Annotated in this window: 59 protein-coding genes and 4 pseudogenes; 35 read left to right on the top strand and 28 right to left on the bottom strand. The window is 65.4% G+C overall.

Annotation, left to right across the window (positions count from 1 at the left end; translation table 11 throughout):
* From HUU99_RS11555 to HUU99_RS11545, 3 genes are all read right to left on the bottom strand, one after another.
* A partial coding sequence (locus HUU99_RS11555) for a DEAD/DEAH box helicase (RefSeq protein WP_174286730.1) occupies positions 1–1,358 on the bottom strand: 1,358 nt, incomplete at its 3' end.
* Positions 1,355–2,182, bottom strand: coding sequence for an HpcH/HpaI aldolase/citrate lyase family protein (locus HUU99_RS11550; protein WP_174286729.1), 828 nt, complete (start codon positions 2,180–2,182; stop codon positions 1,355–1,357). The genes HUU99_RS11555 and HUU99_RS11550, both read right to left, overlap by 4 nt.
* Positions 2,183–2,286: 104 nt before the next feature.
* On the bottom strand, positions 2,287–3,522 hold the full coding sequence (locus HUU99_RS11545; protein ID WP_174286738.1) for an argininosuccinate synthase: 1,236 nt from the start codon (positions 3,520–3,522) through the stop codon (positions 2,287–2,289).
* A 147-nt stretch (positions 3,523–3,669) separates the two neighbouring features.
* On the opposite strand from HUU99_RS11545, the gene HUU99_RS11540 reads away from it, so the two are divergent.
* Positions 3,670–4,050, top strand: coding sequence for an EF-hand domain-containing protein (locus HUU99_RS11540; protein WP_174286728.1), 381 nt, complete (start codon positions 3,670–3,672; stop codon positions 4,048–4,050).
* Between the two features lie 103 nt (positions 4,051–4,153).
* On the opposite strand, the gene HUU99_RS11535 is transcribed toward HUU99_RS11540, so the two are convergent.
* Entirely contained in the window at positions 4,154–5,380 is a 1,227-nt protein-coding gene (locus tag HUU99_RS11535; RefSeq protein ID WP_174286727.1) for an SAM-dependent methyltransferase, read from the bottom strand.
* A gap of 116 nt (positions 5,381–5,496) precedes the next feature.
* Between HUU99_RS11535 and HUU99_RS11530 the strand changes: the two genes are divergently transcribed.
* A complete protein-coding gene (locus tag HUU99_RS11530) occupies positions 5,497–6,114 on the top strand; it encodes a flavin reductase family protein (protein WP_174286737.1) in 618 nt (205 codons plus the stop codon).
* Positions 6,115–6,166: 52 nt separating this feature from the next.
* Here the strand turns inward: HUU99_RS11530 and HUU99_RS11525 are convergent, their stop codons facing one another.
* The 4 genes from HUU99_RS11525 to HUU99_RS11510 all read right to left on the bottom strand — a co-directional run bounded on the left by HUU99_RS11525 (position 6,167) and on the right by HUU99_RS11510 (position 9,520).
* A complete protein-coding gene (locus tag HUU99_RS11525) occupies positions 6,167–6,922 on the bottom strand; it encodes a sulfite exporter TauE/SafE family protein (protein WP_174286726.1) in 756 nt (251 codons plus the stop codon).
* Positions 6,923–7,068: 146 nt separating this feature from the next.
* Complete coding sequence (gene rlmN / locus HUU99_RS11520; protein ID WP_254603139.1) at positions 7,069–8,274, bottom strand: 23S rRNA (adenine(2503)-C(2))-methyltransferase RlmN; 1,206 nt, start codon at positions 8,272–8,274, stop codon at positions 7,069–7,071.
* Between the two features lie 143 nt (positions 8,275–8,417).
* A complete protein-coding gene (locus tag HUU99_RS11515; protein ID WP_174286725.1) occupies positions 8,418–8,894 on the bottom strand; it encodes a hypothetical protein in 477 nt (158 codons plus the stop codon).
* Positions 8,891–9,520 carry a histidine phosphatase family protein gene (locus HUU99_RS11510; RefSeq protein ID WP_174286735.1) on the bottom strand — a complete coding sequence of 210 codons (630 nt, stop codon included), beginning with the start codon at positions 9,518–9,520 and terminating at the stop codon, positions 8,891–8,893. Before HUU99_RS11510 ends, HUU99_RS11515 begins: the two co-directional genes overlap by 4 nt.
* Positions 9,521–9,670: 150 nt before the next feature.
* Between HUU99_RS11510 and dnaN the strand changes: the two genes are divergently transcribed.
* The 3 genes from dnaN (at position 9,671) to HUU99_RS11495 (ending at position 12,993) form a co-directional block, all read left to right on the top strand.
* Positions 9,671–10,789, top strand: a complete 1,119-nt coding sequence (gene dnaN / locus HUU99_RS11505; protein WP_174286724.1) for a DNA polymerase III subunit beta — start codon at positions 9,671–9,673, stop codon at positions 10,787–10,789.
* A 187-nt stretch (positions 10,790–10,976) separates the two neighbouring features.
* Positions 10,977–11,987, top strand: a complete 1,011-nt coding sequence (locus tag HUU99_RS11500; protein WP_174286723.1) for an SDR family oxidoreductase — start codon at positions 10,977–10,979, stop codon at positions 11,985–11,987.
* A 211-nt stretch (positions 11,988–12,198) separates the two neighbouring features.
* Positions 12,199–12,993, top strand: a complete 795-nt coding sequence (locus tag HUU99_RS11495; protein ID WP_174286722.1) for a Coq4 family protein — start codon at positions 12,199–12,201, stop codon at positions 12,991–12,993.
* A gap of 169 nt (positions 12,994–13,162) precedes the next feature.
* On the opposite strand, the gene HUU99_RS11490 is transcribed toward HUU99_RS11495, so the two are convergent.
* Both HUU99_RS11490 and HUU99_RS11485 read right to left on the bottom strand, forming a co-directional pair.
* Positions 13,163–13,453 (bottom strand): hypothetical protein, encoded by a 291-nt coding sequence (locus HUU99_RS11490; protein WP_174286721.1) that lies wholly within the window; start codon positions 13,451–13,453, stop codon positions 13,163–13,165.
* A 138-nt stretch (positions 13,454–13,591) separates the two neighbouring features.
* A complete protein-coding gene (locus HUU99_RS11485) occupies positions 13,592–14,161 on the bottom strand; it encodes a GNAT family N-acetyltransferase (RefSeq protein WP_254603138.1) in 570 nt (189 codons plus the stop codon).
* 391 nt (positions 14,162–14,552) lie between these two features.
* On the opposite strand from HUU99_RS11485, the gene HUU99_RS11480 reads away from it, so the two are divergent.
* Together HUU99_RS11480 and HUU99_RS11475 are read left to right on the top strand one after the other, a co-directional pair.
* Entirely contained in the window at positions 14,553–16,451 is a 1,899-nt protein-coding gene (locus HUU99_RS11480) for a ribonucleoside-diphosphate reductase subunit alpha (protein ID WP_174286720.1), read from the top strand.
* A gap of 118 nt (positions 16,452–16,569) precedes the next feature.
* The gene (locus HUU99_RS11475; protein ID WP_254603136.1) at positions 16,570–16,959 is read left to right on the top strand and encodes an endonuclease domain-containing protein; all 390 of its coding nucleotides are present in this window, start codon (positions 16,570–16,572) and stop codon (positions 16,957–16,959) included.
* A gap of 68 nt (positions 16,960–17,027) precedes the next feature.
* On the opposite strand, the gene HUU99_RS11470 is transcribed toward HUU99_RS11475, so the two are convergent.
* Entirely contained in the window at positions 17,028–17,276 is a 249-nt protein-coding gene (locus HUU99_RS11470; RefSeq protein WP_174286719.1) for a DUF2171 domain-containing protein, read from the bottom strand.
* 59 nt (positions 17,277–17,335) lie between these two features.
* On the opposite strand from HUU99_RS11470, the gene HUU99_RS11465 reads away from it, so the two are divergent.
* From HUU99_RS11465 to HUU99_RS11435, 7 genes are all read left to right on the top strand, one after another.
* Positions 17,336–17,536, top strand: coding sequence for a hypothetical protein (locus HUU99_RS11465; protein WP_174286718.1), 201 nt, complete (start codon positions 17,336–17,338; stop codon positions 17,534–17,536).
* Complete coding sequence (locus HUU99_RS11460; RefSeq protein WP_174286717.1) at positions 17,533–17,793, top strand: hypothetical protein; 261 nt, start codon at positions 17,533–17,535, stop codon at positions 17,791–17,793. The genes HUU99_RS11465 and HUU99_RS11460 overlap by 4 nt, the downstream gene beginning before the upstream one ends.
* A 14-nt stretch (positions 17,794–17,807) precedes the next feature.
* On the top strand, positions 17,808–18,872 hold the full coding sequence (locus HUU99_RS11455) for a ribonucleotide-diphosphate reductase subunit beta (protein WP_174286716.1): 1,065 nt from the start codon (positions 17,808–17,810) through the stop codon (positions 18,870–18,872).
* Positions 18,873–18,911: 39 nt separating this feature from the next.
* On the top strand, positions 18,912–19,577 hold the full coding sequence (locus HUU99_RS11450; protein ID WP_174286715.1) for a hypothetical protein: 666 nt from the start codon (positions 18,912–18,914) through the stop codon (positions 19,575–19,577).
* Positions 19,577–20,734 (top strand): DGQHR domain-containing protein, encoded by a 1,158-nt coding sequence (locus tag HUU99_RS11445; RefSeq protein ID WP_174286714.1) that lies wholly within the window; start codon positions 19,577–19,579, stop codon positions 20,732–20,734. Before HUU99_RS11450 ends, HUU99_RS11445 begins: the two co-directional genes overlap by 1 nt.
* Positions 20,735–20,814: 80 nt before the next feature.
* Entirely contained in the window at positions 20,815–21,459 is a 645-nt protein-coding gene (locus tag HUU99_RS11440) for an MT-A70 family methyltransferase (protein ID WP_174286713.1), read from the top strand.
* Entirely contained in the window at positions 21,459–22,304 is an 846-nt protein-coding gene (locus HUU99_RS11435) for a BglII/BstYI family type II restriction endonuclease (RefSeq protein ID WP_217430820.1), read from the top strand. Before HUU99_RS11440 ends, HUU99_RS11435 begins: the two co-directional genes overlap by 1 nt.
* A 334-nt stretch (positions 22,305–22,638) precedes the next feature.
* Here the strand turns inward: HUU99_RS11435 and HUU99_RS11430 are convergent, their stop codons facing one another.
* Positions 22,639–23,307: an outer membrane protein gene (locus HUU99_RS11430; RefSeq protein ID WP_174286712.1), complete on the bottom strand. Its 669-nt coding sequence runs from the start codon at positions 23,305–23,307 to the stop codon at positions 22,639–22,641.
* Positions 23,308–23,393: 86 nt separating this feature from the next.
* Positions 23,394–23,591, bottom strand: coding sequence for a hypothetical protein (locus HUU99_RS11425; RefSeq protein WP_174286711.1), 198 nt, complete (start codon positions 23,589–23,591; stop codon positions 23,394–23,396).
* 5 nt (positions 23,592–23,596) lie between these two features.
* Between HUU99_RS11425 and HUU99_RS11420 the strand changes: the two genes are divergently transcribed.
* The gene (locus tag HUU99_RS11420; RefSeq protein WP_174286710.1) at positions 23,597–23,806 is read left to right on the top strand and encodes a hypothetical protein; all 210 of its coding nucleotides are present in this window, start codon (positions 23,597–23,599) and stop codon (positions 23,804–23,806) included.
* Between the two features lie 94 nt (positions 23,807–23,900).
* Here HUU99_RS11420 and HUU99_RS11415 read toward each other — a convergent pair whose 3' ends face one another.
* Both HUU99_RS11415 and HUU99_RS11410 read right to left on the bottom strand, forming a co-directional pair.
* Entirely contained in the window at positions 23,901–24,239 is a 339-nt protein-coding gene (locus HUU99_RS11415) for a DNA primase (RefSeq protein ID WP_174286709.1), read from the bottom strand.
* Positions 24,240–24,323: 84 nt separating this feature from the next.
* Positions 24,324–25,574, bottom strand: coding sequence for a multidrug effflux MFS transporter (locus HUU99_RS11410; protein ID WP_174286708.1), 1,251 nt, complete (start codon positions 25,572–25,574; stop codon positions 24,324–24,326).
* Between the two features lie 137 nt (positions 25,575–25,711).
* On the opposite strand from HUU99_RS11410, the gene HUU99_RS11405 reads away from it, so the two are divergent.
* Positions 25,712–26,674 (top strand): isopenicillin N synthase family dioxygenase, encoded by a 963-nt coding sequence (locus tag HUU99_RS11405; protein ID WP_174286732.1) that lies wholly within the window; start codon positions 25,712–25,714, stop codon positions 26,672–26,674.
* Positions 26,675–26,727: 53 nt separating this feature from the next.
* Here HUU99_RS11405 and HUU99_RS11400 read toward each other — a convergent pair whose 3' ends face one another.
* The 3 genes from HUU99_RS11400 to hflK form a co-directional block, all read right to left on the bottom strand.
* The gene (locus HUU99_RS11400; protein ID WP_174286707.1) at positions 26,728–28,254 is read right to left on the bottom strand and encodes a Do family serine endopeptidase; all 1,527 of its coding nucleotides are present in this window, start codon (positions 28,252–28,254) and stop codon (positions 26,728–26,730) included.
* Positions 28,255–28,365: 111 nt separating this feature from the next.
* A complete protein-coding gene (gene hflC / locus HUU99_RS11395; protein WP_174286706.1) occupies positions 28,366–29,256 on the bottom strand; it encodes a protease modulator HflC in 891 nt (296 codons plus the stop codon).
* Entirely contained in the window at positions 29,253–30,404 is a 1,152-nt protein-coding gene (gene hflK, locus HUU99_RS11390; protein WP_174286705.1) for an FtsH protease activity modulator HflK, read from the bottom strand. The genes hflC and hflK overlap by 4 nt, the downstream gene beginning before the upstream one ends.
* Before the next feature lie 70 nt (positions 30,405–30,474).
* Between hflK and HUU99_RS11385 the strand changes: the two genes are divergently transcribed.
* Both HUU99_RS11385 and HUU99_RS11380 read left to right on the top strand, forming a co-directional pair.
* Positions 30,475–31,428, top strand: a complete 954-nt coding sequence (locus tag HUU99_RS11385) for an Mrp/NBP35 family ATP-binding protein (protein ID WP_174286704.1) — start codon at positions 30,475–30,477, stop codon at positions 31,426–31,428.
* Between the two features lie 53 nt (positions 31,429–31,481).
* Positions 31,482–31,910 (top strand): CoA-binding protein, encoded by a 429-nt coding sequence (locus HUU99_RS11380; protein WP_174286703.1) that lies wholly within the window; start codon positions 31,482–31,484, stop codon positions 31,908–31,910.
* Here HUU99_RS11380 and HUU99_RS11375 read toward each other — a convergent pair.
* From HUU99_RS11375 to HUU99_RS11365, 3 genes are read right to left on the bottom strand one after another with little or no spacing between them, the layout of a single operon-like run.
* Entirely contained in the window at positions 31,903–32,562 is a 660-nt protein-coding gene (locus tag HUU99_RS11375; protein WP_174286702.1) for a thymidylate kinase, read from the bottom strand. The genes HUU99_RS11380 and HUU99_RS11375 overlap by 8 nt on opposite strands.
* Positions 32,559–32,954, bottom strand: a complete 396-nt coding sequence (locus HUU99_RS11370; RefSeq protein ID WP_174286701.1) for a DUF2147 domain-containing protein — start codon at positions 32,952–32,954, stop codon at positions 32,559–32,561. Before HUU99_RS11370 ends, HUU99_RS11375 begins: the two co-directional genes overlap by 4 nt.
* 12 nt (positions 32,955–32,966) lie before the next feature.
* Positions 32,967–33,245: a chorismate mutase gene (locus tag HUU99_RS11365; protein WP_174286700.1), complete on the bottom strand. Its 279-nt coding sequence runs from the start codon at positions 33,243–33,245 to the stop codon at positions 32,967–32,969.
* A 128-nt stretch (positions 33,246–33,373) separates the two neighbouring features.
* On the opposite strand from HUU99_RS11365, the gene HUU99_RS11360 reads away from it, so the two are divergent.
* The 5 genes and pseudogenes from HUU99_RS11360 to HUU99_RS11340 form a co-directional block, all read left to right on the top strand.
* Positions 33,374–34,387 carry a polyprenyl synthetase family protein gene (locus HUU99_RS11360; RefSeq protein WP_174286699.1) on the top strand — a complete coding sequence of 338 codons (1,014 nt, stop codon included), beginning with the start codon at positions 33,374–33,376 and terminating at the stop codon, positions 34,385–34,387.
* Positions 34,332–35,138, top strand: a complete 807-nt coding sequence (locus HUU99_RS11355) for a helix-turn-helix transcriptional regulator (RefSeq protein ID WP_302479986.1) — start codon at positions 34,332–34,334, stop codon at positions 35,136–35,138. Before HUU99_RS11360 ends, HUU99_RS11355 begins: the two co-directional genes overlap by 56 nt.
* Before the next feature lie 331 nt (positions 35,139–35,469).
* Entirely contained in the window at positions 35,470–40,335 is a 4,866-nt protein-coding gene (locus HUU99_RS11350) for a hypothetical protein (RefSeq protein WP_174286697.1), read from the top strand.
* Positions 40,322–41,098, top strand: a complete 777-nt coding sequence (locus tag HUU99_RS11345) for a DUF6065 family protein (RefSeq protein ID WP_174286696.1) — start codon at positions 40,322–40,324, stop codon at positions 41,096–41,098. Before HUU99_RS11350 ends, HUU99_RS11345 begins: the two co-directional genes overlap by 14 nt.
* A gap of 109 nt (positions 41,099–41,207) precedes the next feature.
* Positions 41,208–41,720: pseudogene (locus HUU99_RS11340) on the top strand (IS3 family transposase); the annotation flags it as partial.
* 216 nt (positions 41,721–41,936) lie between these two features.
* Here the strand turns inward: HUU99_RS11340 and HUU99_RS15615 are convergent.
* A complete protein-coding gene (locus HUU99_RS15615; RefSeq protein WP_254603135.1) occupies positions 41,937–42,254 on the bottom strand; it encodes a hypothetical protein in 318 nt (105 codons plus the stop codon).
* 188 nt (positions 42,255–42,442) lie between these two features.
* Here HUU99_RS15615 and HUU99_RS11330 point away from each other — a divergent pair, with 188 nt between their 5' ends.
* From HUU99_RS11330 to HUU99_RS11310, 7 genes and pseudogenes are all read left to right on the top strand, one after another.
* Positions 42,443–42,730: a hypothetical protein gene (locus tag HUU99_RS11330; protein ID WP_174286695.1), complete on the top strand. Its 288-nt coding sequence runs from the start codon at positions 42,443–42,445 to the stop codon at positions 42,728–42,730.
* Positions 42,727–42,993, top strand: a pseudogene (locus tag HUU99_RS15890) (DUF2339 domain-containing protein); the annotation flags it as partial. The gene HUU99_RS11330 and the pseudogene HUU99_RS15890, both read left to right, overlap by 4 nt.
* A gap of 16 nt (positions 42,994–43,009) precedes the next feature.
* Positions 43,010–44,116 carry a DUF2339 domain-containing protein gene (locus HUU99_RS11325; protein WP_254603134.1) on the top strand — a complete coding sequence of 369 codons (1,107 nt, stop codon included), beginning with the start codon at positions 43,010–43,012 and terminating at the stop codon, positions 44,114–44,116.
* On the top strand, positions 44,064–44,342 hold the full coding sequence (locus tag HUU99_RS15610) for an AMP-binding protein (protein WP_254603133.1): 279 nt from the start codon (positions 44,064–44,066) through the stop codon (positions 44,340–44,342). The genes HUU99_RS11325 and HUU99_RS15610 overlap by 53 nt, the downstream gene beginning before the upstream one ends.
* A gap of 103 nt (positions 44,343–44,445) precedes the next feature.
* The gene (locus HUU99_RS15605) at positions 44,446–44,652 is read left to right on the top strand and encodes a hypothetical protein (RefSeq protein ID WP_254603132.1); all 207 of its coding nucleotides are present in this window, start codon (positions 44,446–44,448) and stop codon (positions 44,650–44,652) included.
* The gene (locus HUU99_RS11315) at positions 44,649–44,801 is read left to right on the top strand and encodes a hypothetical protein (protein ID WP_174286694.1); all 153 of its coding nucleotides are present in this window, start codon (positions 44,649–44,651) and stop codon (positions 44,799–44,801) included. The genes HUU99_RS15605 and HUU99_RS11315 overlap by 4 nt, the downstream gene beginning before the upstream one ends.
* 124 nt (positions 44,802–44,925) lie before the next feature.
* Complete coding sequence (locus tag HUU99_RS11310; RefSeq protein ID WP_174286693.1) at positions 44,926–45,342, top strand: response regulator; 417 nt, start codon at positions 44,926–44,928, stop codon at positions 45,340–45,342.
* Positions 45,343–45,640: 298 nt separating this feature from the next.
* Here HUU99_RS11310 and HUU99_RS11305 read toward each other — a convergent pair.
* From HUU99_RS11305 to HUU99_RS11280, 6 genes and pseudogenes are all read right to left on the bottom strand, one after another.
* A pseudogene (locus tag HUU99_RS11305) lies at positions 45,641–46,255 on the bottom strand (TolC family protein); the annotation flags it as partial.
* A gap of 84 nt (positions 46,256–46,339) precedes the next feature.
* Complete coding sequence (locus HUU99_RS11300) at positions 46,340–47,899, bottom strand: methyl-accepting chemotaxis protein (protein WP_174286692.1); 1,560 nt, start codon at positions 47,897–47,899, stop codon at positions 46,340–46,342.
* A gap of 229 nt (positions 47,900–48,128) precedes the next feature.
* A complete protein-coding gene (locus tag HUU99_RS11295) occupies positions 48,129–48,716 on the bottom strand; it encodes a class I SAM-dependent methyltransferase (protein WP_174286691.1) in 588 nt (195 codons plus the stop codon).
* Positions 48,716–49,333: a PIG-L deacetylase family protein gene (locus HUU99_RS11290; RefSeq protein ID WP_254603131.1), complete on the bottom strand. Its 618-nt coding sequence runs from the start codon at positions 49,331–49,333 to the stop codon at positions 48,716–48,718. Before HUU99_RS11290 ends, HUU99_RS11295 begins: the two co-directional genes overlap by 1 nt.
* A gap of 32 nt (positions 49,334–49,365) precedes the next feature.
* Positions 49,366–50,337, bottom strand: a complete 972-nt coding sequence (locus HUU99_RS11285) for an acyl-CoA dehydrogenase (protein ID WP_174286689.1) — start codon at positions 50,335–50,337, stop codon at positions 49,366–49,368.
* Positions 50,334–51,410 carry a glycosyltransferase gene (locus HUU99_RS11280; RefSeq protein ID WP_174286688.1) on the bottom strand — a complete coding sequence of 359 codons (1,077 nt, stop codon included), beginning with the start codon at positions 51,408–51,410 and terminating at the stop codon, positions 50,334–50,336. Before HUU99_RS11280 ends, HUU99_RS11285 begins: the two co-directional genes overlap by 4 nt.
* Before the next feature lie 91 nt (positions 51,411–51,501).
* Here HUU99_RS11280 and HUU99_RS11275 point away from each other — a divergent pair, with 91 nt between their 5' ends.
* The 5 genes and pseudogenes from HUU99_RS11275 to HUU99_RS11255 all read left to right on the top strand — a co-directional run bounded on the left by HUU99_RS11275 (position 51,502) and on the right by HUU99_RS11255 (position 55,050).
* A complete protein-coding gene (locus HUU99_RS11275) occupies positions 51,502–51,927 on the top strand; it encodes a hypothetical protein (protein WP_174286687.1) in 426 nt (141 codons plus the stop codon).
* Positions 51,924–52,142 (top strand): hypothetical protein, encoded by a 219-nt coding sequence (locus HUU99_RS11270; RefSeq protein ID WP_174286686.1) that lies wholly within the window; start codon positions 51,924–51,926, stop codon positions 52,140–52,142. Before HUU99_RS11275 ends, HUU99_RS11270 begins: the two co-directional genes overlap by 4 nt.
* Positions 52,143–52,378: 236 nt before the next feature.
* Positions 52,379–53,277, top strand: a pseudogene (locus HUU99_RS15830) (DUF6880 family protein).
* Positions 53,228–54,646: an alpha/beta hydrolase family protein gene (locus tag HUU99_RS15600; protein WP_254603130.1), complete on the top strand. Its 1,419-nt coding sequence runs from the start codon at positions 53,228–53,230 to the stop codon at positions 54,644–54,646. The pseudogene HUU99_RS15830 and the gene HUU99_RS15600 overlap by 50 nt, the downstream one beginning before the upstream one ends.
* A 32-nt stretch (positions 54,647–54,678) precedes the next feature.
* Positions 54,679–55,050, top strand: a complete 372-nt coding sequence (locus HUU99_RS11255; RefSeq protein WP_174286683.1) for a hypothetical protein — start codon at positions 54,679–54,681, stop codon at positions 55,048–55,050.
* Positions 55,051–55,244 lie beyond the last annotated feature (194 nt).

Raw genomic sequence — 55,244 nt, 5'->3', positions numbered from 1 at the left:
AGATCGACATCCGTCCCGCCAAGCCCGCGCTCGCCCAGCAGCACCGCGACCTCCGCCGCGACGCGCGCCAGTCCCATCTCCCCTGCCCGCACCAGCATGTGCGCGATCCGTGGCGGCATCGGCAGCCTGGCGATGGCGCGGCCGTGCGGCGTCGGTCGCCCATCGCCATCGATCGCGCCCAGCACCGCGAGCCGCGCCCGTGCCTCCGCCACCGCGGCGGCGGGCGGCGGATCGAGCCACGCGAGATCGCGCGGATCACCGGCCCCCCACAAGGCAGCGGCAAGCACCAGTCCCGACAGGTCCGCCTCCAAGATCTCGGGCGGATCGAAGCGCGGCAGGCCGGCGGTCGCCGCTTCCTCCCACAATCGATATGCCACCCCCGGCCCCTGCCGCGCCGCGCGCCCGGCGCGCTGGACGATCGCCGCCTGCGACGCGCGCTCGGTCACCAGCCGGGTCATCCCCGCCGCCCGGTCATAGCGCGCGCGGCGTGCGAGCCCGGAGTCCACGACGATGCGGATGCCTGCCAGCGTCAGGCTGGTCTCCGCGATGCTCGTCGCCAGCACGACCTTGCGCAGCGCCCCCGGCTCGGGCGCGATCGCGGCGCGCTGGGCGGCGGGATCGAGGCTGCCGTGGAGCCGGTGCAGCACGACACCCTCGGGCAAGGTCAACCGCTCGGCGGTCCGCTCGATCTCCGCCACGCCGGGCAGGAAGGCGAGCACCCCGCCCTCCCGTTCCACCAGCGCGCGGCGGATCGCGGCGGCCATATCGTCCTCGATCCGCCCCGCCCCGCGACCGATATGGACGAGCGTCAGCGGGTGGCTGCGCCCCTCGCTCTCGATCACCAGCGCGTCCCCCATTAAGGCGGCGAAGCGCGACCCGTCGAGCGTCGCCGACATCGCGACCAGCCGCAGGTCGGGCCGAAGCGCGGCTTGCGCATCCAGCGCCATCGCCAGCCCGAAATCGCCGTCGAGGCTGCGTTCGTGCACCTCGTCGAACAGCACCGCGGAGATGCCCGCGAGTTCCGGATCGGCCTGGATGCGCGCAACGAAGATTCCCTCCGTCACTACGGTGATCCGCGTCGCCGCCGATCGCTTGCTGTCCAGTCGCGTCGCATAGCCGATCGTGCGCCCGACCGGCTCGCCTGCCGTCGCCGCCATCCGCTCCGCGGCGGCGCGCGCGGCAAGGCGGCGAGGGGAGAGGAGCAGGATCTCAGCCGAGCACCAGGGTTCGGCCAGCAGCGCGGGCGCGACCGCGGTCGTCTTGCCCGCGCCCGGCGGCGCGACCAGCACCGCGTTCGATCCCGCGCGCAGCGCCGCCAGCAGGTCGGGCAGCACCGCATGGATCGGCAGGTCGCTCACTCCTTCGCCCGTGCGAGCAGCGCCTCCGCCTCGGCAAGGTGCAACCGCTCGACCATGCCGCCTGCGTGCCGGATCGCACCCTTCCCCGCCGCCCCGGGCTGCGCGAAGGCGGCGACGATCGCTTCCGCGGCGGCGATCTCGGCGGCGGAGGGGCGGAAGGCGGCGAGGCACGCATCGATCTGTCCGGGGTGGATCAGCGTCTTCCCGTCGAACCCGAACGCTACCGCCTGCGCGCATTCCGCTGCCAGCCCAGCGGCATCGTCGATCGCATTCCACACGCCGTCGAGCGCGATCCGCCCATGCGCCCGCGCCGCCGCGACCGTCGCGGCGAGAAACCCGTGCATCGGCAACCGGTCCGCCCCCGGCCGCATCCTGAGATCCTTGGCGAGGTCGTTCGTCCCCATCACCAGCGCCGCCAGCCCCGGCACAGCCGCGATCGCGTCGAGCCGCAACACCGCGCCCGCGGTCTCGACCATCGCCCAGACCGGCACGCCACCCGCGCGTTCGACATAGATCGCGACATCGGCGGCGTCGGAGACCTTGGGCACCAGGATCGCATCGGGCTTCGCCGCCGCAAGCGCCGCCAGATCGTCCGCACCCCATCCGGTGCCGAGGCCGTTCGCCCGCACCACCAGTTCGCGCATCCCGAACCCGCCCTCGTCGATCGCGGCGACCGCTGCGGCGCGGGCGTCCGCCTTCGCCTCGGGCGCGACCGCATCCTCCAGGTCGAGGATCATCACATCCGCGATTAAAGTCCGCGCCTTCGCGATCGCGCGCGGATTGGAAGCGGGGAGGTAGAGCGCGGCGCGGCGGGGGCAGGTCATTGGCGTGCTACTCCGTCATCCCGGACTCGTCCCGGGATCCAGGGCCGCGAGCGAATCGCGTGCGGTCTGGATGCCGGGACGAGCCCGGGATGACGAAAGATCGCTCATTCCCGATCCCGCCGCCCCAACAACCGCAGCCGAAGCGCGTTCAGCTTGATGAACCCCGCCGCGTCGCGCTGGTCGTATGCGCCCTGATCGTCCTCGAACGTCACGACCTTCTCCGAATATAGCGAATTGGGCGACTGCCGCCCGACGACATACACCCCGCCCTTGTAGAGCTTCAGCCGAACCGTCCCCGACACCTTCTCCTGGCTATGGTCGATCGCCGCCTGCAGCATCTCGCGCTCCGGGCTGAACCAGAAGCCGTTATAGATCAGCTCGGCATAACGCGGCGCGAGTTCGTCCTTCAGATGCGCCGCGCCGCGGTCGAGCGTCAGCTGCTCGATGCCGCGGTGCGCGAGGTGATAGATCGTCCCGCCCGGCGTCTCGTACATGCCGCGCGACTTCATGCCGACGAAGCGGTTCTCGACGAGGTCGAGCCGGCCGATGCCGTGCCTGCGGCCATAGTCGTTGAGCGTCTCCAGCAATGTCGCGGGGCTCATCCCCTCGCCGTTGATCGCAACGCCGTCGCCACGCTCGAAGTCGATCGTGATATATTCGGGCACGTCCGGCGCGTCCTCAGGATTCACCGTGCGCGAATAGACATAGTCGGGCACTTCGGCCCAAGGGTCCTCCAGCACCTGCCCCTCGGACGAGGTGTGCAGCATGTTCGCGTCGGTCGAAAACGGCGCCTCGCCGCGCTTGTCCTTGCTGACCGGGATCTGATGCTGCTCGGCGAACTCGATCAGCCGGGTGCGGCTGGTGAGGTCCCATTCGCGCCACGGCGCGATGACCTTGATGTCGGGGGCGAGCGCGTAATAGCCGAGTTCGAAGCGGACCTGGTCGTTGCCCTTGCCGGTCGCGCCGTGGCTGACCGCATCCGCCCCGACCATCCGCGCGATCTCGATCTGGCGCTTGGCGATCAGCGGCCGCGCGATCGAGGTGCCGAGCAGGTACAGCCCCTCGTACAGTGCGTTCGACCGCATCATCGGGAACACGTAATCGCGCACGAATTCCTCGCGCAGATCGTCGATGAAGATGTGTTCGGGCTTCACCCCCATCATCACCGCCTTGGCCCGCGCGGGCTCCAGTTCCTCGCCCTGGCCCAGGTCCGCGGTGAAGGTCACGACCTCGCAACTGTATTCCTGCTGCAGCCATTTCAGGATGACGCTGGTGTCCAGCCCGCCGGAATAGGCGAGTACCACCTTTTTAATGTCGGCACCGCCGACGGGGCGCTTGATGTCATCGCTCAACGGGATCGTCCTCGGCTGTCGTCAGGGTTGGGCGCGCCGATATGCCCTCGCGCAGCCGCGCGCAACCGCCCGCCGTTCATCGGCGATACAAGCGTGTGCGGTCAGTGCGCGCGCCGACCTTCGTTGGAGCCCACCATGATCCGCCTTACTCTCGCCGCCGCCCTCGCGGGCATTGCCGTCCCCGCCGCGGCGCAGGACACGCGCGCCTCGGCGGCCGCGAAATACGACCTGGAATTCGCCGCGACCGACACCAATCACGACGGCGTCCTCACCCGAGCGGAGGTGCAGGCGCGGATCGGGCGGATGCAGGCGTCGGGCAACCGGATCGATCCGGTCCATGCCAAGCGGCTCGCCGATCTGTGGTTCGACCATGCCGACGCCAACAAGGACGGCAAGGTCACCCGCGCCGAGGGGCAGACGCTGCTCGCGAAGACGTTCGACCTCTACGACCGCAACCACGACGGCAAGATCGACGCGGACGAACGCGCGGCGGCGGGGGCGGCGAAGGGGCGGTAGTAACGACCTTGCTCGTCACCCCGGCCTCGTGCCGGGGTCCAGAGCCCCACAGACATCGCGTGCGCCTCTGGATGCAGGGACAAGCCCGGCATGACGGAGGATGTCATCCCCGCAACCCCCGCTCGCCCTCCAGCATATAATCCCGCGTCACGGGCAGCGCCGTCCGGCTGCGCGAGAATTGCAGCTGGTAGTTGCAGAGACTTCCGTTGCGGAACGCCGCCGACGCGCCGGCGAGGTAGAAGATCCACATCCGGTAGAAGCGCAGGTCGTACATCGCCACGATCTCGTCCCTGGCCGCGACGGTGCGCGCATACCAGGCGTCGATCGTCCAGGAATAATGCAGCCGCAGCACCTCGATATCGGTCGGGAACATCCGCAGACCCTCATAGCCGCGCACGATCTCCGACAGCGCGGGGTTGTAGCCGCCGGGAAAGATGTATTTGGCTGTGAAGTCGTCGGTCACCCCCGGCGTGCCCATCCGGCCGATCGTGTGAAGGAGCATGACGCCCTTGTCGGCCAGCAGATTGCAGCATTGGCGGAAGAACGCCTTGTAATGCGCCGGCCCGACATGTTCGAACATGCCGACCGAGACGATCCGGTCGAACGTGCCCGTGACCGCGCGGTAGTCGATCAGCTCGAACCGCACCTTGTCCGACACGCCCGCATCCGCGGCGCGGCGGCGCGCGACCTTGAGCTGTTCCTCGCTCAGCGTCACGCCCAGCACCTCGGCACCCGTCTTCGCGTGCAGGTACAGCGCCATCCCACCCCAGCCGCAGCCGATGTCGAGGACGCGCATCCCCGGTTCGATCGCCAGCTTGGCGGCGATATGCGCCTTCTTGTCCGCCTGCGCCTGTTCCAGGCTGTTCGCGGGATCGGTGAAATAGGCGCAGCTATATTGCCGGTCGGCGTCGAGGAAGAGATCGTACAGCCGGTCGGACAGGTCGTAATGATGCGCGACGTTGCGCTTCGACGCGCGCGCCATGTTGATCCGGCCGATCCGGTGCGTGATCGCCTGCACCGATCGCCGGGCGATGCCGGGCGCGAGCAGGTCGCCGCCCTGCTCCCACGGATCGTTGCCGGTCAGCAGGTCGACGAGCGCCTTGATATCGTCGCCCTCGACGATCAGCCGGCCGTCCATAAAGGCCTCCGCCGCCCCCAGCCCGGGATTGCGGACGATGAAATTCGCCGCTCCGCGATCGGTGAAGCGGATCGCGACCGTAGGGAAATCGGGGTCCGGCGAGCCGAAGGTGCGAACGATTCCGTTCGCATGCGTGACGGTCAGTTGCCCGCGCAGGACCCGGCGGGCGAAGAACAGGTCGATGAGTGCCATTGTCCGCGTCGTCTAAACGCCATCGCGGCCGCGTTCCAAGCAAAAGATCGCTGAGATAGGTGGGGACCGATCCGGAGATCGATGCATTGTCCGGCCATCCACGCAACGGAGCGACGATGACCGACTGGCATTTCTACGAACCCGCGACCGGACACGGCCTGGCGCACGATCCGCTGAACGCCATCGTCGCGCCGCGCCCGATCGGCTGGATCAGCACGATCGCGGAGGATGGCACGCGAAACATCGCGCCGTACAGCTTCTTCAACCTGCTGAACTACAGCCCGCCGCTGATCGGTTTTTCCTCGGTGGGGTGGAAGGACAGCGTGGCGAACGTGGCCGCGACGGGCGAATTCGTGTGGAACCTCGTCACGCGACCGCTCGCCGAGGCGATGAACGCCAGTTCCGCCGGGGTCGCGCCGGAGGTGGACGAATTCGCGCTCGCCGGGCTGAAGGCCGAACCTTCGCGCCTGGTCCGCCCGCCGCGCGTGGCGGACAGCCCGGTGGCGTTCGAATGCCGGCTGACGCAGTTGATCCGGCTGGAGACGAAGGAAGGCCGCGCGCTCGACCAATGGCTGGTCATCGGCGAAGCGGTCGGGATCCATATCGATCGTCGCATGCTGGTCGACGGATCGTACAGGACGGTGCTGGCCGAACCGGTCAGCCGCGGCGGCGGCCCGGCCGATTATTTCACCGTGACGGAGGCGCAGCGGTTCGAGATGCGGCGGCCGGGGTGAACCGTCATCCCGGCGGACGAGCACGGCATGACGAAAAGAGGCACCGCCCCTCTCACCCATAGGCCCGCCAGAAGAACACCGCCGTCGTCGCCGCCGTCACCAGCAACGTCCACGCCCGGATGACACCCGCCGGCAATCGCTTGCCCACATGCGCGCCGGCCCAACCGCCGAGGATCCCCCCGACCAGCATCGGCAGGCACGCGCTCCACCGCACCAGCCCGGTCGCAACGAACACGATCGCCGCGGCGGCATTCGCGATCGCCAGCATCAGCGTGCGCGGCGCGAACAGCGCCCGCGGCGTGATTCCCGCCAGCAACCCGTAGACCGCGGTCGTCATCAGCCCGACCCCGCCGCCGAAATAGCCGCCATAAACGCCAAGCACCGCCTGCGCCCCGATCAGCGTCCGCGGCCCGATCGTCACCCGCCCATGCAGCCACGCCGCCGCGGGCTTGCCGACGGCCAGCACGACGAACGCGAACAACAGCAGCCAGGGAATGATGACGTCGAAACTGTGCGACGGCGTCAGCACCAGCAGGACGCTGCCGATCAGTCCGCCGACAAAGGTGATCGCCGCCAGCAATCGGATAGGCACCCCGCCGACCGGCCCGATCTCGTCGCGAAACGCATAGACGCTCGTCGCCGCGCCCGGCAGCAACGCGACGTTGGAGGTCGCGTTGGCCACGTTCGCGGGCAGCCCGACCGCGATCAGCGCCGGCAACGTGGCAAAGGTCCCGCCCCCAGCGAGCGCATTCATCGCGCCGCCGACGAGGCCGGCGGCGGCGGGGAGGGCGAGCGTGGTGAGGTCCATGTGATACCTTCGTCATGCGGGCCCGTCCCGGCGTCCAGGGCCGCAAAGACCATGACGTGTCCTGCGACGCCCTGGACCCCGGCGCAAGCCTGTCCCGAGCGACGCCGCAGGCGGCGTCGAGGGGGGGCCCGGGGGTGACGAGGGCTTCACCCCAGCGCCAGCAGCTTCGCCTCCGCCTGCGCATCCAGTTCCGCGCGGCTCCTCTTCTCGCTCGCGGTCTTCAGCTGCCCGCACGCCGCGTCGATATCGCGCCCGCGCGGGGTGCGCACCGGTGCGGAGATGCCGGCGTCGAACACGATCGCCGAGAATGCGCGCACCCGTTCGGGCGTCGAGGTGTCGTACGGCGCGCCCGGCCAGGGGTTGAACGGGATCAGATTCACCTTCGCCGGCAGATCGTACTGCCGGATCAGCCGGACGAGTTCGCGCGCGTCCGAATCGCTGTCGTTCTTGCCGCGCAGCATGACATATTCGAACGTGATCCGCCGCGCATTGTTTGCACCCGGATAGTCAGCGCAGGCCTGCAGCAGTTCCTCGATCCCGTATTTGCGGTTCAGCGGCACGATCTCGTCGCGCACTTCCTTGGTCACCGCGTGCAGCGACACCGCGAGGTTAACGCCGATCTCCTCGCCTGCGCGCGCCATCATCGGCACCACGCCGGAGGTGGAGAGGGTGATCCGCCGCCGCGACAGGCCGAGGCCGTCGCCATCCATGACCAGCTTCAGCGCACCCTTCACCGCGTCGAAATTATACAGCGGCTCGCCCATGCCCATCATCACGATGTTAGTCAGCATCCGCCCCTCGGGCTGGCTCGGCCATTCGCCCAGCACGTCGCGCGCCAGCATAACCTGCCCGACGATCTCCGCCGACGTCAGGTTGCGCACCAGCCGCATCGTACCGGTATGGCAGAAGCGGCAATTGAGCGTACAGCCGACCTGGCTCGACACGCACAAGGTGCCGCGGTCCGCATCGGGGATGAAGACCATCTCGTAATCATTGCCGTCGTCGGTCCGCAGCAGCCATTTGCGCGTGCCGTCGGTCGATACCTGCGCCTCGACCACCTGCGGTCGGCTGATGACGAAGCGCTGTTCGAGCCAGGGCTGCATGGTCTTGGAGATATCGGTCATGACCGAGAACACGGTCGCGCCGCGGTTGTAGATCCAGTGGAACAGCTGCTTGGCGCGCAGCTTGGCCTGTTTCGGGTCGAGCTGCGACGTCTCCAGCGCCATCCGCAAATCGTCCTTCGACAACCCGAGCAGGTCGATCCGCCCGTCGCTGCGCGGCGCGAGCGCACGGGGGACGGGCACGGGGTCGATATGCCCGGGAATGGGCATCAGGTTCGCGGCGGTCTGCATGGGATGGCGTATAGGGGAAATCCGGAAGAATTGCCACCGCGCCCTCTCCCGTCATGCCGGGCTCGTCCCGGCATCCAGAGCCGCGAACGATTCCGCCCGTGGCCCTGGACCCCGGCACGAGGCCGGGGTGACGCCGTATCCCATTAAAGCCCCACGCACCCCAGCGCCGCCGCGTCGATCGCGGTCGCCGCGCCGGGGAGCGCGTAGACATCCGCGAAGGGATGCCCCCCCGCGCCCACCGCCTCGACGCTCATGCTGCGCCCGTCGCGCATCGCCGCCACGATCGCCCGGTCGCTCGCGGTATCGGCGGCCCAGGCGTCCACGCCGTCCGCCATCAGCGCGAATCGCCGTTCGCCGATCGACAGTGTTACCCCCGCCGACCGGTCGCGCTCGCGGCTGAGGCGGATGTGGAACGATCCGCGCAAGCCCCGCCCCGGCCAATCGGCGACGCTGGCGAAGGGCCGCCCCGCCCCGCCCGCACGCACCGGCTCGGCGATCGCGAAGCAGCGGGGCGGCCGCGCGTCACGAAACGCACCCCAGCCCTTGTAGATGCCGATCGTCTCTCGCGCAGCGACCGGCGGCGCCGCTGCCAACACGACCAACAGCGCCAGCCGCTTCACGCCGGCGCATACCCCGCGCCCCAGTGCACCACGCGCTCGACCCCGGCTTCGATGCAGACGATCGATCCCTGCGGCAACCCTGGCGCGAAGGGCGCGTCGATCGCGGGATCGGGCGCACGGCCGGTCATCACACCGCGCAGCACGCCGCTGGAGATGCCGTGCATCACTGTCAGCCGGTCGCCGGGATCGTCGTCGGTCTCCGCCAGCCAGCCACGAACGCGCGCCTCGATCGCGGGATAATCCTCGCCGTCCGGTGCCACGCGCAGCGCGCCGGTCGCCCCGACGAACATCTCCCCGACCTCGTCGGCGACATCGGCATAAGCGCGTCCGCCCCACGACCCCATCCCGATCTCGACCAGCCGCGCATCGGTTCGCGCGGTGTGCCAATCGAGCGCCAGATGTTCCGCGATCACCGCGAGCGTCTGCAGCGCACGGCCCGTCGGCGAGGCCCAAAGCGTCAGCTTCGGCACCGGCCCCAGTTCCTCCAGCATCGCCCGCCCGAGCTCGTCCGCCTGCGCGAAGCCCGCGCGGGTCAGCGGGGTGTGCGGGGCGTCGCCCTGCAGCCGCCGCGCGGCGTTGAACACCGTCTCCCCGTGGCGCGCGATGAAATCCCTTCCCCTTCGCATCCCCGCCCTGTCCGCCACGCCGCCGCCATCGTCAACCGATGCTTTACCGTTTTCGCGCGACAGCCGCGGCGCTTGCCCGGGGGCCCGCTATTTGGGTAGGAACCGGTGGGCGCGGCCCCCGGGACTCGGGCGGGCACGGGGGACGAGAGAATGAAGGCGACGATCGAACGCGCGACGCTCCTGAAGGGGCTGAGCCATGTCCAGTCCGTGGTGGAGCGCCGCAACACCATCCCGATCCTGTCCAACGTCCTGATCGAGGCGACCGCGGAAGGGTCGCTGCGCCTCATGGCGACCGACCTCGACCTGCAGATCAACGAAAGCGTCGCCGCCGCGGTCGATCAGGCGGGCGCGACCACGGTCAGCGCGCACACGCTGTTCGACATCGCGCGCAAGCTGCCCGAGGGGAGCCAGGTCCAGCTCGCCGCCGCCGACGGCCGGATGACGATCATGGCGGGCCGCGCGCGTTTCTCGCTCGGCACGCTGCCGCGCGACGATTTCCCCGTGATCGCGGAAGGCGAACTGCCGACGCAGTTCGAACTGCCCGCGGAGACGCTGAAGCAGATCATCGACAAGACTCGGTTCGCGATTTCGACCGAGGAGACGCGCTACTATTTGAACGGCATCTTCCTGCATGTCGCGGACGGCGAAGGATCGTCGCCCGTCCTCAAGGCCGCGGCGACCGACGGCCACCGGCTGGCGCGCGTCACGCTGCCCCGGCCAGACGGCGCGGAGGGAATGCCCGACGTGATCGTGCCGCGCAAATGCGTCGCCGAACTGCGCAAGCTGCTCGACGAGGTCGACGGATCGGTCGGCGTCTCGCTGTCGCCGACCAAGATCCGCTTCGATCTCGGCACCGCTTTGCTGACCTCGAAGCTGATCGACGGCACCTTCCCCGATTATTCGCGCGTCATCCCGACCGGCAACGACAAGATGCTGAAGCTCGACCCGAAAAGCTTCATGGAAGGCGTCGACCGCGTCTCCACGATCGCGACCGAGAAGACTCGTGCGGTGAAGATGGCGCTCGATCGCGACAAGATCACGCTGTCGGTCACCAGCCCCGAAAACGGCACCGCGGCCGAGGAAGTCCCCGGCGACTATACCGCGCTGCCGTTCGAGATCGGCTTCAACAGCCGCTATCTGATGGACATCCTCGGCCAGATCGAGGGCGACACGGTCGAGGTCCATCTGGCCGATGCCGCCGCACCGACGCTGATCCGCGAGAACGACAAGGCCGCGGCGCTGTACGTGCTGATGCCGATGCGGGTGTGAGCCCTACCGTCACCCCGGCCTTGTGCCGGGGTCCAGAGCCAAGCAGCGTATCGCCCGTGGCGCTGGATGCCGGGACAGGCCCGGCATGACGAAGTCGTCGGCCCGAACCTGATCTCCATCACCTGGTTGGATCGGACCTTTCCGTTTCTTGACGCGTAGTCGCGGCAAGGATTGAAAAGGACGATTGATGGCAAACGACAGCATCTCCCGACGCACGCTCGTCGGCGGCGCAGCGGTCGCGGGGATCGGCCTGACCGCCGCCGGCCCTGCAATGGCATCCGGTCAGGCGACGAGCGCGGAAGGTCCCCCCGCCGCCGGCCCGCTACAGGACCCGACGACGAAATACGTCAAGCCACCCTTCCAGCGCCAGTCGCAGCCCTTCCCCGGCCTCGCGAGCAAGATGAACCCACGCCCCGACCATGGCGAGACAAGCTACAAGGGATCGGGCCGTCTGCTCGGTCGCAAGGCGCTCATCACCGGCGGAGATTCCGGCATGGGTCGCGCCGCCGCGATCGCCTTCGCGCGCGAGGGCGCGGACGTGGCGATCGCCTATCTGCCCGCCGAAGAACCCGATGCGCGAGAGGTCGTCGAACTGATCCGCGCCGCCGGTCGCGAGGCGGTGACGTTACCCGGCGACAACCGCGATGCCGCACATTGCCGGCGGATGGTGCAAAGCGCGGTCGACCAGCTCGGCGGGCTCGATATCCTCGTCAACAACGCCAGCCGCCAGCAGCAGCGCCAGTCGCTTCTCGACATCACCGACGAGGATTTCGACGCGACGATCAGGACCAACATCTATGGCACGTTCTGGATCACCAAGGCCGCGCTGCCGCATCTGCAGCCGGGCAGCGCGATCATCCAGACGACGTCCGAACAGGCGTACGACCCGTCCAAGGACCTCGTCGATTACGCGATGACGAAGGCGGCGATGATGAACTTCACCAAATCGCTCGCCAAGCAGCTCGCGTCAAAGGGCATCCGCGTCAACGGTGTCGCGCCGGGCCCGATCTGGACCCCGCTCCAGGTCGCAGGCGGCGCGACGATGGAAAAGCTGGAGCAGTTCGGCGCGAGCACGCCGATGGGTCGGCCCGGACAGCCGGCGGAACTGGCGTCGATCTACGTCCAGCTGGCCGCGGCGGATGCGAGCTACGCCACCGGGCAGGTGTACGGATCGGCGGGGGGGTCGGGGCAGCCGTAAGGACTCGAAAACCACGCGCTACCCCACCCCGGCGAAGGCCGGGGCCCAGTCGGGAATACGTTCGACGAGGCACCGTTCGCTCTCGAGAGACCATCGCAGCTGGGCCCCGGCCTTCACCGGGGTGGGTATATCGGGTGATCGCACCCATCCACATCTTGACACCTTCCCCCGATCCGCTACCTACACCAGTGTCAGTAAGGAGCGCGACTCGATGGCCAAGCTACCGCCCTTCCCCGGCACGACCGGTCGTCGCGACTGGCGCGTCGCGTTCGACGCGATCCGCAAGCTGATGGCGAACGGTGACGACACCACGCAGGTGTTCCGGATCATGCGCGCGCTGAACGTCGGCAACGCGCCGATGAACTATGCGCGGTTGCTGGGCACGTCGGAGGGCGGCCGGATCGCGTATGACCGCGTCGAGCTGGCGGAGCGCTTCTCCGATCCCGCCTTCGTCGCCGACTTCGCGCCCGGCACCGTGGGGGCGGCGTATCGCGGCTTTCTCGAATCCACCGGCTACACCGCCGCCGGTCTGGTCGAGGTCAGCAAGGTCGAGCCCTCCGCGGACGAGATGGCGCACCCCTATGCCTGGTTCGGCCGCCGGGTCCGCGACACGCACGACATCTGGCACGTCCTGACCGGCTACAAGGCGGACGAAAGCATGGGCGAGGCTGCGCTGGTGGCGTTCAGCTATGCGCAGGTCGGCGGGCTCGGCTGGGCCTTCATCGGTGCCGCCGCCGCGCTGAAGAGCATTCGCGTCACGGGCAGCCGGCTGTTCGCGCGTGCGGTCTGGGAGGGTTATCGCCACGGCCGGCGCGCGAAATGGATTTCGGGCGAGGATTACCTGAAGCTCCTCGACGAACCGATCGAGGCGGTCCGCGCGCGGCTGAACATCGCGGAGCCGGTGATCTACAAGCGCGCGCAGATCGAACTGGGCGCGGAACTGGCGTCGTATCTCAGCACGCAGAAAGCGAAACTGCCGGATGCGGAGGTTCGGCTGGCGGCCTGACGGTCGTGCTCCTGCGAACGCAGGGCGATGGCTGATCGCCAATCCAAAAACCTCCGTCACCCCGGGCTGGTCCCGGGGTCCAGAGACGCGAGCCGGAAGCGCGCGGCACTGGATGTCGGGACGAGCCCGGCGTGACGCGGGGTGGGGGGCGCTTCGACGCCCCCCGCCATCAATGCATGTGCTTCACCGTCGTGCTGACATCGCCGTTCGAGCTGTGCGTCGTCTCGCGCACCGTCTTGCGGGTCACCGTCTTGTGGCCGACCTTGACGCCCAGGATACGCCTCGCCCGGCGCGTCTTGTGCTTGTGGGTATAGACGACCTTCGTCGTCCGCGTGGCGACGCCGTCATGCACGCTGGTATCATGCGTGACCTTGGTGTGGTTGGTCGTCTGCGCGTCGGCCCCGGCACTCGCGATCAGGGCGAGGGCGGCGAACGGCAGGGTGGCGAATGCGAGCTTCATGCGTAATCCTTTCGGGTAATGGCAGTTCCGCCGTAACGGGCGGGATGCGCCTACCGTTCCGCTGGAGCGGAAGGAGTATCGATCGGCGCAATGATTTTTGCTTTGCCCGACGTGCTCCGCGATAGATCTGACACGTTGCTATTTCAGGCGCAGGCCGAGAAACTCGGTGCCTGGTAAAGGGTTAAAGGAAATCGGCTCGGCTGGAACGAAGCCGAACGCGACGTACAGCTTCTTTGCCTGGACGAACTCTTCCAGCACGTCCAGCCGCATCTCGGAATAACCCAAATCACGCGCCTCGCCGATCAACCTCTCGATCAGATCATGACCGAGCCTCGTGCCTCTCGCACGAGGCCTGACATAGAGCCTCTTCATCTCGCAAATCCCAGCGTCGACCTTCTTCAGCGAAACGCAACCTTCGATCCCGTCGTCACCGGCGTCACCGTCGGCCAACAGGATGCAACCATCGGGTGCCGCATATTTGCCCGGTATGTCGTCGAATTCGAGCTGATTGTTCTGATGGGCGAGGCTCACGCTCGGACTGGCTACGAACTCGCGCCAGATATCGAGAACCGCCGGCCGGTCTGCGGGGAATATCGCGTGTCGTATCGTCGCCATACCGATCCACTGGCCGGTAATTGTGGCGAGGCTGGGACGGTTTTTGGACCCTTGCTCGATGCCAGTGCTGGGACACTGCCGAAAGTCAGCCATCGCCCGTGTTCGCCGATCATCGTCGCCCGCCTATCTTCCGAAATATTTCCGTTCCTGCCCCGTTCCCTTGCGTTTCGCGTACCCCGCCAAAGTCCACGCGTCGCGGCCCGGCCCCTGCGACGAAGCGAATCCCACGCGCGACCGGCCGTTGGGTGGCCGGGCGATTTACCGTCTTGCGCGCTTACCCGCTTTGGCACAATCTGTTGCGGTTGCGTTCGGGGGCGGACCCAATCGATGGTGGTTTCTACCGCGCCGTCGCCCATATGGGGTGTGGCCGGAGACACCGACATCGGTGTCGATGGACACGGTTTGTTCTCGCATCGGCTGCTCCCGATGATAGGATCGGGGCACGCCGTCCGATTCGAAATGAACGGGAACGAAGGATGGTTCGATGGACCTGCAGGATGATCGGGAAGCGATGATGACGACCGAGACGATGGACCCCGTGACGACGGATGACCGCGATGCCACGCCGGTGGCGGCGAACAAGCGCGTCAACGCGCCCTATCCGCTGGAGGTGGATCACGGCCGCGACGCGCTGCTGACCGATTTCGGCAAGGAAACGCTGACCGACCGCTATCTGCTGCCGGGTGAAAGCTATCAGGATCTGTTCGTCCGCGTCGCCTCCGCCTATGCCGACGATGCGGCGCACGCGCAGCGGCTGTACGATTATATCTCGAAGCTGTGGTTCATGCCCGCGACGCCGGTGCTGTCGAACGGCGGCACCGGGCGCGGGCTGCCGATCTCGTGCTTCCTCAATTCGGTGCCCGACAGCCTGACCGGCATCGTCGACACCTGGAACGAGAATGTCTGGCTCGCGTCGCGCGGCGGCGGGATCGGGACCTATTGGGGCAATGTCCGCGGCATCGGCGAGCCGGTCGGGCTGAACGGCAAGACCAGCGGGATCATCCCGTTCGTGCGCGTGATGGATTCGCTGACGCTCGCGATCAGCCAGGGCTCGCTGCGCCGCGGGTCGGCGGCCTGCTATCTCGACATCTCGCATCCCGAGATCGAGGAGTTTCTGGAGATCCGCAAACCCTCGGGCGATTTCAACCGCAAGGCGCTGAACCTGCACCACGGCGTGCTGCTGACCGACGCCTTCATGGAGGCGGTGCGCGACGGGTCGGAATGGAAGCTGTTGTCGCCCAAGGACCGGTCGGTCCGCGCGACGGTCGATGCGCGGTCGCTGTTCCAGAAGCTGGTCGAGACACGCCTCGCGACCGGCGAGCCGTACATTATCTTCGCCGATCACGTGAACAGGACGATGCCCAAGCATCACCGCGACCTGGGCCTCAAGGTATCCACCTCGAACCTGTGCAGCGAGATCACGTTGCCGACCGGGCGCGACCATCTGGGCAACGACCGCACCGCGGTCTGCTGCCTGTCGTCGCTCAACCTGGAGACATGGGACCAGTGGAAGGACGAGCGCGGCTTCGTCGAGGACGTGATGCGGTTCCTCGACAACGTGCTGTCGGATTTCATCGCGCGCGCCGAGCCGGGCATGGAGCGCGCCGCCTATTCCGCCGCGCGCGAACGGTCGGTGGGGCTGGGCGTGATGGGCTTCCATTCGTTCCTGCAGGCACGCGGGCTGGCGTTCGAAGGCGCGATGGCGAAGTCGTGGAACCTGCGCATCTTCAAGCACATCAAGGGCCAGGTCGACGAAGCATCGATGCAGCTGGCGGTCGAGCGGGGCCCTTGCCCCGACGCCGCCGAGATGGGCGTGATGGAGCGGTTCAGCTGCAAGATGGCGATCGCGCCGACCGCGTCGATCAGCATCATCTGCGGGGGTGCCAGCGCGTGCATCGAGCCGATCCCGGCGAACATCTACACGCACAAGACGCTGTCGGGCAGCTGGTCGGTGAAGAACCCGTATCTCGAGCGGTTGCTGAACGAGAAGTCGAAGAACTCGGACGCGGTGTGGAACAGCATCCTGGAACAGGGCGGCAGCGTCCAGCATCTCGATTTCCTCGACACCGAGGAGAAGGATTGCTTCAAGACCAGCTTCGAGATCGACCAGCGCTGGCTGCTGGAACTGGCCGGCGACCGCACGCCCTATATCGACCAGGCGCAGTCGCTGAACCTGTTCATCCCGGCCGATGTCGAGAAATGGGACCTGCTGATGCTCCATTTCCGCGCGTGGGAACTGGGGATCAAGTCGCTCTATTACCTGCGATCGAAGAGCATCCAGCGCGCGGGTTTTGCCGGGGGCGTGGAGGCGGACAACACGATCGATGCGCCGAAGTACGAGTTCGTGACGACGGATTATGACGAATGTCTGGCGTGTCAGTGAGGTGGGTGAAGACGGTCGCCTAGAAAACCCCTCTCCCCTTGTGGGAGAGGGAGGGGCCCGCTCGGCGAAGCCGAGTGGGAGGGTGAGGGGGAATGCGGACGGCCTGACGAAACGCCAGTTGCTGCCAGCGAACACCGCGACCCGCGCGCGACAGCTGCGCCGCGACCGGACAGAGCCGGAAGCCCGTTTGTGGCGCGCGCTCCGGGACGCATTCCCGCAGGCGAAGTTTCGTTTTCAAGTGCCGATGGGGCCTTATTATGCCGACTTCTGCTCGCACGGCGTGAAGCTGGTCATCGAGCTGGATGGCGATACGCATGTCGGCCGGGAAGATCGCGATGCGGCAAGAACGGCATTCATCAACGGTGAAGGCTATGGGGTCATCCGCTTCGGCAATCCGGACGTGACGACAAACCTCGAAGGCGTGATCGCAACGATCGCAGCGAACCTTCCTTCTCCCCTCGTGGGAGAAGGTGGCGCGAAGCGCCGGATGAGGGGGCGTTCGAAGTGACGTCCCCCTCACCCTTCCGCGGCTCCGCCGCTCCCTCCCTCTCCCACAAGGGGAGAGGGGAAGTGACGTCACTCCGTCTCTTCGAGACTCGTAACATTGTCCGCATTCGCGCTCAGCCACACCTTGCCGTCGTCGACGCCCGCGACCAGGCCGATCGAGATGTAGTGATGCTTCGCGCCCTGCCCGTCCTCGGTCTGCGGGCTGTCCTGCTTGGTCAGCTTGATGCGGTCGCCGTCCAGGTGGTCGACGGTGCCGACATGCACGCCGTCCGAATCCACGACTTCCATATGCTCGGCGATCTTGGTGGTATCGACCATGAGAATTCTCCTTCGTTGATGGGTCAGGGGGGCAAACGCCCGGCCATGGATTTGGTCGCATGACGTGGGGCGTCATCATCATGTTCGGGGTCGCCATACTCTTCGGATTGATCGGGATTGCCCTGCTGGCATCGCTCGCGCGACCGACGCCGCCGGCGCGCGTATATGTGTTCCGGATGGTGGGAATCATGCTGGTCGCCGCCGCGGTGGTGCTAGCGTTCTCGGCCAGCGCGATGGACTCATGGGGAGTCGCTCAATGAAACGCCTGATACCGATCCTCGCGCTTCTCGCACTTGCGTCGTGCGCGCATCAGGTCGGCGGCACCGTCCACCCCGGCGCACCCGGCTTCCTGTTCGGCCTCGCGCAGGGCTTCATTGCGCCCGTCGCGTTCGTCGTCTCACTCTTCGACCACGATATCGCGGTCTATGCGGTCCCCAATAACGGGGCGTTCTACAATTTCGGTTTCGTCCTCGGCATCGGCGGCTTCGGCCTCGGTGCGCATCAGTCCCGCCGTTAGAAAGGCACCCCCCAATGTCCCTCACCGAAGCCCGCAAGCAGTACAAGCCCTTCGAATACCCCTGGGCGTTCGATTTCTGGAAGCGCCAGCAGCAGATCCACTGGATGCCCGAGGAAGTGCCGCTCGGCGAGGATTGCCGCGACTGGGCGCAGAAGCTGACCGATCACGAACGCAATCTGCTGACGCAGATCTTCCGCTTCTTCACGCAGGCCGATGTCGAGGTGCAGGATTGCTACCACGAGAAATACGGCCGCATCTTCAAGCCGACCGAGATCAAGATGATGCTGGCCGCGTTCAGCAACATGGAGACGGTGCACATCGCCGCCTACAGCCATCTGCTCGACACGATCGGTATGCCCGAGAGCGAATACGGCGCCTTCCTCGAATATAGCGAGATGAAGGACAAGCACGATTACCTGCAGGGCTTCGGCGTCGACACCGACGAGGATATCGCCAAGACGCTCGCGATGTTCGGCGGCTTCACCGAGGGGCTGCAGCTCTTCGCCAGCTTCGCGATGCTGATGAACTTCCCGCGCTTCAACAAGATGAAGGGTATGGGGCAGATCGTCACCTGGTCGATCCGCGACGAGTCCTTACACTGCGAAGGCATCATCAAGCTGTTCCACGCCTTCTGCGCGGAGCGGAACTGCTTCACCAAATCGGTGAAGTCGGACATTCGCGAGATGTGCCAGCACACCGTCCACCTGGAGGATAATTTCATCGATCTCGCGTTCGAGATGGGTCCGGTCAACGGCATGACCCCCAAGGAGATCAAGAAATACATCCGCTACATCGCCGACTGGCGGCTGAACCAGCTTGGTTTGAAGCCGATCTATATGATCGACGAACATCCCCTGCCCTGGCTCGCCCCGATGCTGAACGGCGTCGAGCACGCCAATTTCTTCGAACAGCGCGCGACCGAATATTCGAAGGCGGCGACGCGGGGGAACTGGAACGAGGTGTGGGACGGCTTCGACAAGCGCCTGAAGGCCAAGACCGCGGCGGGCACGCCGGCGGCGGAGCAGGATTTGGGGGAGAGTGGGGATATGTTCTCGCGGGCGGGTGTCGCCGCTGAGTGAGACAGATCAATCGCATTTGCAAAGAACCAGAGGACGTGGTTGAACCTACTGATGCGGCGAGACAAGTCGAAAGCACACGCCGTTCTCCGCCTCATTTCGGGATGGCCACTTGTCGGTCGCCTTTGGGAGGTACCTTCAGACGCGCTGAAAGAGGCTAGAGGAGAAGTCGTATCAGCGACGATCTATGCTACTATGCCGTTCTGGTTCCTGCCACTAATTGGGGTTTTTGTCTTTCTTCAACGCCCGTCAGTTTGGAGCGGTTTAGTAAACGGCGAGCTTTTTGTATATGCCGCAACTTTAGTAGGACCACTCGCGTACATTATAACGAAGCGCCATGGTCGGTTTAGGGTTCCTCGTGACTTAGAAGAGGGGGAAGAGGAAGGGCTACTATCTTATCCATTTCCGTATGGCCGGCCGAGCTTTTATGCCGCCACCATTATATGTGTTCTTTCCGGACTGGTTTTTACGCTGCAGCGCCTCCGCTCTTTAGATCAATTCAAGAACGTAGATTTTATTAACGAAGATGGATTAGTTTGGCTGTCTATTCTGGTTGGAGCATTAGCGACCTTGCTCCTTTTCTGTGTTACCGCTTATCGCAATATGCTGGATTCGCTTGAGAGGGAACATTCTGACAAAATTAGTGATGCATTGAAAAACGATGAGGATACCGCTTACGATCAGTGGATGGAAAGGAAGACGTCCTGATGGATATCCCGCCCGATCCCAGCATGATACAAATTGAATTTGACTGTATACGCGCGACTCAGCCGATTGGCGATCTATATGTTGCGACGGTTCCATATAAGAAACTCATAATGTTTACCCACTTCGATGTGCGCCGGGTAGTCTCTGCAGAAAGAGATGTGGAGCGCTATCTCGGAATTCAGCGGCCTGTAAGTCGCAGTCGGCTAGCGGACCTGGAGAAGTACGTAAATTTTCAAGACGCCACATTCCCGACATCGGTTATTGTAGCCATAAACGATCAGGAATATGTCGAGTATTTCTCGGATACTAGGAAATTAATACTTCGCAATTACCGTAAGAATGAGACAAGCCCGAGTATTGCCATTCGGCAACTTGGGCGAGTTATAGACGGCCAACATAGAATTGCAGGATTAGAGGCATTCTCGGGTCAGCATTTCGATGTCTCGACGACAATATTCATTGGAGCAGACATAGCCGACCAGGGTCATATATTTGCTACGGTGAATCTCGAACAAACAAAGGTAAACCGTAGCCTTGTTTATGATCTATATGAGCTCGCCCAGACAAGAAGCCCACAAAAGTCAGCGCACGTCGTAGCTGTCACTTTAGATCGAGACTCAGAAAGCCCCCTATATAAGCGTATAAAAAGACTCGGCATTGCGACACAAGGCCGGGTTTTCGAACCAGTTAGCCAAGCAACCTTCGTCGAAGGTGTTCTATCACATATTACATCAGATGCTAAAGCTGATCGAGACGAGATGCTCCGAGGCGTCCGGTTGCAGAAGCCCACAGGAGACGATCGATACAAGCACGTTCTGCGAGGTTTATTCATCGATGGCAAGGACGTCGAAATAATAGAGTTGTTTTATAACTACTTTAGTGCGGTCGAGCGAAAGTGGCCTACAGCGTGGAATGCTAGAGGCCAAGGAGAGGTTCTTAACCGTACCAACGGTGTCCGGGCTCTCCTTCGGTTCTTTAGGACCGCGTACTTGAAGGTAGCTGAGCCGGGTGACTCGGTACGGACCGATCGGTTCTTTGATAGGGTGTTCTCAGGCATTAGTCTGACGGACGCCCAACTGACTGTGGAGAACTTCGGCGCTGGGACTAGTGGGGAAGCCCGCCTATATCGGGTGCTAAAAGGCCAGGAAGATCTTTAGTCGATCGACTCGACTCGGTTTTTGCACGGTTCGACTCACGGGGATCCACGCCGGACTGCAAAGCTGATTCAAGGTCCTTCATGTGGATCGAGCATAGCCCGCAACCTCACTTTGACCCATTGACTTGGACTGAGCGCAAGTATGGTACGATACTCGCAGACCCGCCGTGGCAGTTTGAGAATCGCACCGGCAAAGTCGCGCCAGAGCATAAGAGGCTCAATCGCTACTGCACCATGACGCTCGATGATATCTGCGCTTTGCCCGTGGCCGATGTCGCCGCCGACCCTTCGCACCTATACCTGTGGGTGCCCAATGCGTTGCTGCCCGATGGGCTGCGGGTGATGGAAGCGTGGGGATATCGGTACATCTCGAACATCGTCTGGCACAAGGTACGCAAGGATGGCGGGTCGGACGGGCGCGGCGTCGGCTTCTATTTCCGCAACGTTACCGAAATCCTGCTGTTCGGCGTGCGCGGCAAGAATGCGCGCACGCTTGCGCCCGGCCGCAGTCAGGTCAACATGATGCAGACCCGCAAGCGCGAACACAGCCGCAAGCCCGACGAACAATATGAGATCATCGAGGATTGCAGTTGGGGCCCTCGCCTGGAAATGTTCAGTCGTGGCAAGCGCAAGGGTTGGACCGTCTGGGGCAATCAGGCGGACGACAGCTACGCACCGACCTGGGACACCTATGCCCACAACAGCGCGGCGATCGCAGCCGAGTAATGCTGGACGGGCTACGCGCCGCAGGTTTCGAGGTGCTGTTCACCAGCCATGCCGAAGCCATCATCCAGCATGACTTTCCCGATCTCGTCGACGAACTCGAAGGCGCGTTGCTCAAAATATCGCTGCCGATGACCGAGATCGTCGGCGGCGAAGCCAAGATGACGCAGCGCCTGCGTCGCGGGCTTGCGGCGCTCGGCTGGACGAAGCACAATTTCCAGCTGACCAAGGCGGTCGACGGCGTTCCCAAGGAGTCGATCAGCCATGAGATCGATCACGTCCGGCCAAGCGATAAGGGTACCTTCGCGCTCGAGATCGAATGGAACAATAAGGACCCATTCTTCGATCGCGATCTAGAGAACTTCAAGCGTCTCCATGCCGAGGGCGCGATCAGTGTCGGTGGCATCGTCACGCTTGGCGCGGAGATGCAGGCGACGATGCGTGAACGGGTCGAGCGATTTGCGATCGATCGCGGGATCGACAGCCTCGAAGGACTGAACGATTTCGGTGCCGGCTCGCCGACTGGACCGCAACGCAAACAGATCGACGCCGACATCGCTCGCGGCACGCCGTTTGCCAAGGCATGGTCGCGCAAGTTTACCAGCGACAAGTTCGGTCAGGCGACGACGCATTGGTCCAAACTACAGGATCGGGTCGCGCGTGGGGGTCGGCAACCCGTGCCCATTGGTGCTGATCGGCTTGCCGTCGTCGATCATCGACATGAACGCTTAGTCTACGCATTGGCCGGGGCTAACATAGCCGCCGCTCGGCAAGAAGGGCGGCAAGGCAGCGCGCAAGAAATGAAGGGGCGGCCCGCGGCGCTGTCCTACATGATCGGGCTCGTATAACTGGATCGGCTCCAACCCACAGGAGCCTGCCATGATCGCCGCCGCGTCGACCATCGCCGTCACCGCCACGCCGGACTTGGCGGACGCGAAGCCATGCGGCGGCTGCACGGCCCGTCCGCGATATCGCCTCGCCTCACCGCATTCCGGCGCGGACGTGGCGTGTGGTTCGTCCACTTCCGCGGCCGCGATCGCGAAGTGGAGGACGCATGGCACACCTCCACTTCCTCCACTTCCGCGCGCTCCACTCGCACCCGCCTCCGCCTCCCGCGCAGACACGACGAGGGCGGAGAATGTCGCCATCCCCCGCCCCCGCCATGCACGTCGCGCCAACCGGTCAGAAGTGGGTAACGATACCCAGCATCGGCCGGAAGCTGCCGAAATCGCCGAAGGTGTTGACCTCTGCGCGCAGGCGGAGCCCGGCGCGGCCGGTGATGCCCTGCAGGCCGATGTCCTTCGGGCCGACTTCCATGCCGATGCCGTACGTCATCGCGCGGTAGTCACGACCGGTATTGCCGCCATTGGTCTCGATGCCCGAGAAATGGTCGAAATTTACCCACTGGTAGCCGACCTTGCCGTAGAACAGGCCGCTGTCGCCGGCGCGCAGGCCGAAGCGACCGGCCCCGCCATATTCCCAGTCGATGTTGCCGCTGACGCCCTTGGCGACATTGCCTTCGACGCCGACGAAGACCGGGCCGAGCGGCAGGTTGATGCCGGCGACGCCCTGCACCAGCGCACCGGCGGGCTTGTAGCCGCGACGGACGGTGCCGTTGGCGTTCAGCGCCTGGGGAATGCCGTGATCGGGCTCGTTCTGGAACTGCTCCCAGCCGCCGAGGACGCCGAAATAGGGTTCGATGCCGAACGCCTTGGAACCGTCGGGGGCACGCGGGCCGGAATCGCTGGTCTGGACCTGGTCCTGCTGCGGCGCGGGGGTCGCGTCCTGGGCGAAAGCGGGTGCGGCGACGAACGCAGCCGCGAGGGCGACCGCGAGGGTGATGTTACGCATGGGTGTTACCTTCGTGTTGTCTTTTACAAACCCGGTCCACCGGCGATCCCTAGCCGCGCGATGCCGAGGCTGGTCAGAACCGGCGGTCAGTTCGATCGTTGCATTGCAGCACAGGAAAAAGCCGACAATTCCGCGGATGTGGTTATCCGGCAACGGTTTCTTGCTGCACCATTAACGCGGCGCAGCAATCGCAGCAGATTGGCGGGATCGTGCTTCGGGAAATGGATGGCGACCGGATTAACCGCATCCGTTTGCCGAGCGGCAAGCTGGTTTGGGATATCCATATGCGATGGTCGGTCCCCGCCTCTTCCGAAGCCGCTGGTCCGCATTGCTGTGGGCGGGCGGCATCCTGTGGACCGCCTATGATGTCGCGGACGCGACACCGGACCGTGGAACCGTGGCCGCGGGTAATGCGACGGGCGGCGATGTCGTCGATGCGACCGGGGCGGCGGTCGACGCGAAGGACTTGGCCGTGCTGGCGAATATGGGGGCGAACTAGCATTCCTTGGTGCTCCTGCGAACGCAGGAGCCCAGGGCCCCGACCGCTGCGCTTGCAACCCTGGGCTCCGGCTTTCGCCGGAGCATGGCGTCGCTCAGGGTTTCAGCGCGACATCGTCCTTGTCGTCCAGGTCGTCATCGTCGATGCCGTCATCGTCGAGATCGTCCTGCACATCGTCCTCGTCGCTGTCCTCTTCGGCAAGGCCCGCGGTGTCGGTCGCGCCGACCTCCAGCGAATCCATCGGCGTGGCGTCGATGTCCTCGTCCTCCTCATCGTCCAAGTCGATGTCCGGCGTCAGATCGGTCAGGACGATGCCGTCGCTCGGGCCGTCGCGGGTCGCCTCGAGGATTTCGGCGCGCTGCGACTCGTCATAGCCTTCCTCGTCGTAACCGTCGTCGCCCGAACCCATGCCCGGCACCTGATGTCCGCCCATCCGTCGTCTCCTGCTCCCGCCCCGATCGGAGCTGGTGCAAAACGAACGGCGCGGCGCGCGGGTGGTTCCGCGACCGAACGCGAATCACGCCCGATGGAACAACCGGCCGCGTTCGGTGACGGCGACCATGATGAGCGCGACGAGCCCGGCCGCGAGGAATCCGCCCGTCAGCGGCACGACGCTGCCGTCGAACGCCTGCCCGATCGACGCGCCGACGACCGCGCCGGTCGTGACGCTCAGAAACCCCTGCACGCTGGACGCGGTGCCGGCGATCGCACCCATCCGCTCCATCGCCATGGACGAGAAATTGGCAGCGGAGAGCCCGAAACAGCCGAGCGTGATCGCTTGCAGGACCGCAAAGCCGACCAGCGTCTCATGCCCCGACAGCGCGACGACGAGGTGGACGAGCGCGGTCGCGATCAGCATGCATACCGCGCCGTGGCTGATCCGGCGCGTACCGATCCGCATGACCAGCCGGGCGTTGACGAGGTTCGCCCCCGCCATCGTCATCGCCGTGGTCGCGAAGATGAGGACGAGCAGCCTGGGCCGACCGAACGCATCCGCGACGATCTGCTGGATGGAATTGAGATAGCCATACATCGCGCCCATCAGCGCGGCCGTGGCCAGCGTATAGCCGATCGACAGCCGGTCGGTCAGCGCGGTGCGCCAGCCGCGCAGGATCCGCTCCACGGAGATCGGCGACCGGTCATACGGTGCCAGCGTCTCCGGCATCCGCTTGGCGAACCAGCAGAATACGCCGATCGCCAGCGCCGCGATCGCCCAGAAGATGCCGCGCCATTTGCCGAACAGCAGGATCGCCGCGCCGAAGGTCGGGGCCAGGACGGGCACGATCATGAACACGATGAACGCGATCGACATGACCCGAGCCATCGCCCGGCCGACATAGCAATCGCGGACCATCGCGACGGTCGCCACCCGCGTCGCCGCGATCGCCGCGCCGCCAAATGCCCGGGCGACCAGCAGCAATGGGAAGCTGCCTGCCGATGCCGCAGCGATATTGGCGATCGCGTAGCAGGCAAGCGACGTCATCAGCACACGCCTGCGGCCATAACGATCCGCCAACGGGCCATGGATCAGCTGCGCGACGCCGAAGCCGATCACGAACGCGGTGATGACGAACTGCCGCGCATTGGCACCGGCGACGTGCAATGCATCGCCGATCGCCGGCAAGGCGGGCAGCATCGCGTCGGTGCCGATCGCGCCGAGCGCCATCAGCGAGGCGACGAGCGCAACGAACTCGGCAAAACCGATCGGCGCGCCACGCTGGACCGGCCCGACCGGTGCCGAGGGTGGGTGTATCGTCGTGACGGTCATGATGGTGCCCCCATAGCCGCATCGTCCGCCGGGCGTCACCAGCGAACATGCTTCGGACACCTACCTCGTTGCACGACCTGTTCGCGCACGCCGCAAGCGGTTAAGACCGGCGTCAGGATCATATGATCGGACCGACCATGCTCGACACGCCCAACGCCGCCGCCGACGTCCCGACGCTCAGTCTGGCCGACCAGGCACGCGACCCAAAAGGCTTCGCGGCTGCACTCGGCGAATCGTTCGAACGCTTCGGCTTTGCGATCGTCGCCGACCACGGCGTGCCGACCGACCTGATCGAACGGGCATGGGCGCAGACCAGGGCCTTGTTCGCGCTGCCCGATGCCGAGAAACGCGGCTATTTCGTCGAGGGCGGCGGCGGCGCGCGTGGCTACACCCCGTTCAGGACCGAAATCGCGAAGGGGGCGAGCGCGGTCGATCTGAAGGAATTCTGGCATATCGGCCGCGAACTTGCGGACGATCATCGCTTTGCCGGGCAGATGGCGCCCAATATCTGGCCGATACAGCCACAAGGGTTCCGCGATACGTTCGTCGAACTGTTCGCCGCGTTCGATGCGGCGGGCGACCGGCTGTTATCCGCGATCGCCCGGCATCTGGTATTGACACCCGACTGGTTCGATCCGGCGGTCAAGGACGGCAATTCGGTCCTGCGCCTGCTCCATTATCCGCCGATCGCGACGGATGCCGAAGGGGTACGGGCCGGCGCGCATGAGGATATCAACCTCATCACGTTGTTGCTCGGTGCCGAGGAGGCGGGGCTCGAACTGCTCGACCGCCAGTCCGGGCGCTGGCTGTCGATCAAGCCGCCGGAAGGCGCGATGGTCGTGAATGTCGGCGACATGCTGCAGCGGCTGACCAACGACATGTTGCCATCGACCACCCACCGCGTCGTCAATCCGCCGCCCGAACGCCGCGGCCATTCGCGCTATTCGATGCCGTTCTTCCTTCATCCCGCGCCCGATTTCCTGATCGAGACGCTGCCGGGCTGCGTGACCGCGACGAACCCGGATCGTTACCCGACGCCGATCACCGCGCATGACTATCTGCACGAACGACTGGTCGAGATCGGGCTGGTGAAGAAATAACGAAAAGGCCGCCGTTCTTTGCGAACGACGGCCTCTTGGTTCGATCGGCGTGGTTACTTGCGGATTTTCACCGGGATGAACTGCGTGCCATTGCGCCCTCGCTGCGCCAACAGCAGCACCTGATCGCGGCCCGCCGCCTTCGCCGCAGCAGCACCGACGACCAGATCGGCCGCCGTGCGTACCGGTCGGCCGTTGACCGACACGATCACATCGCCACGCTGCAGCTTCTGCGCCGCGTCGCTCGACGGATCGACCGAGGCGACCACGACTCCCGTGACGTTCGCGTCGACGCCGACCTGACGCGCGATCGCCGGCGTCAATGGCACGACATTCAGACCGAGCGGATTGCTGGCCGGCGCGGTCTGGGTGCTGTTGTCGCCTTCGTCCGGCAGTGCATCGTCGCCACCGCCGGCCAGTGCCGCCAGTTGATCGTCGGTCGGCCGCGTGCCCACCGTCACGCTCAGCGTCGACGGCGCGTTGTTGCGCAAAATATCGAGCCGCGCGGTTTGTCCCGGTGCCACGTCGGCGACCAGGCGGCTGAGCGAGTTCTCCGGCGTCACCTGCTTGCCGTTCACCGCCACGACCACATCGCCCACCCTGACGCCCGCCTTAGCCGCCGCCTCGCCCGGTTCGACCCGGCTGATGATCTCGCCGCGATCCTTGGGCAGACCCGCAGCAGCGGCGATGTCGTCTGTGATCGGCTGGATACCGACACCGAGATAGCCGCGCTTGACCGAATTGCCCTTCATGAGCGTGTCGATGATCGGCTTCGCGTCCTCGGCCGGGATGGCGAAGCCGATCCCGATATTGCCGCCGCCCGCGCTTCCGAGGATCTGCGAATTGATCCCGATCACGTCACCCGACAGGTTGAACATCGGGCCGCCCGAATTGCCCTGGTTGATCGCGGCGTCGGTCTGAATGAACCGGTCATAGGGACCGCCACCGGCGACACGGTGCAGCGCCGAAACGATACCCGCCGTCACCGTCGAGCCGAGTCCGAACGGGTTGCCGATCGCCAGCACCCAATCACCCACCCGCGCCCGCGTCGAATCGCCGAAGCGGACGAACGGCAGGCTCGACGCCTGGATCTTGAGCAGCGCCAGGTCCGATGTCGGATCGCGACCGATGACCTTGGCGACATATTCCTTGCCGTCGAACAACGTCACGGTGATCGAGTCGACCGAGGCACCCTTCGCACCCGGCGCGATGACGTGGTTGTTCGTCACGACATAGCCGTCCGGCGAGATCAGGAACCCGGAACCGAGCGCCGCCCCTTCGCGCTTCACCGGCGGGCCACCGGTAGCGCCACCGCCGCCGAACAGGTCGCCGAACGGCGTGCCGGCGAACGGATTGGCCTGCGGCTGCTGGACGATAGTCTGCTTGGTCGAGATGTTGACCACCGCAGGTTGCAGCTTCGCGACCAGGTCGGCGAAGCTGTTCGGCGCGCCGGCGCGCGGTGCGACCTGCGCGATCTGCGCGGGGTCGTTCTGCGCGGTCTGGCCAGCGCCCGGCTGAAGCGCGAGCGATGCGGTCGCCCCGCCGAGGAGAAGCGCGGTGGTGATGGCGTAGGCGTAGCGCACTAGGATGGTATCCTCTCGTATCGTCGTCCGGAAGTCACTCGTTCTTCGTCTTAAGCGGCTGAACGATCGTTGAATATGAACGGGCGCGTCACCGCCCGTTCGGTCGATCGGTCAGCGCGGCCGATCCGCGGCGCGGCCTTCGAACTGTTTCAGATAGGCGTTGTTCGGCGACAGGATCAGCGACGTCGAGCCATCCGGCACCGGCCCGCCATCCGCCCCGAACGTATGCCGATAGGACTGCATGGCCCGGTAGAAATCGTAGAATTCCGGGTCCTTGCTGAAACTTTGCGCGTAGACCTGTGCCGCGTCCGCATCAGCTTGCGCACGGATGATCTGCGCATCCTTCTGGCCCTGCGCGCGGATCGTATCGGCCTGCTGCTTGCGCGCGGTCGCCATCCGCTGCAGCGCGCTGTCGAGCGGGCTGCCGCTGGGAAGGTCGGCATGCTTGATCCGCACGTCGACGATCTCGACACCATATTGGGAGGCGAGTTTCTGCAAACGGACCTGGATATTGTCCATCACCTGGTCTCGCTCGGGCGACAACAGCGTTCCGAAGGACTGTTTCCCCAGTTCGTTGCGGATCGACGTGCCGAGCAGCGGCTGCAACGCCTCCGTGACGCGGATCTCCGTCGATGCGGTGCTTCCCGTCGCGTTCACCGCCTTTAGCGGATCGACGATGCGGAACCGCGCATAGGCGTCGACCTCGAGCCGAAGCTGATCCGACGACAGTACCTGCTGATTGTCGTAATCGACGTCCAGCACGCGCTTGTTGACCCACACCAGCTTGTCGACGAAGGGCACGCGCGCGATCAGGCCGGCACCCGTGCTGCCGAAGATTTCGCCGGCATGCCAGACGTTCACGGTCCGTATCGGCTTTTCGAAGCGCAGCACGACGACCTGTTCGGTCTCGGGCACGATCGTGAAGGTCGCCGCGACGATGATGACGAGGATGAGCGCCGCGAACCCGAGCGCGATCGGGTTGCGCCAGATCGCGGCGTTCACTGTCCGCCTCCCGCCGCCGGTGCCGGGGTCGCTGCGGGCGCGGCAGGGGCCGCCGGCACCGCATCGGGCAGCTTGCGCGCGTTGCCCAGCGGCAGATACGGCGTGACGCCGGGCACTTCGACGATCGTCTTGTCCGTCTTCGCCAGCACCGCCTCCATCGTCTCGTAATACATGCGGCGACGGGTCACCTCCGGGGCGAGCTTGTACTGGCCGTACACCTTGTCGAACTGCGCGGCCTCACCCTGCGCGCGTGCGCTGAGCTGTTGAAGATACGACTGCGCCTGGTTCCGCGCAGTGATCGCGTCCTGCTGCGCCGCGGTCACGTCCTTGAACGCTTCGTTCACGCGTTCGGGCGGATCGGCCTGCTTGATCGCGACGCCCTGGATCCGGATACCCGCCTTGTAGCTGTCGAGCACGCGCTGCATCCGGTCCTGCACTTCGGCTTCGATCCGCGTACGGCCGCTACCGAGCGCCTGGTTCAGCGTCATGTTCGCAACCGCTTCACGCATCGAACTTTCCGCAGTGGCGCGCACCGTCGATCGCTGTTCGGCGATCTGGAACACGTAATCCTCGGGACTGGAGATGTTCCAGCGCACCGAATAAGCAAGGTTGATGATGTTCTGGTCGCCCGTGAGCATCAGATTCTCACCACCGGTTTCCGGAAAGTCCTCGGTGCGGATGTTTTGCACATCGACCTTCTGGACCTGGGCGATCGGGGCGGGCAGCGTCAGCTGTATGCCGGGATCGAGCGTACCGGCATAGCGACCGAAATAGGTGACGACGCCCCGCTGCTGCGGTGCGATCGCGTGGATCGCGGTCAACAGGATCCAGGCGGCCACCAGGATCGCGGCACCGATCGCCCACAAGACCCGCGCATTCGGTGAAGACGGCAAACCGCTGAAGCCACCCCCGCCGAAGCCGCCGCCACCGCCCCGCGCCTTTTTCAGGAACTCGTCGAGCGCGGTCGGCCGGGCCGGCCCCTTGCGGCCGCCGGGGGGCAGCGACCATGGATTGCGCGGGCCATCGCCACCGCCGCCGCCCCCATTGTCGTTGCCGCCGCCAGCGCCCGGCCCACCCCACGGCCCCTTGGGCGCGTCCGCGTTGAGAGTCTTCGGGAAGGGCTGGAGCCAGCGCGGCAGGATCGTCATTGCGCCTTTATAAGAAGGCGGCGGCGGAAAAACAGTGGCAAGGGGCCGCGACGGGCGTATCTGCCCGCGCATGACCGACAATGAAACGATCAAGGTTGCCATAGAGGGCATCGCGCAGGGCCGTGCGACCGTCCGCATCGAGGGCGCACGCGTCGGCGTGGTCCTCGATGCGACCGGACTCGCCGCCGCCGACCGCGATGCGCTGGAGGCCCGGATCCGCGATGTCGCATCGGCGCAGCCCGGGGTCGCCGAGGTCCGGATCGTCGCCACCGCGGAGCGGAGCGTACGCCGGCTGATCGCGGTCGCCAGTGGCAAGGGCGGGGTCGGCAAGTCCACGCTCGCGGCAAATCTCGCGATCGCGCTGCTGCGCCGGGGGGCGCGCGTCGGACTGGTCGACGCGGATATCTACGGCCCGTCGCAGCCGCGGCTGATGCAGGCGGAAGACACGCGCCCGACGGCGAAGGACAAGGTGCTGGACCCCGTCCCCACCCGCTACGGCGTGCCGTTGCTGTCGATGGGGCAGCTCGTCGATCCGGGCAAGGCGATCGCCTGGCGCGGTCCGATGGCCGCGGGTGCGCTTGGACAGCTGGTCGAGGCGGACTGGGGTGCGGTCGATACGCTGGTGCTCGATCTGCCGCCGGGCACCGGCGACGTGCAGCTGACGATGGTGCAGAAATACCGGCCCGTCGGCGCGGTCATCGTGTCCACGCCGCAGGACCTGGCGCTGATCGACGCGACACGCGCGATCGATTTCTTCGACAAGGCGGGTATCCCGATCATCGGCCTGGTCGAGAACATGGCGGGCTATATCTGCCCGCATTGCGGGGAGGCGTCGGACCCGTTCGGCCATGGCGGCGCGGAAGCCGCGGCAGCGCGATTGGGTATTCCCTTCATCGGCCGCGTGCCGCTGACGATCGCGATACGCACCGCGTCCGATGCGGGCGAGCCGCCGGCCGCGAATGCGGACGACACGGTGTTCGCGCCGATTGCGGAACGCGTTGCCGACTGGCTGTCGGTGCACTGACGCAACCGCGCGGTTGCGGACGACGTTGTACGGTTACCTGCAGGAGCGATCCGATGCCTTTGACGACCGATGCCGATATCAAGGCGCTGCTGGACGGTGCGCGAACCATCGCGCTGGTCGGCGCATCCGATCGTCCTGATCGGCCATCCTACCGCGTCATGGCGACGTTGCAGCGGCACGGCTACCGCGTGATCCCGGTCAATCCGCAGATCACCGGCGAACATATCCACGGCGAATTCGTGTTCCGCGATCTGGCGCAGCTTGGCGATCCGATCGACATCGTCGACATCTTCCGCCGGTCGGACGCGGCGGGTGCAGCGGTCGACGAAGCGATCGCGATCGGTGCCAGGGCGGTTTGGATGCAGCTCGGCGTCGTCGACGAAGCCGCGGCGGCGCGGGCAGAGGCGGCAGGGTTGCAGGTGGTCATGGATCGGTGTCCCGCAATCGAGATACCGCGGCTCGGCGTCGAACCGGTCAGCTGATCGCCGCCACGATCTCCTCGGCGATCGCAGCGGGCGTCCGCATCGCATCGCCCGCCATCGTGGCGACGGTTATCCAGCGCCCAGCGATGGATCGCGCGACCATCGACCGATAGGCCGTGCGGACCGCCAGTTGCAGGCGGGCATCCGCCTCGTTCTCGTCCAGCGCGCGGTCGGTATAGGAACGCCGCCGTTTCTGCAGGATCTGGTCCAGCGCGCGCGCGGGCGGCGTGTCCAGATAGACCGACAGGTCCGGCGGTCGCAGGCCGAACGCCCCGGTCTCCAGCGCCAGGATCCAGCGCATCAGCCGATCGGCCTCGTCGCTGCCGACCTTTGCCGCCTGATACGCCATGTTCGACGCCACATACCGGTCGAACACCACCACGTCGTTCGCCGCCGCGACGTCGCCGACGTGGGCGCGCGATTCGAACCGGTCGAGCGCGTACAGCACCGCCGCCGATTCGGGCGTCGCACCCCGCGGCAACCGACCGGATAGCAGTTCCCCCAGCATATGCCCGCCGATGGTATCCCCGTAGCGCGGGAACGACACCACCGCGGCGCGCTTGCCGTTGGCGCGGAGCAGGTCGGCGACCGCCGCCGATGCGGTCGCCTTGCCGGCACCGTCCGCACCCTCGATCGCGAGGAACACGCTCATCGGCGCTTCCACGTCTGCGACTTGCAGATGAAATTGGGCACCAGGCATCCACGCATCGTGATCGTGCCGGGATCGGCCAGCGCCACCGATGCCCAGACGGTGATATCGCGGTCGGGCACGAACAAGGTGCCGGTCCAGCGGTTCTTCCCCGCGGGCGTCATGTCACGCAGCAGCATCGTGCCGACGAGTTCGGACGTCCCCCCGTTTTTCGCCGCCGCCTCGGCCTCCGGGCTGGCGCGCGTCGCCCAGCCGCATAGCGCCTTGCCGCACGGCCCGATCCGTACTTCGACGCTGTTCGTCAGATTGTGCCACTGTCCCTCGATCGTTGTGGGGGCAGCGACCGGGGCGGCCGCCTGCGCCGCTGCCAGCAGCGTCAGGATCACGTCGATCATCGTCGGCCCCGATCAGCCACGAAGCCGCTCGTGATGGCGGATGACTTCGTCGATGATGAAGCGCAGGAATTTCTCGGTGAATTCCGGATCGAGGTGTGCGCTTTCGGCCAGCGCGCGCAGCCGTGCGATCTGCGCCTCTTCGCGACCGGGGTCGGCGGCGGGTAGTCCGGACTGGGCCTTGTAACGGCCGACCGCCTGGGTGACCTTGAACCGTTCAGCCAGAATGTGGACGAGCGCGGCATCGATGTTGTCGATGCTTTGGCGATACCCGCCGAGCGTATCGTCGGACATCCGCGCCCCTTCCCCGGGCTCGATGCCCGCACCGCCGCCGTTGCCGGGTTTTGCCGCGCCCGGCAAGTACCCCTTCGCCCGGGAGGGTTGCGTTCATGCCGGGTTCCCGCCACAGGCTTCGCCCCGACATGAGTGCAACGATCCACCGCCTCGACTCCGGTCCGCAGCCCTCGCTCGACCCGATGGTCGCGCTGGTCGCCGGCGACCTGAACCTCGTAAACGCGGTCATCCTCGGTCGTATGCAGTCGGATATCCCGCTGATCCCCGAACTTGCCGGCCACCTGATCGCGGGCGGCGGCAAGCGGATGCGGCCGATGCTGACGCTCGCGAGCGCGCGGCTGATCGGCTATACCGGCAATCGTCACCACCGGCTGGCGGCGGCGGTCGAATTCATCCACACCGCGACGTTGCTGCACGACGATGTCGTCGACGGTTCCGATCTGCGCCGGGGCAGGCGGACCGCGAACATCATCTGGGGCAACCCCGCGAGCATCCTGGTCGGCGATTTCCTGTTCAGCCGCGCGTTCGAACTGATGGTCGACGACGGCAGCCAGAAGGTCTTGAAGATCCTGTCGAACACCTCCGCGATCATCGCGGAAGGCGAAGTGAACCAGCTCACCGCGGCGCGGCGGATCGATCTGGCGGAGGACCGCTATCTCGATATCATCGGGGCAAAGACCGCCGCGTTGTTCGCCGCCGCCTGCCGGATCGCCGCAGTCGTCGCCGAACGGCCCGAGAGCGAGGAAAACGCACTCGACGCCTATGGCCGCAATCTCGGCATCGCGTTCCAGCTGGTCGACGACGCCATCGACTATGTCTCCGACGCCGGAACGATGGGCAAGGACACGGGCGACGATTTCCGCGAAGGCAAGATGACGCTTCCCGTCATCCTGGCCTATGCCCGCGGATCGTCCGACGAGCGCGCATTCTGGAAGGATGCGATCGAGGGTCGCCGGTCGAGCGACACGGACCTGGCGCAGGCGGTCGGGCTGATCCGCGACGCGCGCGCGATCGACGATACGCTGGCGCGCGCCCGGCATTACGGTCGGCGCGCAATCGATTCGATCGCCGGCTTCCCTGCAGGGAATGCGAAAGAGGCGATGGTCGAGGCGGTCGAGTTCGCGATCTCCCGCGCCTATTGACGACCGCCCGGGCGCTGGGGACGCTCTAACTTTGTTTCGAAACGATATAATACAGTGGACCAGCAAGCTTAGGCTCGCCCATGATCCAACGCATTGCGGCGAACTTTTTCGCTCGACGATGGAGCCGCTGGGATTCGATGCTTTCGCTTGTGGTGTCGTCGACCTGGATGAGCGCGACCGCTGTGTATTTTATCTGATCGATTGGCCCGATGATTGGCGCAGATTCTACATGAGTTCCGGATTGCTCGAGCATGACCCGGTCGTGGGGGCGCTTCAGCACCGGACTGATGTCTTCACGTGGAGCGACCTACGCGCAGATCGGAAGTTCGCAGAAGCCGGTCGGGAAGCGCTCGAGCGCGTCGCCACAGAGGGGTGGAAGGACGGGTTGGTCGTGCCGGTGCCGCTTAGCGAACGCCGCATCGGAATCGTTAGCCTCAGCGGACCGGATCCGATCGTTACGCCTGATGCGCGCGCTTACATTGGTGTGCTGGCGACGCAGATGCACGGGCACGTCCGGGCAATGATGCCGCGCCACGGATTTGCTCGGGCACCCGCCGGGCTTACCGACCGCGAAATCGCCTGCGTGCGCCTGGTCGCACACGGATTGTCGGATACGGCGATCGCTCGAGCACTCCATATCGCGCCATCGACCGCGCATGAGTTCGTCGAAAAGGCGAAAGCGCGACTGAAGGCTCGTTCGCGCGTCACGTTAGTTGCGATCGCAATCGAGCTTGGCATCGTGTCTGCCTGAAATCCATACACCCTCCGATCAGAGGGTTTCCAGTCGCTCTCAGGACGCTACGGTTTGGCCGTGGACGTTGTAAGAAACGCCCGGGGGGTTTGCATGATTAGAAGCGGCTGCTGCGGCATCATCCGCGGCGCTGTACCGTCATAACCTCGCCCGGTCGTCATCGGAACATTTGGGGCGGTAGATGAAAAGAGCAGGCGATAGGATCCGGATAACCGTCTTCAAAGGCAGCGGATCGACGCAAATTAGGTCGACGAGCGCTGGACCTAGTGACATCGGTTACACCAATGCGCGTAGAAGACAGCGCTGGCTTTCGGGTGTTGCGCCGATCGCATTGGCGCTGGGCCTCGCCCTTGCGAAGCCGGTCGTCGCACAGACCTCCCCCCCGCAGGGGGCGATAACGGTTGTCGGACCTTATCCCGCTAACAACACCGATTCCGATATCAATGCTATCAGCGGAAACGGGCAGGTGATTGTCGGCGAGGGTGCTACGGTAGCAACTGCAGGAACGACCAGAAACGTACAGCCGTTCCGTTGGTCGGTAACTGATGGATTTACCGCGTTAGCGGGCACTGGCAGCAGAGCTTTCGCGCTAAATTACGATGGCAGTGTTGCCGTAGGTCAAACATATTCTGCTGCCGGTTCGCCGGACGTCGCGCGGTTCAGTTCAGCAAACGGATACACCGCAGAAATACTCAGTAATCCAGGCTCCACGACAGCAGAAATCGGGACAGCGTATGGCGTTAATGCAGATGGCACCATCGTAGTGGGGGAGATGGCGACAGGTACTTTTAATGAGCAAGCGTTTCGATGGACAGCAAGCACGGGCTTCGCGTCGCTTGGGGTGCTTGGTGGAAGCAGTTCTGCCGCCATTGCCGTCAGCGGGGACGGTAGCGTAGTTACCGGCAGTAGCTTTTACGACGCTAGCAATGCCAATGAAGCGTTTCGTTGGACAACGCAAACGGGCATGGTCGGCCTTGGTTTCCTGAGCAGCACTGTCGCTCATCCGTCCAGCCGGGCCGCAGCGATCAGCGCGGATGGCAGCGTTATCGTCGGCAGCAGTCAATCGGACATCCGCCATGTTCAGGCGTTCCGATGGGCGGCCGGCACCGGTATGGTGGGACTCGGATATATCGCCGGCGGCGGTTACAATGCTTACAGCTTCGCCAGCGACGTTGACGGCGATGGCAACGTAGTTGTCGGTAGCAGCTCCGAACCCGATGGTAAGACCGTGGGTTTTCGGTGGGCGGCAAATGGCGCGCACACCGGAATGTGGAGCTTTGCAGACCTGTTGACGCAAGCCGGTGTCAGCCTTGCGGGGTATTCGACGCTGAGTACCGGCGTCGTTTCCGACGACGGGCAATTCTATTCTGGTACGCTCCTGCGTGCGGATGGCCACTACGTCGATTATGTTGCCCGTTACATCGATGGCGGCATGTCGTTACAGCAGACTCCGGTTTCCTACCCGTACGCCCCGCCTGCGCCGCCAGTCAGCACTATCTTCGCGGCGCAGCCTGTCGCCAGCCTGATGCTGCCAGGACAAATCTCGGGCGACACGCGCGCCCGGACTTCCACCGGCATCAGCGACGATGGTACCGCCATCGTTGGAACGACCGCGTCGACCTATAACGCCTCGACCCAGGTCACGACGCCCGCGATGGCGTACAAATGGACCCAGGCGGGCAGTTTCCAAGCACTCGGTACTCTCGACAATGGTGCGTCTGGTAGTTCATCGCACAGCAGCGCCAACGGTGTCAGCGGCGATGGTTCCATCGTAGTAGGAGGATCGACTTACGCCGCCGGCTTTACCGCTACGCAGGCATTTCGTTGGACGCAGTCCGGAGGGCTCACCGGCTTGGGCTTTATTGTCGGGTCCGGCGGCAGCAGCACCGCGTACGGCATCAGCCGGGATGGTCAAGTTATCGTCGGCCAGAGCAGCGACGTGTTGGGCCGTCAAGAAGCGTTCCGGTGGACTGTATCTGGCGGAATGATTGGGCTTGGTTTCCTAGCAGCACCGGGCATCAACATTTACGGAACTCAGTCGGCGTCGGGCGGTGATCAGGTCAGCAGCATCGCCACCGCTGCGAACTCTGATGGCTCGGTTGTCGTCGGACAAAGCTATAGCCATTATTTTACATTAGCCGCCAATGGTGGGCCCGCGAGCGAAGCGTTCCGCTGGAGTACGGCTACCGGTATGGTGGGGTTGGGCGCGCTCGATGATTTTTCGAACGGCGGCACCACCTACGCGACCGCGGTAGACGCGGATGGATCGGTGATTGTCGGTTACGAATTGGGCGTTCTCGGAAGAAACCCTGATCACGCCTGGCGATGGACGGAAGCGGGCGGCATGGCGGATCTTGGAACGCTTTCGGGGGCAGACACCGCTTTCCAGATACCAAGCGCGGCACTGGCCGTCAGCGGGGATGGCAACACTATCGTTGGGTATAGCAGTCGTTACATTTACTCTCCATCAGGTGCGACCAACGGTGCATCCGTTGCCTTTCGGTGGGCCAGTAGCGGCCCTCATAGCGGGATGTTCGACCTCAACCAATTGCTGACCGAAGCGGGCGTGGTCACGAGCGGTATCACATTAACCAGCGCCACTGCGATCTCGACCGACGGCCAATTCATCACCGGTGCCAGTTCGGGCGGAGTTTACATCATACGCTATATCGACGGCGGCCGCGCCGCGACCGATCCGTCGCCGTTGGTGTCGCCGCTCTATGCATCTGCGACACCTATAGGAACATTGCGGAGTACGGGCACCCCGAGCAGCCAGGGGCTGGGGATCAGCGGCGACGGGTCGGTCGTGGTCGGCGTCAGCACGTCATCGGCATCGACCAGTGGATATAACGCGCAAGCTTTCCGCTGGACTGCCACCGACGGGATCCAGGGCATTGGCTTCCTCGGAACAGGCACTGCGGCCGCCAACATTCTCTCGAGCAGCGCGACGGCGATCAGCAGCGATGGCCAAGTGATTGTCGGCTCGTCTTATGCGCTACTGGCAAACGGCACCTATCAGCAGCAAAGCTTCCGATGGACCGCAAGCAGTGGTCTGGTATCTATTGGTGGGCTCGGGGCGAGCAGCAATCAATCCCTTGCTTATGGCGTTAATACCGATGGATCGGCGATCGTCGGTCAAAGCTATTATGGCGATAATACCAAGCCTCAAGCCTATCGGTGGACCCAAGACACCGGGGCCGTGGCACTTGGCTTCATAGGCGGTCCGCATTCTGCGGGCTATGATAACAGCACAGCGCGCGGCGTGAGCGCAGACGGATTGATTGTCGTCGGCGGCTCGACCGCTAGTGGGTCCCGTTTGGCACCAGGCGGATATTATGTCGGCTATTCCGGATACCAGGCGTCACGCTGGACGGCGGCTACGGGGATGGTCGGTCTGGGTTACCTCACGCAGGACGCTTTGGGCACCACGATTAACGGCAACGCCGAGACCAGCCAGGCACAGGGGATCAGTGCAGACGGGCAGGTGATCGTCGGCTATTCGACGGATACGGCGGGCAACATCGAAGCATTCCGCTACACCGCGACCGGCAACATGATGGGCCTTGGCTTCATCGGCAACGGCGGCGCGAACCCGTTCAGTATTGCGAACGCTGCCAACGCTGATGGCTCTATCGTGGTCGGCGCTGCGACCAACGCCTACGGCAGAGAGGAAGCGTTTCGCTGGGCGTCTGGCGGTGCCAACGCCGGTCTGTTCAGCCTAGCTTCGCTGCTGACGTCCGCTGGGGTCTCTCTTGGCACGACCACACTCGACGTCGCCAATGCTACTTCGGCGGACGGCCAGTTCATTGTCGGCACCGGCACGTTCAGCGGCGTGAGCCAGGCCTATGTCGCGCGAATCCTGGACAATTCCGTCCAGCATCCGCAGAGCCTCCCACCGCCACCGCCACCGCCACCGGTCGTGTCGCCACCGGTAAGTCCGCCCGTGTCGCCCCCGGTGAGTCCACCGGTTTCGCCTCCGATCAGTCCGCCGGTGTCACCACCGGTAAGCCCACCCGTATCGCCTCCCGTAAGCCCGCCGGTATCACCTCCGGTAAGCCCTCCGGTCTCGCCACCGGTGTCGCCCCCCGTAAGCCCCCCCGTGTCGCCCCCGGTGAGTCCACCGGTTTCGCCTCCGATCAGTCCGCCGGTGTCACCACCGGTAAGCCCACCCGTATCGCCCCCCGTGAGCCCTCCGGTGTCTCCGCCCGTGTCTCCGCCAGTAAGCCCACCTGTATCGCCACCCGCGAGCCCGCCCGCTTCGCCGCCCGCGATTGCCGGGCTGACCACCTTCGCTTCGGTCGCGGGCTCTGTCGAGCAGCTCGGTTCGAGCCGGACGCGAGTCATGACCCAACAGCACGGGCTGGTAGCGCAGGGACTCAGCCCGGCGGACGTCGCCGGCGAGGGTAGCCAGGTCGGGCTGTTCGCCTCGGTCGGCTCGCAGAGCCTTGGCGGCGCGGGACGGGTTGCGCTTGGCCACGGCGTCACGGTTTCCGCCACGATCTTCGAGACTCGTGCGAGCTATGACAGTCAGGGCTATGGTCAGGCGATCCTGCACCCGTCTATCACCTATGGCGGCTCGCTGCGCTGGCTGTTGCCGTCGGGCGAGTTCCGGCCGTTCATCGAAGGCGGCGGCTGGATCGTGCCTTCCGCCGATCTCGAGTTCCGTCGCGCCTACGCAAACGGATCCGGTGTTTCGATTGGCGTAAGCCGTCCCGGCGGCGACCTGTCCTATTATTATGGTCGCGCAGGCGGCGTGGTCGATCTCGGCAGTCTGGGTCGGCTCACCGCCTCGGGCGAGTTGGGCCGCGAACGGCTAGGCACCGGCGGCTATGACGAAACCCTGTCCAACGCCGACCCGTTCGAAGCGCACATGGCCACCTCGAGCGACCGGCTAATGATCGTCAAGGGGCAGGCGGCCTGGACTTATGATCTGGGCAAGCGGCTCGGTTTTTCCCTGAACGGCGGCTACGCGCATGGATTCGACTACCGCTCGTCGCTGGCGGTCATGGTACCCGGGATCGGTACCATCTCGCCGAATTCGCCGCGCGATGTGAACTGGGTGGAATATGGTGGCTCGGTGTCATACCGCTTCCTTCCTCATGCCAGCGTAGCGCTGTTCGCCACCGGCATAACAGGTGGCCAGCGCCTGGTCGGCACCGAAACGCACGCCGGAATCGCGATCCATGCCGACTTCTAGGCCGAAACACGCGAGCGTCCTGCCGCCGCCCGGGCTCGATTGTTACCGCGTCGAGCCGCACGCGCCGCCGTTGATGCCTGGCGGATCGAAGCGGGACTGGATGGATCAGACCACCCAGCGGTTCGCCTATCGCTGCACGCCGATGACGGTCGCCAACGCCAGCGGCTGGGAGCTGCGCTGCCCGTTCGCGTTCGATGCCGAATGGGACGGCGGTGCCGGCGTGGAAGCGATCACCGTCTTCAGCCGTGCCGGACGCGAAGCGATCGAGCGACTGATCGTCTCGCACTTTGGCCATGGCGTGCTGACGTTCCACCCCGGCTGGCTGTTCCGCACGCCGCCCGGCTGGGCGTTGGTCGCCCGCGGCCCGCCCAATGTCATCAAGGACGGGATCACCGCGCTGGAGGGGCTGGTTGAGACCGACTGGCTGCCGTTCACCTTCACGATGAACTGGCGGTTCACCCGGCCCGGTCGGATCAGGTTCGCCGAGGACGAGGCGTTCTGTTTCCTCGCTCTCGTACCCCACGGCGTCCTCGACGCCGTCCAACCGGTTGCGCACGAGCTTGCCGACGACTCAGGCCTCGCCGCCGACTACCGTCGCTGGCAGGACAGTCGCAGCGACTTTAATAGCCGCCTCCGGCAGAACGATGCGGATGCCGTGCGTGAAGGATGGCAGCGCGACTATGTTCGGGCTGACGGAGCGACAGGCCCCACAACCCACATCACGAAACGTAAACTTCAAGTTCCGAGTCCCCGAACGGGCTAAATATTAAATGTAAGTCATTGGGTAATTTTCGCAGAAGCGCCAAGTTGCTAGTTGCCAAGGCGTAGGACTGCCGAGTTTGAACTGTTTTGAAACACGCGGATGGAGCGACGTAAAAAAAAGCGATCGGCATCTTCGCGAAGGTGCCGAGATGAGCTTCAACTTCATCCGCGATCATGCCAGCAGATGGCCTGTCCGGCTGTGTGCCGCGTCCTCGAGGTGTCGGCCAGCGGCTATTACGCATGGCGCTGTCGCCCGGAGAGCGCACGATCCGCGGCGAACCGCAAGCTGCTCGGCGACGTCCGTCGTCTCCACAGCGAGCATCATGGGCGTTACGGCAGCCCCAGGATGCCTGCCGCGCTTCGCGCGGAAGGCAGGACGGCGAGCCGTGGCCGGGTCGAGCGCCTGATGCGGCACCACGGCATCCGCGCTCTTGCGGGCCGCCGGTTCCGCCCATCCACCACTGACAGCCGCCACCATCTTCCGGTCGCGCCGAACCTGCTGAAGCAGGAGTCACCGCCGCGGCACCGAACCGCGTCTGGCTCGCCGACATTACCTATATCGCGACGGCGAAGGATGGCTGTATCTCGCCGCCGTGCTCGACCTGGCCACCCGCAAGATCGTCGCCGCTCTCCGCGCTCCGCAAGATCGAGAACCGGGGCGGTCGGATCCGCTCAACTCCTTGCCAATACCAGACGCTCGTTCATCACGGGAACGCGCTAAGCTCAACGATCCAGGCTTTCGCGCACGCGATCGAGCGCCGCGCCTTCCGGACGGTCCTCACCCATCAACGCGAATGCGCCGGTGACCGCGAAGCTGCAATGCCCATGCACCGTGGCGATCAGAGATCGGGCCAGCGCGGCGGCGTATGCCCGGTGTCGGTCGATCGCACCTTGGCGATTTCATCGATAACGATCTCCGTCAGCACGCCCCTGATCGCGGCATCCGGATCGGGCATCGGCATTTCCGGCGGCAGGCGATGGTCGTAGATCGCCATCCACAGGTTCGTATTGTCGCGCGCGAAGGCGAAATACCCCTCAACGAGAGCGCGGATCCGGTCGTCGCCAGCGTTGGCGAGCCGGGCGCGGAGATGGTCGGCCCACAGGACGAACGTCTGCGTATTGATGGCGAGGACGAGCCGGTCATGGCTGCCGAACACGTTGTAGATTGTCCCGATCGAATAGCCGATCCGCTCGCGCCGAGAAGCGCGCGAAGCCGACCTCCGCCATCAGCGCCCGCCCTTCGCGCAGGATCATCGGCTGCGCCGTGCTGTGGACACGGGTTGAGGACCTGCGGCGGCGGGTATTCATCCTCGAATACGGGCATCCCGTTTTCGAGGAACGATCCATGGTCGACACGGTGCCGTCGCCGATGCCACCGCCGATCGTCGAGCGCGCTCCGGCACCCGCCGTCCTGCTCCCCGACGACATCGCGCCCGACGAACCGGCACCCGACCTCGCCATTGCGAGCGTTCCCGATCCATTCATGGCCGACGAGCCGGCGGTCGCGCGCGGCTTCGGGTTCGAGGACATATTCGGTCGTCGCTTGCCGATCTGGGCGGGCGGCGTGACGCTGGCGGTCGCGGGGTTCCTGATCGTCAAATATTCGATCGATGCCGGCTTACTTTACCCGTGATCCGCGTCGTGTGCGGGCTGTTGTTCGGTTGCGGGCTGATCGCGGGTGCCGAGGCGGCGCTTCGCGGCGAGGCCAAGGTCCGCGATGTCCGCGTCCGTCAGTCGCTATCGGGTGCCGGCATCGCGACGCTGTATGCCAGCGTGCTGGTCGCGGCGAACCTTTATTACCTCGTCGGCCCACTGACGGCGTTTGCCGGGATGGCCGCCATCACCGCGCTGGCGGGCGCGCTGGCGATCCGGTTCGGTGCGCCAAGCGCGCTGCTGGGCTTGGTCGGCGGCCTTGCCGCGCCCGCGCTCGTCGGTTCGGGCGCCCGACATTCCGCTGCTGTCGGCCTATCTCGCCTTGGCGGTCGGCGGCCTGTGCGCCTTGTCGCGCTACCAGCGCTGGATTTGGCTCGGTGCGGGGGCGCTGCTCGGCGGTTTCGGCTGGGGGCTGATGCTGATCGCGGGGGGTGCGCTGGACACCGCCGCGGCCCTGTCGATGGGCGGCTACGTCATGCTGCTGGCGATCGGCCTGCCGTTGCCGTTGGCGGGTGACTACCGCGGACGCATCGTCCAGATCGTGGGCGCGCTGGTCGGCTGCGCGCAGATGGCGGCGCTCGTCGCGGTCGGCGGGTTCGAACCGCTGCACTGGGCGTTGTTCGGGCTGATCTCGGTCGCGATTGTCTGGCTGTCACGCCGGGAGGCGGCGCTTGCGGATATCGCCGCGATCGGGCTGGCGACCGCATTGCTGCTGATCGCGGCATGGCGCGGTGCGGACCAGGCTATGCTCGCTATCGTGATCGCCGCGACGATGGCGATCTATGGCGGCCCGGCGCTGTGGCGGTTGTGGCGGACGGACGGCCGGATCGGCGATGCGGGGCAGATCGCCGCGCTGGCGGTCGCGGTCGTCGTCCTGCCGCTGATCCATGTCCACGGCGTCGCCGACGATGCGGCGATGACCGGCCTGAGCCTGCTCGGCGCCTCCATTTCCGGCGGCGCGGCCGCGATGGGATGGCGGCCCGCAGCGCGCCGCATCGACATCCGCTTCCCGCTGCTGGTCGTGACGGCCGCATCGCTCGCGGTGCTGGCTGGGTTCTTCGCGCTGCCGGCATGGGCGCTCGCCGCCTGGGCCGCGATCGTCGCTGCGGATCTGCTGTTCGGTACCGACACCTTCCTGTCGGGCTATGCGCGGATGGCGCATGGCTACGACTTCTATTCGCTGCGCTACATCTTCGCGGGGGCCGAACGGGTGCGCGACGAGACCCGGCGGACCTATGCCGAGAAGTTCGGCCTGCGCATCCTCGAAGGCTATGGCGCGACCGAGGCGGCCCGTGATCGCGGTAAATACGCCGATGCATTTCCGCGCCGGCAGCGTCGGCCGCCTGTCCCCCGGGGTCGAGGCTAGGCTCGATCCGGTGCCCGGCATCGACCTGGACGGCGAGCGCGGCGGACGACTGTCGATCCGCGGGCCCAACATCATGGCCGGGTATCTGAAGGCGGATCGGCCGGGCGTGCTGCAACCGCCCGAGGGCGGCTGGCACGACAGCGGCGACATCGTGACGATCGACGATGCCGGCTTCGTCACGATCCGCGACCGCGCCAAGCGGTTCGCCAAGATCGGCGGCAAGTGATCTCCCTCCCCGCGGTCGAAGGCTATGCGACCAAGCTGTGGCCGGACAGCGACCATGCCGTCGTCACCCGTCCCGACCCGCACAAGGGAAGGGCGAGCAGCTGGTGCTGTTCACGACACGCAAGGATGTCACGGCATCGGCGCTGCAGGGTTGGAGCAAGGCCAACGGGATCGCCGACATCGCATTGCCCAAGGATGTCCGCGTCATCGACGCGCTGCCCGTGCTCGGCACCGGCAAGCTCGATTACGGGACGATGGCGGAATCTGCGGTGCTCGGCTCCGGTACGCGGGTCACCCCTGGCGAAGCGTGACCGCGCCAGGCGGCGTGCTGCTGCTCCGTGGCCATGGCCGCTTCGGCGCATCGATGGCACGGCTGACAGCGGCGATGCGGCGGTCGGGTCATGCGACGCTCGCGCCGAACTATCCCTATCGCCGATCGCTCCCCGAGATCGTGACCTGATTGGCACCCCGCATCGCCGCGTTCTGATCCGCTCGTCGCGAATTTGCGCGGATCAGATCGTTGCGAGCCGTCGCTGCGTCAATCTTAACTGCGGTCAGCTACACGTCTGACAAGGAGAGCGACAATGCGTAACAGTCGTGTGTTGATTATCGACGATTCAAGTACGATCAGAGCGATGGTGGAGGAGTTGCTGGCGACGCAAGCGCGTTGCCATGAGATTGCGACGGCCCCCGACGTGCCCACGGCGCGGGCGCTGATGGCGTCCTTTTATCCAACGATCATCACGCTGGATCTGAACATGCCGGGTATCGACGGGCTGAAGCTGCTCGACGAACTACGGGGCTATCCACACGCGCCCATCGTCGTGGTCTCATCCGCATCGACGGATGGCAGCGAGGCGGCGAACGAGGCAATCGAGCATGGAGCCCATGCTTGTTTCGACAAGAGCAAGATCATTTCCGAGTCGAAACGCTTCATACGAACATTGAAGAAGGCCTCGGTCGTGAAGCTCAGGGCCACAAGGGCGTTGCAGGCAGCCTAGTCTAGCGGCGACCGGCGGGGTCGATGTAAACGCTTTTCACGAACTCGGAGGCATTGGTGTCGGACCAATCGGGGTGGTTCTTCTTAAGCGTCGTGTTGATTTCTCTTTCGGCAGCATCGACCGCAACACCTCGGCGCTTGCGTGCGGATCGCACCGATCAGTCCCGCTCCGAGGCGACGAGGGAACCATCGCCCGGAGCGCTATGATCCGGCAACACGTGTGCGACGCGCACCATGGCTACCTTGTCCAGCGTGGCCAGCTATTCCGTAGGCGTACTGTCATGGCCGAAGATGTAAGGGATCGTACCTCGCCGTGCCAGCGCATCGGCGACATCGCGGAACGCGGATTGAATGGCCTTCTCATATTCGGCGACGTAATAGACGCGCTGCGCCCTGGCATATTGCAGATTGCCCTTGGTGGCGCCGCCGAAGATCGGCACGGAAGCCGCCGGTGCCACCGACCAGCTGAGCGCGCCGCCGGTGAACAGCGAACTGAGCGCCGTGCTCGCGAATCCCAGCGCGGACGTGAGCGTGATCGTCGGGAAGAAAGCCGCCCGGGCCGCGCCGATGTTCGCGTTCGCCGCAATGAGTTGGTGCTCGGCCTGGACGACGTCGGGCCGTTGCAAGAGCACTGCCGAGGAAAGTCCGGCAGGAACGATGCCAATGCCTGCTCGAAGGTCGGCCAGAGACGACGGCAACGATGCATCGGTCACCGGCGCGCCGACGAGCAGGTCAAGCGCGTTGCGATCCTGCGCGATGACCGTCGTGTAGTTCTCGATGTCGGACTGCACCTGCGCTACGACCGTCTCCGCGTTCTGGACATCGACCTGGCTGGCGAGCCCCGATCGATTGAGCGATGTCGTCAGCGCCAGCGACCGATTGCCGCTCGCCAGCGTTTGCGACACCTGCAGCAACAGATGAACGGATGTCCGCTTGCGGGAAGCTGTTTAGGGCTGCAGGAGGCGGCTTGTGGGTCGTTGCAGCAATTCAACGGTCCGTTACAGTTTGATGTATGCGGCGTCGTCGGCCCGTTTTCCAGGCGCCTGTCGTGATGGAGTACGCAGGTCGCGAGTGAAGGCGTTCGTGGCTGCGAGTAGCGTGACGCAACGTTCAGCGATGTCAGCCGATGTTCGGCTCAGATTTCCGGAGAGGCTGCTGGCTTCGTCCGATACCGCGGCTGCCTTGCTCGCGGCCCGATCCAGCGTCGCATGAAGCTCGGTAGATTCGCTGGTTCGGCTGGCCAACGCCTCAACCAGCCTGCGCTTGCCTGACATGGTTGCCTCGAGCGAAGCGGTTATCGCACGCACCGAGCCGAAGCCTATCTCGACCGCCGACATCGTATCGGTCACTTCCGCGATCGACACGCGCATCACCTCGATCTGCCGCATCACGTCCGCCGTTGCATTCCTGGTCTGAGTCGCCAATGATTTGACCTCTTGCGCTACGACCGAGAAGCCGCGGCCAGCCTCGCCGGCGCGCGCCGCCTCAATGGTCGCATTGAGTGCGAGCAGGTTCGTGCGGACAGCGATATCCGTGATCAGGTCGACGACCTGACTGATCCCTCCAGCGTGCCGGATCATCCGACCTGCGGCTTCCTGATTGGCAACGAAGCGGTCGCGCACGCTTTCGGCGCTTTGCGCCTGCTCGGCGACCTGCTCGTGTAGCTGAACAAGCGCAATGCCTAGCGCATCGGCGTGGCGCGCCAGCTCGCCCTGGTCGACGGTCGCCTCCCGGACATGCGTCAGCAACACCGTCGAGTCTTCAACAGACGCTGAGGTTAGCGTCGGAAGTGCGTCCGCGTCGCTCCCGCCCCGCTGCGCCCGATCGTCGAGGTCAGCGACCAGCTCCACAACCGAGCGCTCGAAGGCCTCCGCGATCGCGGTGAGTTCGACATCGCGGACCCGTTCGGTTTCCTGGCGCAACTCAAGATCGACACGCGTTCTATCGAGTGCTTCGCGATCCTCTTCGGCGCGGTGCTGCTCGCGGGCAACGGCGTTACGGACCAGTTCCGCGGCCGCTCGGTGGTTGTCGAGGAAGAGTCGCGCCTGCCCCAGAACGGACTTCATCAGCAAAAGCGTGAAGAGAGCAAGGAGCACGAGGAGCTGTAGCGGCAGTCCCACCGTGAACGTGTAGACGGTGATGAACAATAGGCTGGTCATGACGAACCATAAGCTGGCCAGCGGTACTGCTGCATACCGCAAGGCTCCCGCCGCAAGGACACCCGCCATGACACAATCGATAAGCGTGCGGTTGTCGCCATCAGCGCCATAGTCGGCTGCGGCAAGCAGGATGTACCAGCCAAGCGCGGTGGCCGCCGCCTGCATGCAGAGGCGGTGCTGAGCGGCATTGGCGTCAGCGATGCACCACGACACAGCGTCGTTCCGTCGCCAGCTAATGAGCGTGGCGACACTGATCGATAACAGGCCCATCGAACCAAGCGAGACAAGGAGCAGGTGCGGGCTGTTCAGAGCGCTGTAAACCAATAGCCCGATCGCGACCAGCGTGACCGCGAACGTCGAGGGGTAGCTGGTGCCGACCGCGCGGATCTGCGCAGCCACGGTCGCATCGGACAGACGTTTCCAGTCAGTAAGGAATACGCGGAATGACGTCCGTTCGCGAGATGGAGTTCCAATCGATCGCGTAAATCCGGACATGCAGGGTTAACTAGGAGGATAGCGGTTAAAAACGCCTTTAACCGCGGTGAAATCAGTTGAACCTAATTTTGCCTTGGTGCCGTTAACGAATGGGGTGTTGGCCGCCTCGCTCAGCTCAAGCGCAAATGCGTGGTCAGGCGGCGCTCACCCGTCTACAGGCAAGCACCGACCAATGGCATGTTTGTCGCACATGCCGCACGCGCCAGGCGGAACCTGATGCCGCTAGAAACCGGTGCTGAATGGAGGCGGCGTGCTGCGCGAAGTCGGGAAAGTCGATGCGGTGGTGCGCCAAAACCAGCTTGCCACCGGGTCTGAGCACCGCTGCCACGTCGCGTGCGGTCTGCGCCATGGCGATCGGCGAGAGATAGTAGAGAAGCTCGGCGACGACGACGATGTCGTACCGGTCGCGTGGCAAGCGGCCGGGCACCGACAGTTGGCTCGCGCGGGCCCGCGCGCCGCGAAAACGGATGGCGCGGGCTACCAGCGCAGTGCCGCTTGCGGTCGCTTCCGTCGCGTCCAGCCTAAGCGTACGCGGCGCGATGGCAGCACTGTTCGAGCCATTGCCCGCCGCCACCTCGAGCACACGCCCCATTGGACCCGGGCCAATCGCATGAAGGATGGCGCTACGCTTTAGTGCCTCATCGGCATCGGTGAAGGTTGCCCAGGGATCGGCGTTGTCCGTGAACTTGGCGTCGAAGCCGTCGAGCGTGATCGGAGTCATCAGCGACATTCCACGAACATCTCACGCGCGCGGCTGAAGGCCGCAATTTGCGCGCGCGACATCGCAAAGCCGGACGGGTCATCGGTGATCCGACCAGCCTGGGTTCGGTAGCTCCGAATGGCCTGTCGCTTCGCGAGCCGTTGCCGGCCGGTCAGGATCAGTGCCCGCGCGCCGCGCAAATTTCTCCCCGCAGGCCAGACCGGATAGGCCAGACGACGAATGCCCGCACCGCGTGTTTGTGCGGCCGCACGTGCGGTCGCGCGATGGTCGGCATGATCGTCGCCGACTTCCGGGGCGATCAGGAGCAGGGGCCTTGGCGCGCAAGTTACCGCCCTGCCGACGCGTCGGCGCGCCAGGACAGCGGCATTGGGGAGTGCGCCGTCCGGCAGGCCCAGGAAGGCCACATCGCCCGCGCCTATTCCGATTATGCGCATGGCGCGTCGGGTCTCGCGCTGCCGCTCGCGAATTAATCGGGCGCGCGGCCAAAGGCGGCTGCCTGGATGCGACGCCGCACCGTCGGTTACCACCAGCACTCTGATCATCGTGCCGCGACTTCGCAGGTGCGCCATCAAGGCCCAGGCGCCGATGGACTCATCGTCCGGGTGGGGAGCGATCACTAGCACGCATCGTGGTCGCCCGACGCGCAGTCTCACAGCGCGGGGCTCAAGATCGAAGCGGCGACCGCCGCGCCAACGAGCATGCGTTGCGCGTCGGGACCGGGCTGGCGCAAATACATGGAGAGATCGGTAATCTTCGCCGACAGCGGGTGGTCGACGAACAAGGCCTGAACGCCGACCGCTTCCTGTGCTAGCCCGAGCGCACGGCCTCCAGCCTCGTAAACCGCCACGCGTGCGGCGGCGACCAGTGAGAGACGCTCCTGATCGGGTCCGAACCATCCTGCTGCCGCCGTCCTGATCGCGCCTGCAGCGCCCTCGGCGACACCGTAGAGCGCCGCCAGGCGCCCCGACTGGTGAGGATCGGCTGCGCGGCCTGTCGCGACGAGGTGGTCGCGCGTGCGGTCGACCAGCGCCGCAATACCGCCCGCCTGCACTGAGGCGAACCGGAGCGCGCCGCCGCTGAACCATGGTTCGCGGACATAGTCGCCGGGTGCGCCGATTAAGTCCCCCGCCTCGATATTGGCGTCCCAGTGGACGATGTGCGTCGCCGATCGCTGCATCCCGACGACGCGCCAGAAATCGCGATCCACGCGCGGCGGCGTTCGCGCGAGGTCGATCAGGATCAGCTGACGTCCTCCATCGCCGTCGACCGTGACCAGGGCGTGCGACAGGATGCCGGCACCGGAGGCGAAGCTCTTGCCGCCGGTCAACCGCAACCCGTCCAATTGCAACGGCTCGCCGGGCAGGTCCGCGTTCCACACCCCCAGCGCCGCGCCGGCCGCGACGATGTCGGCCAGGACGGCGATCTGGGCAGGACTGCCGCAACGCGACACGATCTGAAGCGCATCCACATGCCCCTCAAACAAGCGGCCAAGCGGCAAATCGTGGCGGCCCGTCCCGTGGAGTAGCCGCAACACCGCCAGCAGCGCCACGGCGTCGACAGGATCGGCCAGCGATACCAGCTCCGCGCTCCGGCGGGCGATCTCGTGCCGCAGGTCGGTCACGCCGCCGCCTGGCGCTGGGCGACGAGCAGATCGAGTGCGGCCTCGGCTTGGGGTAAGCCGATCTCGCGCATCCCGCCGGGAGCAGCTGGCACGACCCGCATCGCAAAAGCTTCTGCATTCGGGCAGTCGCGGGCGACACCGATGACATGATCTTCGGTCAGACCGATGTCGGCCGCGACCTGTTCCGGGCGACCGGAAAGAAAAGCCCGGCGAGCGGCAGCCTGCATGCGGTACTGCCAAGCGACGTCAGCGGGATGAGCGACGCGAATCGACAAAGCGTCGGCACCGTCCAGCTGCCGCAGCGTCTGTGCCAACCCTTGCTGGGCGCGACCGTGGCGGCGATCCGACGTGCGTACCACGCAAACGGCATCGCGCCGGACGCGCAAGCCGGCTCGCGCGGCATCGTCGACCAGCCGGGCATCCTCGCCATGCTCCAACGGCAGAAACCCGCCGAGCGCACGATAGGCCTGCACGCCGACGCCCAGGTTCGCGCCACCGACATGGTGATGCGTCGCTGCGGCTTCCCAAGGCACCGGATCCAGGTGCCGCCGGAGCGCGAACAGCCCATCGTAATAGTGCTCAAGCCGATCCTGAAGCAGGTTCGGACGGTCGTTGCTGCGAACGATCTTCCCCGCCACGACGTCGGCCTTTGCTAATCCGGCAGTCATGGTTACCAACCAATCGGGCAAAGGGCGGCTGTCGGCATCGGTCGTCAGTAGAATATCCTCGGGACGTGCCGCGATCTCAAGGCCCAGTTCCATGGCTCGTCGCCGTGCACGGCCTGCGGAAGGGTGGCCATCGGCACTTTCATGCAGGTGGACCAGGTGACGTGAGCGGGACCGATAGGCCGCAGTGAGTGCTACACTTTCATCGGTGCAGCCGTCGAGCATCAGGCAAACGTTTGCTGGTGCGATCGTTGCCGGCTTCAAGCCTTCGAGAGCGGCAAAGAGGCCGGGCAGCTCCCGCGCCTCGTTGCGTGCCGGGATGCAGATGACGAGGCGGGACGAGGCGCTTGGGTAGGGGCGGTCCATCGAATACGTTGTGCCGTAGGACGAGACAATCGGCCAGCCCATTTGCCCTCAATGGCAATCAAAATCGCTAACAACGTTGCATGAATGGCGTGCTCGGGTAGGAGGCCGCCCCGCCTCGCGATCCTGATCGCTGATGCTGTTCCAGGACCTCGACGAGGCGACGGCGCGCGAGGCCTGGCGGCCGCTGACCGAGTTCGTCGCCGCGCACTCGAACGACTACCAAGTCGAGGCACCGCTGCTGGTCGCGACCCTCCCGGCGCAGCGGCTGTGGGATGAGGCATTCCTGTGCGAGCACCTGACCTCCGTCCTGACAGTGGACAGCCGGCCCGGCGCACGGCCGGGGGATTGGTGGTGGACCGGAAACACCTTCGAGGCAGGCGCTTTCTGGCATGGCTACCACTCGCTCTGGCTGCCCTCGCTGCTACGGCCCGGCGAGCGCGCCCGGTTTGCAGACGCGTGGTTCGCCGCCAGCCGGCGCTGGTCGACGACGCTTCACTTCAACAAGGGACTTGCGGGCGCGCCGCGGAGGCGATCGCGGCTTCGCGCGCGCCCGCGATGAATCCGCAGGTGCTGGACGCCTTCGCGCTTGCCATCGTCGCTATGGACGGCCGTTCGGCCTACCTCACGCCACCCGATTTCACCGACGCCCGTGACGACGCCGCCCGTATGACGGCCGCGGTCCAGGAATTGCGCCGCGTCGCGCCAGGTGCGGGCAGCTACCTTTCCGAATGCGACCACCACCCGACGGGCTGCTCGCCATCCACCACGGGGTAGACGGATAAACGCGAACGAAGCTTCTGACCCAGGTCCCGCCGTTCAGGGTCAGTTTACCGCTCCCGAACTCCGGCCTTTCGTTCACGTCTGCCGAGCGGCGCGTTTCGTCGAGCCCGCCGAACGGCATGGCGCCGGTCGAACTCCGTCCTTCCGAGCCAGCCGCCTCACACGGCGTCAGCTGGTCTCCGACGGTTCGCGCCACTTGACGGATAGAGCCCTGATAGTGACGAAAGGGCATGCCATCCGAGACGACGCTGATTGCGAAGAACCTCGCTGCGCTTGGAGCCGAGCGCCTGGCGGAGCTGTTGCTCGACGTGACCGTCGGTGACGCGGCGACCAAGCGCCGGTTGCGGCTGGAGCTGGCGAGCCGCGGCGGGGGTGACGTCGCGAGTGAGATCCGCAAGCGGCTCGTCTCCATAGCCAAATCGCGCTCGTTCATCGACTGGCGCAAGGTCAAGGAACTCGCCCGTGACCTCGAGGCGCAACGCGAGGCGATCGCCGCCCATGTCGCAGCGACGAGCCCCCAAGAGGCTTTCGACCTTCTTTGGCGCATGCTGGAGATGGCACCCTCGATCTACGAGCGGTGCGACGACAGCAACGGCGCGATCGGCAGCGTCATCGCTTCAGCACGGGGCGATCTCGGCGCTATCGCCGCCGAAGCCGGCCAGCCGGTGAGCACGTTGGCCGATCGAGTGTTCGCGGCGGTCTGCGCGAACGACTATGGACAGTTCGACCACTTGATCAGCCTGACGGCAAGGCGCTCGGGCCTGATGGGCTGATCCGGCTCAAGGCCCAGTTTGAGGAGTTGGCGGCCAACGCCCCCACGCGTGCCGTGAGCGGCGAACGCCGGGTAGTCGGGTTGAGTACGCGCGGGCCGATCTACCAGGACGATTACGAGCGGGGTCGTCATGGGCGCCTCGTCCGCTCGGCACTGACCGAGATCGCCGATGCGCTTGGCGATGTCGATGGGTTCGCGGGCCGCTATTCGGACGTGGAACGCGCCAACCCCGCGATCGCGGCGGCGATCGCCGAGCGGCTGCTGGCCGCCGATCGCGCCAGCCGATGGCGGCATCGACTATTTCCGCATGGCGGATGGGAAGGTCGAGGCCTCGCCGACCGTCTCCATTCCATTTGAGGACGCCGGCACGACGTCGCCGCTCGGGTTCACCACCGACGGCAGGACCCTGTATTGGACCGAGTCGCGCGGACGCGACACGTCGGCCCTGATGGCGCAGGACGTCGCGTCGGGCACCATGTCGCTCATCGGCCAGGACGCCAAGGCGGACATTGGCGGTGGCCTCTTCAACCCGACGACCGGGCGGATCGAGGCATATTCTGTAGACTATCTCCGCAACGAATACGTGCCGGTCGGCAGTGCCGTCGCGGCGGACCTCGCGTATCTTAAGGGACGTAACATGGGCGAATTCTACATCGGCGCGCGCACCGATGCGGACGACAAATGGATCGTTGCCTTCGACCCGGTCAGCGCGCCCGCCTCGACCTGGGTCTACGATCGCAGCAGCAAATCGATGAAGCAGCTCTACGTCGGTCGGCCCGAGCTGATCGGCGCGCCGCTGGTGCCGCAGCATGCCGTCGTGATCAACGCGCGCGACGGCCTTTCGATGGTGAGCTACCTCACTCTGCCGAAGATCGCCGACCCCGCGGGCGACGGCAAGCCCAGCCGGCCCGTACCGATGGTCCTGTTCGTGCACGGCGGTCCATGGGCGCGGGACGGCTATGGCTACAATGGCTATGACCAGTGGCTCGCCAACCGCGGATACGCCGTGCTCAACGTCAACTATCGCGGATCGACCGGCTTCGGCAAAGGCTTCACTAATGCGGGCGATCTGCAATGGGGCCGCAAGATGCACGACGACCTGCTCGACGCCGTGTCCTGGGCGGTGGCCCACGGTGTGACCACCAAGGACAAGGTTGCGATCATGGGTGGTTCGTATGGTGGATACGCCACGCTGGCGGGCATGACGTTCACGCCGACCGAGTTCGCGTGCGGGGTCGACATTGTCGGACCATCGAATCTGTTCACGCTCCTGCAGACGATCCCCGCCTATTGGGAGGCAGGCCGCACGCAGATGTACAAGCGGATGGGTGATCCAACTACCGAAGTCGGCAGGGCGATGCTGAAGGAACGATCCCCCCTGACCTATGCCGATCGAATTCAACGTCCACTCCTGATCGGGCAGGGCGCGAACGATCCGCGCGTCAACGTTCGTGAAAGCGACCAGATCGTGGCGGCGATGGCGGGCAAGCACATCCCGGTGACCTACGTCGTGTTTCCCGACGAAGGCCACGGCTTCGCGCGTCCCGTCAACACGATCGCATTCAACGCGGTCGCCGAGAACTTTCTGGCACCATGCCTTGGCGGGCGCGCCGAACCGATCGGCGACGCCGTGAAGGCTTCGACCGCTCAGATACGGGCCGGCACCGCAAACGTCTCCGGCCTGAGCACCGCGCCGCCAGCGCTGGCGGCGAACGACGATCATTAAGAGGTAGTGCCGCTGTCGCACTGAGCGGCGGCTTGAAAGTTGGCTCGAAGCGGCGCTTTGAAACGGAGCACTACCCCCGCCTCGCCGCTCAGGCCTGGCAGCGGGCATCCGCGATCCGCCGCCAGCCGCGTCTCATCGGACAGATAATAGTCGATCAGCGTGCGAAGACCCGCTGCCGCATCTTGCCGCCCGAGATGGTGGTCGAGCATGCGGCCACTATCGTCGAACATGCGGCCGACAGCATGCGCGACCGAGTCGTCGCGATCCTGGAAATGCGCATAGAAGCCGCCGTGAGTCAGCCCGGCACGCTTCATCAGCGCCGCTACGCCAATGCCTCCGAACCGTGCTCGCGCATCGCCTTTGCCGCTTCGTCGAGGATGCGGGCGCGCGTGCGTTCCTTCTGAGTCGGCTCCGCCGTGTCAGCTCCTCGTCTCCCAACCGCCACCCAACGCGCGGATCGCCGCGACCGACGCGCGCGCGGTGTCGGCGCGGGCACCGGCGAGCCGGTCCGACGCATCGAGCAAAGCGCGATCGGCGTCGAGCACGTCGACAAGCGCCAGCACGCCGCCCTGATAACCCTGCCGCGCCTGATCGCGCG

Source organism: Sphingomonas bacterium (genome assembly GCF_903642285.1).
Taxonomy (GTDB): domain Bacteria; phylum Pseudomonadota; class Alphaproteobacteria; order Sphingomonadales; family Sphingomonadaceae; genus Sphingomonas.
This window is presented reverse-complemented; position numbering and strand designations above follow the sequence as displayed.

Coding starts and splice junctions, on each gene's coding strand:
- HUU99_RS11550 (WP_174286729.1), bottom strand. CDS start 2,182: ATGACCTGCCCCCGCCGCGCCGCGCTCTACCTCCCCGCTTCCAATCCG.
- HUU99_RS11540 (WP_174286728.1), top strand. CDS start 3,670: ATGATCCGCCTTACTCTCGCCGCCGCCCTCGCGGGCATTGCCGTCCCC.
- HUU99_RS11535 (WP_174286727.1), bottom strand. CDS start 5,380: ATGGCACTCATCGACCTGTTCTTCGCCCGCCGGGTCCTGCGCGGGCAA.
- HUU99_RS11530 (WP_174286737.1), top strand. CDS start 5,497: ATGACCGACTGGCATTTCTACGAACCCGCGACCGGACACGGCCTGGCG.
- HUU99_RS11525 (WP_174286726.1), bottom strand. CDS start 6,922: ATGGACCTCACCACGCTCGCCCTCCCCGCCGCCGCCGGCCTCGTCGGC.
- rlmN (WP_254603139.1), bottom strand. CDS start 8,274: ATGCAGACCGCCGCGAACCTGATGCCCATTCCCGGGCATATCGACCCC.
- HUU99_RS11510 (WP_174286735.1), bottom strand. CDS start 9,520: ATGCGAAGGGGAAGGGATTTCATCGCGCGCCACGGGGAGACGGTGTTC.
- dnaN (WP_174286724.1), top strand. CDS start 9,671: ATGAAGGCGACGATCGAACGCGCGACGCTCCTGAAGGGGCTGAGCCAT.
- HUU99_RS11500 (WP_174286723.1), top strand. CDS start 10,977: ATGGCAAACGACAGCATCTCCCGACGCACGCTCGTCGGCGGCGCAGCG.
- HUU99_RS11495 (WP_174286722.1), top strand. CDS start 12,199: ATGGCCAAGCTACCGCCCTTCCCCGGCACGACCGGTCGTCGCGACTGG.
- HUU99_RS11490 (WP_174286721.1), bottom strand. CDS start 13,453: ATGAAGCTCGCATTCGCCACCCTGCCGTTCGCCGCCCTCGCCCTGATC.
- HUU99_RS11485 (WP_254603138.1), bottom strand. CDS start 14,161: ATGGCTGACTTTCGGCAGTGTCCCAGCACTGGCATCGAGCAAGGGTCC.
- HUU99_RS11480 (WP_174286720.1), top strand. CDS start 14,553: ATGGACCTGCAGGATGATCGGGAAGCGATGATGACGACCGAGACGATG.
- HUU99_RS11470 (WP_174286719.1), bottom strand. CDS start 17,276: ATGGTCGATACCACCAAGATCGCCGAGCATATGGAAGTCGTGGATTCG.
- HUU99_RS11465 (WP_174286718.1), top strand. CDS start 17,336: ATGACGTGGGGCGTCATCATCATGTTCGGGGTCGCCATACTCTTCGGA.
- HUU99_RS11460 (WP_174286717.1), top strand. CDS start 17,533: ATGAAACGCCTGATACCGATCCTCGCGCTTCTCGCACTTGCGTCGTGC.
- HUU99_RS11455 (WP_174286716.1), top strand. CDS start 17,808: ATGTCCCTCACCGAAGCCCGCAAGCAGTACAAGCCCTTCGAATACCCC.
- HUU99_RS11445 (WP_174286714.1), top strand. CDS start 19,577: ATGGATATCCCGCCCGATCCCAGCATGATACAAATTGAATTTGACTGT.
- HUU99_RS11440 (WP_174286713.1), top strand. CDS start 20,815: ATGTGGATCGAGCATAGCCCGCAACCTCACTTTGACCCATTGACTTGG.
- HUU99_RS11435 (WP_217430820.1), top strand. CDS start 21,459: ATGCTGGACGGGCTACGCGCCGCAGGTTTCGAGGTGCTGTTCACCAGC.
- HUU99_RS11430 (WP_174286712.1), bottom strand. CDS start 23,307: ATGCGTAACATCACCCTCGCGGTCGCCCTCGCGGCTGCGTTCGTCGCC.
- HUU99_RS11425 (WP_174286711.1), bottom strand. CDS start 23,591: ATGGATATCCCAAACCAGCTTGCCGCTCGGCAAACGGATGCGGTTAAT.
- HUU99_RS11420 (WP_174286710.1), top strand. CDS start 23,597: ATGGTCGGTCCCCGCCTCTTCCGAAGCCGCTGGTCCGCATTGCTGTGG.
- HUU99_RS11415 (WP_174286709.1), bottom strand. CDS start 24,239: ATGGGCGGACATCAGGTGCCGGGCATGGGTTCGGGCGACGACGGTTAC.
- HUU99_RS11410 (WP_174286708.1), bottom strand. CDS start 25,574: ATGACCGTCACGACGATACACCCACCCTCGGCACCGGTCGGGCCGGTC.
- HUU99_RS11405 (WP_174286732.1), top strand. CDS start 25,712: ATGCTCGACACGCCCAACGCCGCCGCCGACGTCCCGACGCTCAGTCTG.
- hflK (WP_174286705.1), bottom strand. CDS start 30,404: ATGACGATCCTGCCGCGCTGGCTCCAGCCCTTCCCGAAGACTCTCAAC.
- HUU99_RS11385 (WP_174286704.1), top strand. CDS start 30,475: ATGACCGACAATGAAACGATCAAGGTTGCCATAGAGGGCATCGCGCAG.
- HUU99_RS11380 (WP_174286703.1), top strand. CDS start 31,482: ATGCCTTTGACGACCGATGCCGATATCAAGGCGCTGCTGGACGGTGCG.
- HUU99_RS11375 (WP_174286702.1), bottom strand. CDS start 32,562: ATGAGCGTGTTCCTCGCGATCGAGGGTGCGGACGGTGCCGGCAAGGCG.
- HUU99_RS11370 (WP_174286701.1), bottom strand. CDS start 32,954: ATGATCGACGTGATCCTGACGCTGCTGGCAGCGGCGCAGGCGGCCGCC.
- HUU99_RS11365 (WP_174286700.1), bottom strand. CDS start 33,245: ATGTCCGACGATACGCTCGGCGGGTATCGCCAAAGCATCGACAACATC.
- HUU99_RS11360 (WP_174286699.1), top strand. CDS start 33,374: ATGAGTGCAACGATCCACCGCCTCGACTCCGGTCCGCAGCCCTCGCTC.
- HUU99_RS11355 (WP_302479986.1), top strand. CDS start 34,332: ATGCGAAAGAGGCGATGGTCGAGGCGGTCGAGTTCGCGATCTCCCGCG.
- HUU99_RS11345 (WP_174286696.1), top strand. CDS start 40,322: ATGCCGACTTCTAGGCCGAAACACGCGAGCGTCCTGCCGCCGCCCGGG.
- HUU99_RS11330 (WP_174286695.1), top strand. CDS start 42,443: ATGGTCGACACGGTGCCGTCGCCGATGCCACCGCCGATCGTCGAGCGC.
- HUU99_RS15610 (WP_254603133.1), top strand. CDS start 44,064: ATGCATTTCCGCGCCGGCAGCGTCGGCCGCCTGTCCCCCGGGGTCGAG.
- HUU99_RS11310 (WP_174286693.1), top strand. CDS start 44,926: ATGCGTAACAGTCGTGTGTTGATTATCGACGATTCAAGTACGATCAGA.
- HUU99_RS11295 (WP_174286691.1), bottom strand. CDS start 48,716: ATGACTCCGATCACGCTCGACGGCTTCGACGCCAAGTTCACGGACAAC.
- HUU99_RS11280 (WP_174286688.1), bottom strand. CDS start 51,410: ATGGGCTGGCCGATTGTCTCGTCCTACGGCACAACGTATTCGATGGAC.
- HUU99_RS11275 (WP_174286687.1), top strand. CDS start 51,502: ATGCTGTTCCAGGACCTCGACGAGGCGACGGCGCGCGAGGCCTGGCGG.
- HUU99_RS11270 (WP_174286686.1), top strand. CDS start 51,924: ATGAATCCGCAGGTGCTGGACGCCTTCGCGCTTGCCATCGTCGCTATG.
- HUU99_RS15600 (WP_254603130.1), top strand. CDS start 53,228: ATGGCGGATGGGAAGGTCGAGGCCTCGCCGACCGTCTCCATTCCATTT.